Origin of the sequence: Anoxybacillus tengchongensis (assembly GCF_014201585.1) — a bacterium.
Taxonomy (GTDB): domain Bacteria; phylum Bacillota; class Bacilli; order Bacillales; family Anoxybacillaceae; genus Anoxybacillus; species Anoxybacillus tengchongensis.
The window spans coordinates 1-57671 of sequence record NZ_JACHES010000008.1 but is presented as its reverse complement, the minus strand read 5'-3'; the positions used below and the strand labels follow the sequence as shown (position 1 = coordinate 57671).

Annotated in this window: 53 protein-coding genes and 2 other annotated features (1 of these 55 running past the window's edge); of the genes, 18 read left to right on the top strand and 35 right to left on the bottom strand. The window is 40.6% G+C overall.

Going from position 1 to position 57671, the window contains the following annotated elements:
• From HNQ82_RS09760 to HNQ82_RS09735, 6 genes are all read right to left on the bottom strand, one after another.
• Positions 1–1422: the 5' portion of an AMP-binding protein gene (locus HNQ82_RS09760; RefSeq protein WP_183249217.1), read on the bottom strand. 489 nt of this gene lie to the left of the window's left edge; the window shows 1422 of its 1911 coding nt (coding positions 1–1422); its start codon is at positions 1420–1422; the stop codon falls past the left edge of the window.
• A gap of 12 nt (positions 1423–1434) precedes the next feature.
• A complete protein-coding gene (locus HNQ82_RS09755) occupies positions 1435–2205 on the bottom strand; it encodes an ATP-binding cassette domain-containing protein (RefSeq protein WP_183249216.1) in 771 nt (256 codons plus the stop codon).
• Positions 2206–2429: 224 nt separating this feature from the next.
• Entirely contained in the window at positions 2430–4004 is a 1575-nt protein-coding gene (mbcS, locus tag HNQ82_RS09750) for an acyl-CoA synthetase MbcS (RefSeq protein WP_183249213.1), read from the bottom strand.
• Between the two features lie 133 nt (positions 4005–4137).
• A complete protein-coding gene (locus HNQ82_RS09745) occupies positions 4138–4329 on the bottom strand; it encodes an alpha/beta-type small acid-soluble spore protein (RefSeq protein WP_128357006.1) in 192 nt (63 codons plus the stop codon).
• 59 nt (positions 4330–4388) lie between these two features.
• Entirely contained in the window at positions 4389–5582 is a 1194-nt protein-coding gene (gene thiI, locus HNQ82_RS09740) for a tRNA uracil 4-sulfurtransferase ThiI (protein WP_183249211.1), read from the bottom strand.
• On the bottom strand, positions 5579–6730 hold the full coding sequence (locus HNQ82_RS09735) for a cysteine desulfurase family protein (protein ID WP_032100392.1): 1152 nt from the start codon (positions 6728–6730) through the stop codon (positions 5579–5581). Before HNQ82_RS09735 ends, thiI begins: the two co-directional genes overlap by 4 nt.
• Before the next feature lie 177 nt (positions 6731–6907).
• Here HNQ82_RS09735 and brnQ point away from each other — a divergent pair, with 177 nt between their 5' ends.
• Positions 6908–8236, top strand: coding sequence for a branched-chain amino acid transport system II carrier protein (gene brnQ / locus HNQ82_RS09730; protein WP_183249209.1), 1329 nt, complete (start codon positions 6908–6910; stop codon positions 8234–8236).
• Between the two features lie 21 nt (positions 8237–8257).
• On the opposite strand, the gene ezrA is transcribed toward brnQ, so the two are convergent.
• Positions 8258–9949 carry a septation ring formation regulator EzrA gene (gene ezrA / locus HNQ82_RS09725; protein WP_183249207.1) on the bottom strand — a complete coding sequence of 564 codons (1692 nt, stop codon included), beginning with the start codon at positions 9947–9949 and terminating at the stop codon, positions 8258–8260.
• A 163-nt stretch (positions 9950–10112) separates the two neighbouring features.
• On the opposite strand from ezrA, the gene hisJ reads away from it, so the two are divergent.
• Positions 10113–10901, top strand: a complete 789-nt coding sequence (gene hisJ / locus HNQ82_RS09720; RefSeq protein ID WP_183241990.1) for a histidinol-phosphatase HisJ — start codon at positions 10113–10115, stop codon at positions 10899–10901.
• A 13-nt stretch (positions 10902–10914) separates the two neighbouring features.
• Positions 10915–11400 carry a GAF domain-containing protein gene (locus tag HNQ82_RS09715; RefSeq protein ID WP_183249204.1) on the top strand — a complete coding sequence of 162 codons (486 nt, stop codon included), beginning with the start codon at positions 10915–10917 and terminating at the stop codon, positions 11398–11400.
• 27 nt (positions 11401–11427) lie between these two features.
• Here the strand turns inward: HNQ82_RS09715 and HNQ82_RS09710 are convergent, their stop codons facing one another.
• Positions 11428–13284: a diguanylate cyclase domain-containing protein gene (locus HNQ82_RS09710; RefSeq protein WP_183249202.1), complete on the bottom strand. Its 1857-nt coding sequence runs from the start codon at positions 13282–13284 to the stop codon at positions 11428–11430.
• A 372-nt stretch (positions 13285–13656) separates the two neighbouring features.
• On the opposite strand from HNQ82_RS09710, the gene rpsD reads away from it, so the two are divergent.
• On the top strand, positions 13657–14259 hold the full coding sequence (gene rpsD / locus HNQ82_RS09705; RefSeq protein WP_055440111.1) for a 30S ribosomal protein S4: 603 nt from the start codon (positions 13657–13659) through the stop codon (positions 14257–14259).
• 37 nt (positions 14260–14296) lie between these two features.
• Here the strand turns inward: rpsD and tyrS are convergent, their stop codons facing one another.
• A complete protein-coding gene (tyrS, locus tag HNQ82_RS09700) occupies positions 14297–15556 on the bottom strand; it encodes a tyrosine--tRNA ligase (protein ID WP_183249200.1) in 1260 nt (419 codons plus the stop codon).
• A gap of 51 nt (positions 15557–15607) precedes the next feature.
• Positions 15608–15832, bottom strand: a binding site (T-box leader).
• Positions 15833–15970: 138 nt separating this feature from the next.
• Here tyrS and HNQ82_RS09695 point away from each other — a divergent pair.
• Positions 15971–18757 carry a transglycosylase domain-containing protein gene (locus tag HNQ82_RS09695; protein WP_183249198.1) on the top strand — a complete coding sequence of 929 codons (2787 nt, stop codon included), beginning with the start codon at positions 15971–15973 and terminating at the stop codon, positions 18755–18757.
• Between the two features lie 25 nt (positions 18758–18782).
• Here the strand turns inward: HNQ82_RS09695 and acsA are convergent, their stop codons facing one another.
• Positions 18783–20501, bottom strand: coding sequence for an acetate--CoA ligase (gene acsA, locus HNQ82_RS09690; protein ID WP_183249329.1), 1719 nt, complete (start codon positions 20499–20501; stop codon positions 18783–18785).
• Positions 20502–20668: 167 nt separating this feature from the next.
• On the opposite strand from acsA, the gene HNQ82_RS09685 reads away from it, so the two are divergent.
• The 3 genes from HNQ82_RS09685 to HNQ82_RS09675 are packed head-to-tail and all read left to right on the top strand — an operon-like array spanning position 20669 to position 23134.
• The gene (locus HNQ82_RS09685; RefSeq protein WP_003398366.1) at positions 20669–21301 is read left to right on the top strand and encodes a GNAT family N-acetyltransferase; all 633 of its coding nucleotides are present in this window, start codon (positions 20669–20671) and stop codon (positions 21299–21301) included.
• Between the two features lie 19 nt (positions 21302–21320).
• Complete coding sequence (locus tag HNQ82_RS09680) at positions 21321–21965, top strand: acetoin utilization AcuB family protein (RefSeq protein WP_183249196.1); 645 nt, start codon at positions 21321–21323, stop codon at positions 21963–21965.
• Positions 21962–23134: an acetoin utilization protein AcuC gene (locus HNQ82_RS09675; protein ID WP_183249193.1), complete on the top strand. Its 1173-nt coding sequence runs from the start codon at positions 21962–21964 to the stop codon at positions 23132–23134. The genes HNQ82_RS09680 and HNQ82_RS09675 overlap by 4 nt, the downstream gene beginning before the upstream one ends.
• Before the next feature lie 99 nt (positions 23135–23233).
• On the opposite strand, the gene ccpA is transcribed toward HNQ82_RS09675, so the two are convergent.
• The gene (gene ccpA / locus HNQ82_RS09670; protein ID WP_055440116.1) at positions 23234–24232 is read right to left on the bottom strand and encodes a catabolite control protein A; all 999 of its coding nucleotides are present in this window, start codon (positions 24230–24232) and stop codon (positions 23234–23236) included.
• A gap of 155 nt (positions 24233–24387) precedes the next feature.
• Entirely contained in the window at positions 24388–25470 is a 1083-nt protein-coding gene (locus HNQ82_RS09665) for a bifunctional 3-deoxy-7-phosphoheptulonate synthase/chorismate mutase (RefSeq protein ID WP_035047540.1), read from the bottom strand.
• 150 nt (positions 25471–25620) lie between these two features.
• Here HNQ82_RS09665 and HNQ82_RS09660 point away from each other — a divergent pair, with 150 nt between their 5' ends.
• The gene (locus HNQ82_RS09660; protein WP_183249191.1) at positions 25621–27777 is read left to right on the top strand and encodes a cell division FtsA domain-containing protein; all 2157 of its coding nucleotides are present in this window, start codon (positions 25621–25623) and stop codon (positions 27775–27777) included.
• Positions 27778–27800: 23 nt separating this feature from the next.
• Here HNQ82_RS09660 and HNQ82_RS09655 read toward each other — a convergent pair whose 3' ends face one another.
• Positions 27801–28916 carry an aminopeptidase gene (locus HNQ82_RS09655; RefSeq protein ID WP_032100405.1) on the bottom strand — a complete coding sequence of 372 codons (1116 nt, stop codon included), beginning with the start codon at positions 28914–28916 and terminating at the stop codon, positions 27801–27803.
• 130 nt (positions 28917–29046) lie between these two features.
• On the opposite strand from HNQ82_RS09655, the gene HNQ82_RS09650 reads away from it, so the two are divergent.
• From HNQ82_RS09650 to ytxJ, 3 genes are read left to right on the top strand one after another with little or no spacing between them, the layout of a single operon-like run.
• Positions 29047–29439, top strand: a complete 393-nt coding sequence (locus tag HNQ82_RS09650) for a DUF948 domain-containing protein (RefSeq protein ID WP_183249189.1) — start codon at positions 29047–29049, stop codon at positions 29437–29439.
• A 12-nt stretch (positions 29440–29451) separates the two neighbouring features.
• A complete protein-coding gene (locus HNQ82_RS09645; RefSeq protein WP_183249187.1) occupies positions 29452–29781 on the top strand; it encodes a YtxH domain-containing protein in 330 nt (109 codons plus the stop codon).
• Complete coding sequence (ytxJ, locus tag HNQ82_RS09640; protein ID WP_055440119.1) at positions 29768–30097, top strand: bacillithiol system redox-active protein YtxJ; 330 nt, start codon at positions 29768–29770, stop codon at positions 30095–30097. The genes HNQ82_RS09645 and ytxJ overlap by 14 nt, the downstream gene beginning before the upstream one ends.
• 8 nt (positions 30098–30105) lie before the next feature.
• Here ytxJ and murC read toward each other — a convergent pair whose 3' ends face one another.
• From murC to HNQ82_RS09600, 8 genes are all read right to left on the bottom strand, one after another.
• Positions 30106–31407 carry a UDP-N-acetylmuramate--L-alanine ligase gene (gene murC / locus HNQ82_RS09635; protein ID WP_183249185.1) on the bottom strand — a complete coding sequence of 434 codons (1302 nt, stop codon included), beginning with the start codon at positions 31405–31407 and terminating at the stop codon, positions 30106–30108.
• Between the two features lie 160 nt (positions 31408–31567).
• Entirely contained in the window at positions 31568–32677 is a 1110-nt protein-coding gene (locus tag HNQ82_RS09630; RefSeq protein WP_183249183.1) for a nicotinate phosphoribosyltransferase, read from the bottom strand.
• A 71-nt stretch (positions 32678–32748) separates the two neighbouring features.
• Positions 32749–34866 carry a DNA translocase FtsK gene (locus tag HNQ82_RS09625; protein WP_183249181.1) on the bottom strand — a complete coding sequence of 706 codons (2118 nt, stop codon included), beginning with the start codon at positions 34864–34866 and terminating at the stop codon, positions 32749–32751.
• A 72-nt stretch (positions 34867–34938) separates the two neighbouring features.
• Positions 34939–35544, bottom strand: coding sequence for a YtpR family tRNA-binding protein (gene ytpR, locus HNQ82_RS09620; protein WP_183249179.1), 606 nt, complete (start codon positions 35542–35544; stop codon positions 34939–34941).
• Positions 35541–36347, bottom strand: coding sequence for a DUF1444 domain-containing protein (locus HNQ82_RS09615; protein WP_183249177.1), 807 nt, complete (start codon positions 36345–36347; stop codon positions 35541–35543). The genes ytpR and HNQ82_RS09615 overlap by 4 nt, the downstream gene beginning before the upstream one ends.
• Complete coding sequence (locus tag HNQ82_RS09610) at positions 36340–36666, bottom strand: thioredoxin family protein (RefSeq protein ID WP_183249175.1); 327 nt, start codon at positions 36664–36666, stop codon at positions 36340–36342. Before HNQ82_RS09610 ends, HNQ82_RS09615 begins: the two co-directional genes overlap by 8 nt.
• On the bottom strand, positions 36663–37190 hold the full coding sequence (locus HNQ82_RS09605; protein ID WP_183249173.1) for a DUF84 family protein: 528 nt from the start codon (positions 37188–37190) through the stop codon (positions 36663–36665). The genes HNQ82_RS09610 and HNQ82_RS09605 overlap by 4 nt, the downstream gene beginning before the upstream one ends.
• 12 nt (positions 37191–37202) lie before the next feature.
• Complete coding sequence (locus HNQ82_RS09600; RefSeq protein ID WP_183249171.1) at positions 37203–38270, bottom strand: M42 family metallopeptidase; 1068 nt, start codon at positions 38268–38270, stop codon at positions 37203–37205.
• Positions 38271–38376: 106 nt separating this feature from the next.
• Between HNQ82_RS09600 and HNQ82_RS09595 the strand changes: the two genes are divergently transcribed.
• Complete coding sequence (locus tag HNQ82_RS09595; protein ID WP_246348984.1) at positions 38377–38673, top strand: PepSY domain-containing protein; 297 nt, start codon at positions 38377–38379, stop codon at positions 38671–38673.
• 25 nt (positions 38674–38698) lie between these two features.
• On the opposite strand, the gene HNQ82_RS09590 is transcribed toward HNQ82_RS09595, so the two are convergent.
• Together HNQ82_RS09590 and trmB are read right to left on the bottom strand one after the other, a co-directional pair.
• Positions 38699–39538 (bottom strand): YtnP family quorum-quenching lactonase, encoded by an 840-nt coding sequence (locus tag HNQ82_RS09590; RefSeq protein ID WP_183249167.1) that lies wholly within the window; start codon positions 39536–39538, stop codon positions 38699–38701.
• Between the two features lie 79 nt (positions 39539–39617).
• The gene (trmB, locus tag HNQ82_RS09585; RefSeq protein WP_055440129.1) at positions 39618–40268 is read right to left on the bottom strand and encodes a tRNA (guanosine(46)-N7)-methyltransferase TrmB; all 651 of its coding nucleotides are present in this window, start codon (positions 40266–40268) and stop codon (positions 39618–39620) included.
• 72 nt (positions 40269–40340) lie between these two features.
• Here trmB and HNQ82_RS09580 point away from each other — a divergent pair, with 72 nt between their 5' ends.
• Complete coding sequence (locus tag HNQ82_RS09580; protein WP_055440130.1) at positions 40341–40610, top strand: YtzH-like family protein; 270 nt, start codon at positions 40341–40343, stop codon at positions 40608–40610.
• On the opposite strand, the gene HNQ82_RS09575 is transcribed toward HNQ82_RS09580, so the two are convergent.
• Together HNQ82_RS09575 and pulA are read right to left on the bottom strand one after the other, a co-directional pair.
• Positions 40602–41378, bottom strand: coding sequence for a phosphotransferase family protein (locus HNQ82_RS09575; RefSeq protein WP_183249165.1), 777 nt, complete (start codon positions 41376–41378; stop codon positions 40602–40604). The genes HNQ82_RS09580 and HNQ82_RS09575 overlap by 9 nt on opposite strands.
• 81 nt (positions 41379–41459) lie before the next feature.
• Positions 41460–43580 (bottom strand): type I pullulanase, encoded by a 2121-nt coding sequence (gene pulA, locus HNQ82_RS09570; RefSeq protein WP_183249162.1) that lies wholly within the window; start codon positions 43578–43580, stop codon positions 41460–41462.
• Positions 43581–43657: 77 nt separating this feature from the next.
• On the opposite strand from pulA, the gene HNQ82_RS09565 reads away from it, so the two are divergent.
• Positions 43658–44596: an EAL domain-containing protein gene (locus HNQ82_RS09565; protein ID WP_032100538.1), complete on the top strand. Its 939-nt coding sequence runs from the start codon at positions 43658–43660 to the stop codon at positions 44594–44596.
• A 13-nt stretch (positions 44597–44609) separates the two neighbouring features.
• Here HNQ82_RS09565 and HNQ82_RS09560 read toward each other — a convergent pair whose 3' ends face one another.
• From HNQ82_RS09560 to pepV, 6 genes are all read right to left on the bottom strand, one after another.
• Entirely contained in the window at positions 44610–45566 is a 957-nt protein-coding gene (locus tag HNQ82_RS09560; protein WP_183249160.1) for an NERD domain-containing protein, read from the bottom strand.
• Between the two features lie 35 nt (positions 45567–45601).
• Complete coding sequence (locus HNQ82_RS09555) at positions 45602–46273, bottom strand: LrgB family protein (protein ID WP_183249158.1); 672 nt, start codon at positions 46271–46273, stop codon at positions 45602–45604.
• Entirely contained in the window at positions 46270–46647 is a 378-nt protein-coding gene (locus tag HNQ82_RS09550; protein WP_183249155.1) for a CidA/LrgA family protein, read from the bottom strand. Before HNQ82_RS09550 ends, HNQ82_RS09555 begins: the two co-directional genes overlap by 4 nt.
• 21 nt (positions 46648–46668) lie before the next feature.
• Positions 46669–47199: an RNA 2',3'-cyclic phosphodiesterase gene (gene thpR / locus HNQ82_RS09545; RefSeq protein ID WP_032100425.1), complete on the bottom strand. Its 531-nt coding sequence runs from the start codon at positions 47197–47199 to the stop codon at positions 46669–46671.
• Positions 47200–47232: 33 nt separating this feature from the next.
• Positions 47233–48384 (bottom strand): MFS transporter, encoded by a 1152-nt coding sequence (locus tag HNQ82_RS09540; protein WP_343053479.1) that lies wholly within the window; start codon positions 48382–48384, stop codon positions 47233–47235.
• Between the two features lie 85 nt (positions 48385–48469).
• The gene (gene pepV, locus HNQ82_RS09535; RefSeq protein ID WP_183249153.1) at positions 48470–49867 is read right to left on the bottom strand and encodes a dipeptidase PepV; all 1398 of its coding nucleotides are present in this window, start codon (positions 49865–49867) and stop codon (positions 48470–48472) included.
• A gap of 173 nt (positions 49868–50040) precedes the next feature.
• Between pepV and HNQ82_RS09530 the strand changes: the two genes are divergently transcribed.
• Positions 50041–50262, top strand: a complete 222-nt coding sequence (locus HNQ82_RS09530; RefSeq protein WP_012574138.1) for a DeoR family transcriptional regulator — start codon at positions 50041–50043, stop codon at positions 50260–50262.
• A 38-nt stretch (positions 50263–50300) separates the two neighbouring features.
• On the opposite strand, the gene HNQ82_RS09525 is transcribed toward HNQ82_RS09530, so the two are convergent.
• Complete coding sequence (locus HNQ82_RS09525) at positions 50301–51023, bottom strand: pseudouridine synthase (protein ID WP_080730263.1); 723 nt, start codon at positions 51021–51023, stop codon at positions 50301–50303.
• A 106-nt stretch (positions 51024–51129) separates the two neighbouring features.
• Between HNQ82_RS09525 and HNQ82_RS09520 the strand changes: the two genes are divergently transcribed.
• A complete protein-coding gene (locus tag HNQ82_RS09520) occupies positions 51130–51390 on the top strand; it encodes a hypothetical protein (RefSeq protein WP_055440140.1) in 261 nt (86 codons plus the stop codon).
• Between the two features lie 15 nt (positions 51391–51405).
• Here HNQ82_RS09520 and HNQ82_RS09515 read toward each other — a convergent pair whose 3' ends face one another.
• Complete coding sequence (locus tag HNQ82_RS09515; protein WP_183249151.1) at positions 51406–53031, bottom strand: putative polysaccharide biosynthesis protein; 1626 nt, start codon at positions 53029–53031, stop codon at positions 51406–51408.
• 100 nt (positions 53032–53131) lie between these two features.
• On the opposite strand from HNQ82_RS09515, the gene HNQ82_RS09510 reads away from it, so the two are divergent.
• A complete protein-coding gene (locus HNQ82_RS09510) occupies positions 53132–54397 on the top strand; it encodes a BaiN/RdsA family NAD(P)/FAD-dependent oxidoreductase (RefSeq protein WP_183249150.1) in 1266 nt (421 codons plus the stop codon).
• Between the two features lie 61 nt (positions 54398–54458).
• On the opposite strand, the gene HNQ82_RS09505 is transcribed toward HNQ82_RS09510, so the two are convergent.
• Complete coding sequence (locus tag HNQ82_RS09505) at positions 54459–54755, bottom strand: rhodanese-like domain-containing protein (RefSeq protein WP_075039481.1); 297 nt, start codon at positions 54753–54755, stop codon at positions 54459–54461.
• Between the two features lie 62 nt (positions 54756–54817).
• The gene (gene leuS / locus HNQ82_RS09500) at positions 54818–57235 is read right to left on the bottom strand and encodes a leucine--tRNA ligase (RefSeq protein WP_075039480.1); all 2418 of its coding nucleotides are present in this window, start codon (positions 57233–57235) and stop codon (positions 54818–54820) included.
• Positions 57236–57297: 62 nt separating this feature from the next.
• Positions 57298–57510, bottom strand: a binding site (T-box leader).
• Positions 57511–57671: the final 161 nt, after the last annotated feature.

Below are 57671 nucleotides of genomic sequence, written 5' to 3'. Positions count from 1 at the left end.
CATCTCACCCGTTTGCAAACGAATGACATCTTTTAAACGATCGATCACATACAAATGACCCGATTCATCTAAATAACCAGCATCGCCCGTATGCAGCCATCCATCCTCAATCGTTTCTTTTGTCGCTTTTTCATTTTTATAGTAGCCACAACATACACTTGGGCTTTTTAACAAAATTTCACCCTGCTCAGAAATTTTCACCTCTGTTTCTGGGATTGGCATGCCAACACTATCCACCTTAATGTCTCCATCGCGATGAACAATCGCAATGCCTGATACCTCTGTTTGACCATAAATGCTTTTCACATTCACACCAATGCTATGGAAAAAGCGAAATACATCTGGACCTAACGGGGCACCTCCTGTATATGCGCGCTTTAAACGCAACAAACCAAAATGGTCTCGAATGGCACTAAACACGAAATAATCAGCGACTTTATACAAACATTTCGTCCAAAATGAAACATCGCTTTTCGTAAAATGAGCTTCTGCTACTTTTTCGCCAATCGGCTTACACCATTCATACATTTTTCGTTTCAACCAACTCGCATCTTGAATGCGCACTTGAAACTTTGAGACAATGTCTTCATAAATGCGCGGTGGTGAAAACATCACATGCGGTCCAATTTCTCGTAAATTTTCAAATACTGTTGAAGGTTCTTCTGGGAAGTTCACAACTATGTTGCAGTGGAATGCCATTGAAATGGTCATCATTTGTTCGCCTATCCAAGCGAGTGGCAAAAATGAAAGGTATTCGTCTTGTTCGTCAAGTGGATCGATTTTTGCGAGGTTCTTTGCCATTTCAAATAAATTGCGATAAGAAAGTTCTGTTCCTTTTGGATTGCCTGTCGTTCCGGATGTATATGATAAAATGGCAATATCATCATAACATCCTTTTTGTACTTCATCATCAAAATATGTCGGATGCATTTTTTCAAATTGCCGACCGAGCGTTTGCACATCTCGGAAGTATAACAGTTTATCATTCTTGTAGTTCCGCATACCACGTGAATCGTAGTAAATGATATGTTGTACCTTTGATAGTTGCTGTTCAATTTCTAGCACCTTATCAACTTGTTCTTGATCTTCAACAACAACGAACTTTGCATCGCAATTGTCGATAATGTACGCTAGTTCGTTTGGTAACGATTCTTGATAAATACCAACTGAAATTCCTCCTAAACTCTGGGCCGCTAGTTGACTAAATACCCACTCTGGTCGATTATCACCAATGATCGCAAGCTTATCACCGCGCTGAAAACCGAGCGAAGCAAGTCCTAATGCGAACGCTTTCACTTGTTCGTAATAATCCCCGTACGTATATTCGTTCCAAATGCCGTAATCTTTTTCGCGCAATGCGACTTGATTTGTTTTTTGTCGCGCACGAGCGGTTAATAGCTGTGGAAACGTCATTTGTTCCATAAAACTCCCCCTTTACACCGCATGTTCTTCTCCTAAATACGCTTCAATGACGCGCGGATTTGTTTGCACTTCTTTTGGCGTTCCGTACGCGATCAATTTACCAAAATCTAATACAGCAATGTGATTAGATAAATCCATGACAACGCCCATGTCGTGTTCAATTAAAATGATCGTTGTCTTTTTTTCTTCATGAATATCAATAATATAGCGTGCCATATCTTCTTTCTCTTCATTATTCATGCCAGCCATTGGTTCATCAAGCAACAATAAGTCTGGCTCCATCGCTAATGCCCGACCGACCTCTACCCTCTTTTGTAAACCGTAAGATAACGTTCCAACCGGCACATTGCGTACATGCTCGAGCTCTAAAAAATCGATTACTTCCTCGACTTTATAACGATGCTCTACTTCTTCTTTTTGCGCTTTCCCCCAGTAAAATCCACCTGCAAGCACTCCTGTTTTCATGCGCACATGTCTACCGAGCATAAGATTGTCCAAAACGGATAAATGAGGAAACAATTCGATGTTTTGAAACGCGCGCGCAATGCCTAAAGCAGCACGTTTATGTGGTTTAATATGCGTAATGCGTTCCCCTTTGAAGAAAATATCTCCTTCTGTTGGTTTGTACAAACCGCTAATGCAATTCAACATACTCGTTTTTCCAGCTCCGTTTGGACCGATGAGTGAAAAAATTTCTCCTTCTTTCACTTCAAAAGAAACAGCATCAAGTGCTAACACACCACCGAAACGAATAGATACATTTTGTACGTTTAATATGCCCACTTTCTTCCCCCCTTTTTTCTCTATTTCTCTCTTTCGATAACACTTTATGGACGTTTTTATATCTTTATGACTTTACACAACGAAAAAACAAAAATGTAAGCGTTATCAAAAGAGTTCATAAAAAACATTTCTTAATTTTAAGAAAATTCTAAAAAGAATGGTACACAATTTTTTTTGGTCCGTCAAGCTTTTTTTCCGCTCCGAATGAATCGGAGCGGAACATGTTATTTTTGCATAGCTTTCATTTCACGCTCTCGCAATTCAACACGACGAATTTTTCCCGAAGTCGTTTTTGGTAAATCGTCAACAAACTCAATTTTGCGCGGATATTTATACGGCGCTGTGAGTTGCTTTACATGCTCTTGAAGTTGCGGAATTAAATTCGGATCATTTTTATCTACTCCTTCACGCAATACAATAAACGCTTTCACAACATGTCCCCGAATTTCATCTGGACTAGCGACAACCGCACACTCTTTCACGAATGGATGTTTTACTAGCGCATCTTCTACCTCAAACGGGCCAATCGTATAGCCTGAACTAATAATAATATCATCACCGCGGCCTTCAAACCAAAAATACCCCTCTTCATCTTTTTTCGCTTTATCACCAGTAATATAATATTCCCCTCTGAACTGCATCGCTGTTCGTTCTGGGTCTTTATAATAACACTTAAATAAAGCTGGCGTTTCGACATGTACAGCAATATCTCCGACTTCACCAATTGCACAAGGCTCACCAAATTCATTAATAATCTCAACGCGATTGCCCGGTGTCGGTTTCCCCATGGATCCTGGCTTAATTTTCATTCCTTTCATGACTCCCACAAGCAACGTGTTTTCCGTTTGTCCATATCCATCGCGAACTTGAACGCCAAAATATCGCTCAAATGTATCAATGACTTCGCGGTTTAATGGTTCACCTGCTGATACAGCGCTATGCAAATGCGGCAACTTATATTGGGAAATTGTTGGAACTTTGGCCATAAGACGATATTCTGTCGGTGTACAACAAAGCACATTAATATTGTATTTTTCTAATAGCTGTAAATACTTCTCTGGTTCAAACCGACCATAATATACAAACCCTGTCGCCCCAGAGCCAAGTGTTGATAGAAACGGACTCCACACCCATTTTTGCCACCCCGGGCTTGCTGTTGCCCAAACAAGATCGCCTTCTTCAATACAAAGCCAATTTTTCGCTGCTGTTCGTAAATGCGCATATGCCCAAGCGTGCGTATGGACAACCCCTTTCGGATTGCCGGTCGTTCCCGATGTATAAGATAAAAATGCCATATCCTCTCGGGACGTCTCTACAGCAACAAATGTGTCGCTTTGCTTCGCCATTTCTTCGTGTAAATCGAGCCAGCGCTCAGTCGAACCGCCGATCGAAAATGTTACGATATTTTCCATTCCCTCAATAGGAATAAATTGTTCAATATACGGAAAATATGCAACAACCCCTTTCACTTCCCCGTGAGAAATTCGGTATTGCAAATCTTTTGTGCGCAACATTTCAGAACTAGGAATAATAACAAGTCCCGCTTTCAACGCTCCAATATATACCGCATACGCTTCCAACAGACGCGGGAGCATCACAAGTACTTTATCTCCTTTTTGTAACCCACGGCTAACGAAAACGTTTGCAATTTTATTCGCCTGTTTCATTAGCTCAGCATATGTAAGCTCTTTTGTTTCCCCCGCTTCATTCTCCCATTTCAACGCCGTTCGGTTTGGATCGTCCGCATATTTTTCAAATTCACTTGTCAAATTGTACTTTTCTGGTGCAATTAAATTCATTTCCCTCTCCCCCTTACCGTATGATACAAAAAAATTATACAAAAAAATCGAATGTTTTTGTATAACTTTTCTAAAAATTTTTAAAAAATAAAAAACTCGGTAGAACGAACTACCGAGTTTTGTCGTCTAACATTTATTTTTGACTACCCAATTGTTGCTCTGCCATTTTCACAAGACGTTTCGTCATCTCGCCTCCAACAGAGCCGTTTGCTCGTGCAGTTGTATCGGGACCTAACTGCACGCCAAACTCTTGAGCGATTTCATATTTCATTTGATCAATCGCTTGTTGTACACCAGGGACGAGCAATCGATTTCGATTTGCCATTCGTTTTCACCCCCTTGTACCTATAGGTTGTGCAAAACAAATGGACTTCATACACATCGTTAAAAGAGCTCGTCCAATGGCTCATTTGGTTTTAACGTGATCGTTTCAACGCGCGCCACGGTTTCTGCAATCATTTCGTCTAAAGGTAAAAACTTTTCATATTGGATAATTTTTTCTTTTTTCGGCTTCGTTTTTGGTGCTTTTGGCGTAAAAATTGTACAACAATCTTCATATGGACGAATGGAAATATGATGTGTACCAATTCGTTCAGCAATCGCGATAATCTCCGTTTTATCCATCGAGATGAGCGGGCGAAGAACAGGCGTCGTTGTTACATCGTTGACAGCGACCATACTTTCAAGTGTTTGACTAGCAACTTGTCCTAAACTTTCTCCAGTTACAATCGCCAGTCCGTTTTCTTTTTTGCGAATTTCATCTGTAATGCGCAACATCGCGCGACGCGTTGAAATAAGCGAATAATTTTCAGGTACTTGCTTATAAATGGCTTGTTGTAACTCGGTAAACGGCACGATATGAAGACGGATCGTCCCGCCAAATTCCGTCAAACGTTGGGCTAAATCAATTACTTTTTGTTTGGCTCGCTCACTTGTAAACGGCGGGCTAAAGAAGTGAACGGCTTCAATTTGCAATCCGCGTTTCATCGCCAAATATCCTGCTACTGGACTATCAATTCCCCCGGAAAGCATAAGCATCGCTTTTCCGCTTGTTCCAACAGGTAAGCCACCTGCTCCTGGTACATCGTATGCAGTAATGTATGTTCCTTCTTTCCGCACTTCAACACGAATGTCAATATCCGGACGGTGAACATCAACTTTTAAGCCTGTTGTGTTTTTCAGCACATAACTACCGAGCTCATAGTTTAATTCATTTGTTGTGACCGGAAATTGTTTATCCGCTCTTCTAGCCGATATTTTAAACGTTTTCCCTTCATATGGGAATTGTTTCAAAAAAAATAGTGTCGCTTCTTTTATCTTTTGTAAGTCACTCTCCGTTTTTAACGCTAAACTTAACGATTGAATACCGAACACTTCTTGTAATTTTTCGATAACAGGTTGCGGTGGTGTATGATGTAGGCGAATATACATCCGATCACGCAATGCTTCAATTTGAATATCAGGGAAATGTTGTAGTTTTTTTGCTATATTTCTTTTTAAACATCTCACAAATTGCAAACGGTTTTTTCCTTTTGTCGACATTTCACCGTAACGAATTACAATATGGTCGTACGTCATTTCGTTCCCCTCGCTACTATTTTTAATCGTTCATATGCTTTCTCAATGGCTTCAACAATAATTGGAACATGCTCGATTTGTTGTTCATACGATAAGCTTATACGAATCGAACGCTCTGCCCGTGTTTTTTCAATTCCCATTGCTAACAATGTTTTACTTGGCGCTTTTTTACGAGACGAACAAGCTGATGTCGTTGATACATACATATGTTGTTTTTCCAGTTCGTGAACAAACGTCTCTGATTTTATTCCTTCTAAAGAAAAATGAATAATGTGTGGAGCAGATTGCTCTAACGGCGTGTGGACAGAAATGCCTTCAATCGTTTGTAAACGTCCGATGATCGCTCGTTTTATTTCCACGAGTCGAGCATATGATTCGCGATACTTTTCAATGGATAATCGTAACGCTTTCGCCATCGCAACAATGGCAGCAACATTTTCAGTTCCCGAACGCAATTGCATTTCTTGTGCTCCCCCTGACAAAAGGGGCGAAAGACGCACGCCTTCGCGAACGTATAAAACTCCTGCTCCTTTTAGCCCATGAAATTTATGAGCTGACATCGTGTATAAATCCACATTTGCACGTTTTAAATGAAGCGGCAGTTTCGCCGCACCTTGTACCCCATCAACATGAAACAACACTTTTGGATATTTTTTTAACATCGCACCAATCTGTTCAATTGGTTGAATAGAACCTACTTCGTTATTTACGTGCATAACCGAAACAAGAATCGTATCATCACGCAACGCTTGTTCAATATGTGCTACCGACACGATACCACGTTCGTCAACAGGCACATATGTAACTTGAAAGCCGAATTGTTCAAGCTGTTTGCATGCTTCAATGACAGACGGATGTTCAATCGCTGTTGTAATGATGTGGCGACCGCGTTGTTGATGTTGCCAAGCCACACCTTTAATGGCCAAATTGTTTCCTTCTGTCCCTCCAGATGTAAAAATCACTTCTGACGGTTTCACCTCGAGCAAACGTGCAATTTGCTCTCTTGCTTGCGTAAGCAATCGCTCTGCCTGCATGCCTAATCCATGTAGTGAAGACGGATTTCCGAAATAATCGGTCGCTACTTTTATGAAAGATTGTAGTACTTCTGGAAACGGTTTTGTTGTGGCGCTATTATCTAAATACATCATCGCCCTTGCCTCCATTACGTTCGTATACAAACAGCCTTCTTATATTATCACATCTTTATTCAAAAAAGGAATAATCAAAGAATATTTTAAAGATTGAAACTTTTGATAAAAACGACAAAATTTTTATTTTCTATGGTAGTATATAGGCTGGTACGGAGACAACAAAGGAGGATCAGCATGTCGAAAAAAGATTTAATCGCTGTTGGTTTTATGTTATTTGCTTTATTTTTTGGTGCTGGTAATATGATTTTTCCTCCTGCTCTCGGACAGGCGGCAGGGGAAAACGTATGGGTTGCGATTGCAGGCTTTTTAATAACCGGCGTTGGATTACCTGTATTAGCGGTCAGCGCCATCGCAAGAACAGGAAGCGATTTGCAACAATTAGCTAGCCGGGTTCATCCTGTATTTGGTGTCATTTTCACAGCTGTCATGTATTTAGCGATCGGTCCATTTTTTGGAATTCCGCGGACAGGTACGGTATCGTTTGAAATTGGGGTGACACCGTTTTTACCTGAAACAACTGATCGGTCGACGATGTTAGCGGTATATACTGTTGTTTATTTTGGCATATCGCTTTGGTTAGCATTAAACCCATCGAAATTAGTTGATCGAATCGGAAAATTGTTAACACCATTTTTACTTATCGGTCTTACGTTATTTTTTATTAAAAGTATATGGACCCCTATGGGCACAATCCAAAAACCAACGGATACCTATGCACACGCTCCACTATTTAAAGGATTTATTGACGGATATTTAACGATGGATGCCATTGCGGCACTTGTTTTTGGTATTATCGTCATTCAAGCGATTCAACAAAAAGGAATTACACATACAAAACAACTAACTAAACTTTGTATTCAGGCTGGTTTTATTGCTGCTTCCGGACTGACGCTCGTTTATTTATCGCTCGCTTTCATTGGCGCATCGAGTGTACAGGCGATCGGCTACCGCAATAACGGCGGAGAAATTATTAGTCAAGCCGCCACTTATTTATTCGGACAAGCCGGTACAGTCATTTTATCGATCATTATTATGCTAGCATGTTTAACAACGTCTGTCGGTTTATTATCATCATGCGCAAGTTATTTTTCGAAAATTTCGCCAAAACTTTCTTATCGAACACTTGTCATCGTGATGAGTGGCTTCAGTGCGGTAATTGCAAATGTCGGTTTAACAAAGCTCATTTCATTATCGATTCCTGTTCTTATTATCATTTATCCGCTGGCCATTACCCTTGTCGTTTTATCCTTTTTACATGACTATTTTGGCGGCAAACAAACCGTTTATATCGGAGCGATGGTTGGCACATCCCTTGTTAGCATCGTGGATGGATTAAAAACAGCAGGATTTGACGTATCAGCGGCTTTACATGTATATGAAAAAACATTACCGCTCTTTGAACAAGGAATCGGATGGCTCACACCAGCGCTTATCGGTGGGGTGATTGGTTTATTATTTAACAAAACAAATCATGTTGCACGTACCGAAAAAAAAGCAAGTTAAAAACGAGTGAAGGAAATGCCTTCACTCGTTTTCTTTTAGCCACTCACGAATGCGTTCAAATGCTCCTTCTTCCACTTGCTCTACCGCAGCAATAGCTTTTTGTAAAGCTAGTTCGTATTCGTATCGTCGAAATAGCTGTTCCGCTTCTTCTAGTCCCGCATTTACTGCATGGAAACGCCGGCGATAGCGGTTGCCGTATTGAATGACTCTTTCTGCTAATTGGGCTTGTTCAATCATTTCTTTCGTTTGATCACATACATTTTCTACAAAAACAATCGCCTCATCCAACGCTTGATGAACAGCTTCCATATTTAACGGCTTTCCATCTAACGTAAGCGATACGCGCGTCAAACTTTCTCGCGCCTCACTGACTTGTAGCATATAAGATTCTGGCAAGCCAGGAAGCTTGCTTTTTTTCACCAGTCGCATCGCTTCTGACAATTGTTTTTTCATTTCTGTTAACTTCTCACGTGCCGCCAACTCATCTTTACGCAATGCGTATAAATGTTCGCGGAATTGAACATGTTTTTCCTTCACCGCAGCAATTTGTGCTAAAATTTCCTCTAACTCTTCACGAATAAGCGAATAAGCTAAACGCTCTTCCATCATTTTCGTTTGAATTAACATAAATCGTTTCGTTAACTGTTGCACTTGCTTTTCAATTTGACGATATTTATCCAGGTCGTTTTGCGATAAATGGTAGCTTTGTTGTACAAACAATGTTTCATCACGCGTTTCTTTTGTTTCTTCTTCTAACTCATAGAGCGTTTGCTCAATTTTTTCTGTTTCCTCATGAACAAAACGTTCTGCATGCACTTCTTTTTCTAATAAATCGTACAGCGTATCCACATCTTCTTGAGCTTCACGAAGCAGTTTTTCTGCTTCTGCCACAGCAAGTGCTTCTAACAACGTAAGCACTTCGAATACTTTTCCGCGGATGGCTTCCACTTCTTTTTCTACCGGAAGATGGTCAAGTACATATCCCTTTTCCACCAACTCGCGATATCCCTCAATAATATTGTCTAATTGTGCTGGAATTTCAACTTGCGCATCGCTTAACAAAAGCGGAATGTGTTCAATAAAACGATTTAATTCACTTAGTTCGTTTTGAATGAGTAATACGATTTCACGAGCCGCTAAATAATTCCCTTCTGTTGTTAACTGTTCAAATGTTTGAAATTGTTGATGAAGGGCATTTAGTCGCGCTTCAAGTGCAGCTTCTGTGCGACCAAATGTATGGCGCTGGGTAAGCATCGCTTTTTTGACTTGACGATATTTCTCTTTGAATTGCTCAATTTCCTCGCGATTTTTTTCTTCACTTCCGACTAATTCTTGTAACTCTAACAAAATGCGTTGAATATTTCCTTCAATATCTTTTAGCTGTTGCTCCGTCTGATGTAAAGCCTCTTTCGCTTTCATAAACCGATATTTGACAACCGCTTCTTCAATATCAAACAACTTTTCTTCTATGTTCGGCAGTTGCACGGCAACAATATCGTCCCATTCATTTCGCCATTTTTCAAACAGCTGCTCTGTTTCCCCCATCATATTTAACGATTTAATTTTTGACAGCTCCTCGGGTACAGGGCGATTCATTAAAGAAATTTTCCATTGTTCTAATTGATCGATTTGTTTATATAAACGTTTTCGGTACACATATGTATATGTTAGTCCTCCGATGACGAGGAGCGCACTAATCGCTACAAATTCCATAATGGGCCTCCTTGTTGTCAAGCGTTCTTTTTTTGTGGAGAAGGCATTTTCTTTTCAATGATTTTATGATACCATGTTAGCAACATTTTTTGAGCAAAAATTTTAATTTTTTTCCTAAAAAACGTGATTTTTGTCGAACTTTGCGCCTAAAGAGGTGAACAACGTGCGTGACGGACATATTCATACACCGTTTTGTCCTCATGGAAGCGATGATGCGTTGCATACATACATCGAAACAGCCATTTCGCTTGGCTATACAGATATTTCATTTACCGAACACGCACCGCTTCCGAAAGGATTTATAGACCCAACCCCTTACCAAGATAGCGCGATGAAAGAAGAACAGCTAGCATCATACGTATCAATTTTACAATCATTAAAAAAACAGTACGAAAGACATATTCGTATCCGCATCGGATTAGAAGTTGATTTTATCGTCGGATATGAACAAAAAACGAAGGAATTTTTAAATAAAATTGGTCCACAATTAGACGACAGCATTTTATCTGTTCATTTTTTACTCATTGACGATCGATACATGTGTATCGATTATAGCGAAGAAATGTTTGGCGACATCATTGCAGCTTTTCAATCTATTGAACGAGTATATGATGCATATTACAAAACCGTTTTAGCTTCTGTCGTTGCTGATTTAGGGTCATACAAACCAAAACGCATCGGTCACCTCACGCTTATTCACAAGTTTCAACGCGCCTATCCGTGTGAGTACGATGAAGCAAAAATCATTACGCACATTCTTGATGAAATGAAAAATCGGCAATTGGAACTCGATTATAACGGGGCTGGGGTAGTAAAACCACTCTGTTTAGAGCCATATCCACCTCATTGGGTCGTAAAAGAAGCCGTCAAACGCGGTATTCCTCTCGTGTATGGCTCAGATGCCCACTCGGTTGCTGGCCTTCACCAAGGAGTCGAACATATGTTGATATAGAGGAGTGAAAAACATGTTTCATGCACAAACATACAAAGGGACAAGAGAAGAAAATTACACACTTGTCATCGAACAATTAAAAGCGTTAATTTCGGATGAAAAAAATGTTGTAGCGAACTTAGCGAATGCTTCCGCTTTATTGAATTACTTTTTACACGATATTAATTGGGTCGGTTTTTATATAGCTGAAGGGGATGAACTCGTGCTCGGACCATTCCAAGGATTGCCAGCATGTGTGCGCATTCCATTCGGCAAAGGGGTATGCGGAACAGCCGCTGCTGAAAGACGAACGATACGCGTTGCGGATGTTCATACGTTCCCGGGTCACATCGCATGTGATGCAGCATCTCAATCTGAAATTGTCATTCCAATGATGAAAGATAGCCGTATCATTGGTGTACTTGATATTGACAGTCCAATAAAAAATCGTTTCGATGAAATAGATGAACAACATTTACAACGGTTTGTTCAAACGCTCGTTCACTATCTCGACATATAAGAAAGAGGCCGATAAACTGGCCTCTTTTTAGTATTCTTGCACAACAACGCGGTTTTTTCCTGTCCGTTTCGCGGTATATAACGCTTCATCGGCACGATTGAATAGCTCCTTCACGGAATCTGCGCGATTTTTCTTCCAATACGATACGCCACAAGAAATGGTCACAGGAGGATTTGTCAACTCACGAACTTTTTGTACTAAACGGTTTGCAATAGATAAACCTGCATTAATAGACACTTTTGGTAAATAAATGGCGAGTTCTTCTCCTCCCCATCGAGCCCCAATATCATTTTGGCGAATGTTTGCTTTAATAATATTCGCTACTTGAATAATAATTTCATCACCAACTTGATGTCCGTACGTATCATTTATTTTTTTGAAATTATCAATGTCTATTAAAATAAATGTACCTAGACCGTCCTCTTCCATCGAACGTTGAATACGTTCATCTAAATAATGACGTGCATATAAATTCGTTAATCGATCTGTAATGACCATTCGTTCGAGTTCTTCGCGCAACGCTGCGTTTGTAAATGCCAATGTCGAATGATGAATAAGCGACTGCAACAATTTAAACATATCAAATGAAAAATGATATGCTTCTTGATGTAAAACAATCGCTACACCTTTCATCATCCCGCGCATCATCGGTACAGCCATCAGCGAACGAAAACGTTTCGTATAGTTGCTATGAATTTTTACATCACCTAAAAATAACGTATCACGCGGATGTTGAATGCGATGAAAAACGAAATCAACATATGGCTTTGCTTCACGTGATTGAAAAAAATCCGTACTACCAGGAAGTACTTTTCGCTCTTTTTCTTGTAAAATAATAAAACCGACTTCCTGCGCATCAAACGATGTTTTAATTTTTTCAATCATAAATTGTAGCGCATCTTGGAAACGTAAATTTGTATTTAAGTGGTGAATCGTTTCATTAATGAGTTGTAAATCAGCAATTAATCGTTTCGATTGTTCATATAATTTTGCATTCTCTAATGCGCTACCAGCCGTATTTGCCAGTAACGAAATAAATCGCATTTCCCGCTCTGGAAGTTCCATGATCGTCGGCGCAATCATTTCAATGACACCGTAAATCCCTTGCGCCCCTTTAATCGGAGCATAAATGACAGACTTTTTATGAACGAGCGAATCGTGAAGTTGGATTTGTCCCGTCACATACGCTTGCATGGCCCCCATATGCTCATCTTCATTTTCAAACGTCAGTAGTTTAATCGGCAAGTCACGATCTGTCGTGCTATCATACGATAAAAATAAATGACACGTAAACGTCGGATACACTTCTTTTAATGTTTTCACAATTTCTTCAAGCACATCTCCAATATTCATCGATGCATGAATTTTTGTTGCCGCCCGATGTAACTGTTCATATCTTTTTTCTTCGCTTAACACTTCGGACACTTTACGAATGCGAGCAAACACTTTTAAAAAATCACGTTTCATTTGTTTGATAAACGCTTTCGGCAACATATCTCGTTCATGCAGCTGAAAACGAACGAGTCCGCATGAATCTTCTGAAAAATGTATACCAAATTGAACCGTTTTGATTTCGTTACCACTATCCAAAATCACAACATCATCAAATTGTTTTTTCAACTGATCATCAAATGGAATGATGTGTTTTTCTCGTTGCTGTTCAATCGTCCGGTCTGTCGTCATTTCAGGTTCAAAGACATGCTTAAACGGGTTCAACGTGTAAAACGTAACATCTAATAAACGAAATTCGTGTTTCAGTAGGGCAATTAGTGCTTGAATCATGCGAGGTAAATCCGTAAAATCTTCTTCACTTAAAAACCAATCAAAAAACCTTTGCTTAAATATTGCATATTGATTGCGTTCTTGAACGTTCATTTTTTTCACTCACCCGCACGTACTTCCTCTCTTTATATGTATGAACCATATAAATAAAAAAATGAGAGTTTCTGTAATATTTCTGAAACTGAGGACCTATTGATTATATCATACCATAATCCTTATGATAAAGACTATACAAAAATTATTGACTCAGACGCAAAAAAAAACTATAATAGCCTTTGTGTAAAATATTGCAGCCTTTGTGCTCACATTTGTATGTCCATTTTGTTCCCCATAGAGAGCATCATTCTCTCATCGGAGGTTGTATCGTGTAACTCTCAGCTGCTAGGGCGAGGATACATGAAAACAAAATGGCGATGAATGGTGAGGCACGACTGTTTTTATTTTACCAAAAATAAAAACAAAGGAGGAGCATTTATGGCTCGTTATACAGGTCCAACATGGAAAATTTCTCGCCGCCTCGGTATTTCGTTAAGCGGCACAGGTAAAGAATTACAAAAACGTCCTTACCCACCAGGTCAACATGGTCCAGGACAACGCAAAAAACTATCTGAATACGGCATGCAGCTTCAAGAGAAGCAAAAACTTCGCCATATGTACGGTGTAAACGAACGTCAATTCCGTAAAACGTTTGAAGAAGCAGGTAAAATGCATGGTAAACATGGTGAAAACTTTATGATCTTACTCGAGTCTCGCTTAGACAACCTTGTTTACCGTCTAGGTTTCGCGCGCACTCGTCGTCAAGCTCGTCAATTAGTCAACCATGGTCACATTTTAGTTGATGGCAGTCGCGTTGACATTCCATCTTACCGTGTGAAACCAGGTCAAACGATTTCTGTTCGCGAAAAGTCTCGCAACCTTCAAATTATTAAAGAAGCGCTTGAAGTGAACAACTTCGTACCTGACTATTTAACGCTTGATGCAGACAAATTAGAAGGTACTTACACTCGTTTCCCTGAACGTTCTGAATTGCCTGCTGAGATTAACGAAGCATTAATCGTTGAGTTCTACTCTCGTTAATGAAAAAATCCTCTCTGCTTATAGCAGAGAGGATTTTTTATGCATAACGAATTAAGTAATACTTCTTCTTACCACGACGAATAATTGTAAATCGGCCTTCCATGCGATCTTCTTCTGTCATCATCTTACTTACATCTTGTACACGTTCACCATTTACGTAAATAGCCCCATTTGTGACGTCCTCACGCGCTTGGCGCTTCGATGGGCAAATACCGCTTGCAACGAGCAAATCAATAAGTGCTACTTCCTTTTCATGACATACATACGATGGTACATCTTTAAAACCTTGTTCAATTTCATTTGCTGTGAGTTTGGATACGTCCCCGCTAAAGAGTGCTTCAGAAATGTTAATCGCCTGCTTCAATGCTTCCTCTCCATGAACAAGGCGTGTCATTTCCGCAGCTAACGCCTTTTGGGCTGCACGCTTTTCTGGGGCTTCAGCCGTTTGTTTTTCCAATTCGAGAATTTCTTCATGCGATAAAAACGTGAAATATTTTAAATATTTTACAACATCACGATCATCTGTATTAATCCAAAATTGATAGAACTCATATGGCGACGTTTTATCAGCATCAAGCCATACAGCCCCACCTTCTGTTTTCCCGAATTTCGTTCCATCTGCTTTTGTTACGAGCGGAACAGTTAATCCGAACACTTTGGCATCTTCTTCTGTTTTCCGAATGAGCTCTAATCCGGCTGTAATGTTCCCCCACTGATCACTACCGCCTACTTGCAACTTACAGCCGTACATTTCATACAGCTTTAAAAAGTCATACGCCTGTAAAATCATATAACTAAATTCTGTAAATGAAATACCGGTTTCTAATCGCGACTGTACAGATTCTTTCGCAAGCATGTAGTTAATCCCAAAGTTTTTCCCAACATCACGCAAAAACGTAATAACATCAAGCGAACCAATCCATTCGTAGTTATTTGCGATAATAGCTGGATTATTGTCATTGTCAAAATCTAAAAAGCGACTTAACTGTTGTTTAATTCGCTCACTGTAATATGCAACAGTTTCTTTTTCATTCAATTTTCGCTCTGCTTTTTTCCCGCTCGGATCTCCAATGAGTCCTGTTGCTCCTCCGACGAGCGCAATCGGTTGATGACCTGCTTGTTGGAAACGACGCAACATTAAAATCGGGAGAAGATGACCAATATGCAAACTATCTGCCGTTGGATCAAAACCGCAATATACTTTTACACTTTCTTCTACCAACAGTGCTTTTAACCCATCTTCGTCCGTCACTTGATTAATTAAACCACGAAATTGTAAGTCTTGAAGCAAATTCATTCCAACCATCCTTTCCTTTTTGGATTCAAACAAAAAAACTCGCCCTTCACACGAAGGGACGAGTTTCATCGCGGTACCACCCTACTTAGAGAACGGACATGTTCTCTCACTTCATTGACATAACGGTCTACACCGTCTTTTGCTACTTTCGCACAAGCGGTTCGCAAAAGATGCTCACGGAGGTAATTCATGCTCACCTATGCGCTAGTTCGCACCAACCACTAGCTCTCTGTTCGCAGGGAGATAAGCACTACTCATTCCGCTCATCGCTCGACTATTTACATATTAGCATACTCTCTTTTATCATAAATCATAAACCATTGTCAAGATCTTCAAACAAATTTAGACATTCCCCGATACGAACAGACAAATTATGATATAATAATGAAAATACAATACGGATGGGAGGTCACCATGTCAGAAAAACAAGTCCGATTCTCATGGCAAAAACTATGGCGTCATTTTACAATTACATACGAGGTCATTTGGAATATATGTTTAATTATATTGATTGTCAGTTTATGTGCGTTCAGTTTTGCCTTCGGTGTCGGTGCAGGATATTTCGCCTCACTTGTGAAAGATGTCAAACCGATTCCGTACAAAGAGATGAAAAAAGATATTTATAACTATGAAGAAACAACACATATTTACTTCGCTAATCGCGAGTATCTCGGCTATTTTCGTTCAGATTTAGAACGTGACGAAGTCAAACTTTCACAAGTTTCCCCTTATTTCATTCAAGCGGTCATCGCAACAGAAGACGAACATTTTTATGAGCATAAAGGGGTTGTACCAAAAGCTATTATACGTGCCATTTTTCAAGAAGCAACAAACTCCTCCATGCGTAGCGGAGGAAGTACATTAACACAACAACTTGTAAAAAATCAAATTTTAACAAGCGAAGTGTCATTTGAACGAAAAGCAAAAGAAGTGTTGCTTGCTTTACGCCTTGAGAAGTTTTTTTCGAAAGATGAAATTTTAGAAGCATATATTAACGTTGTGCCGTTTGGACGAAACGCATCAGGACGAAATATTGCCGGCGTTCAAGCTGCTGCCAAAGGCGTTTTCGGCATCGATGCGAAGGAACTAACGTTGCCACAAGCGGCTTTTTTAGCAGGATTACCACAAAGTCCGTTTCGCTATACACCGTTTACAAGCGAAGGGGAGTTGAAAAACGATTTATCCCCAGCGCTAAATCGGATGAAAACTGTATTATCGCGTATGAAAAAAGCGGGATACATTTCGGAAGACGAATATAAAGAAGCGCTAGCGTACGACATTACGAAAGATTTTGTGTCTTCCTTACCTTCTCCTGTTGAAAAGTATCCGTGGCTCACGTTTGAAATCGAACGACGTGCAAAAGATATTTTTATTGATCTATTAGCAAAAAAAGACGGATATGAACGACAAGATGTGCGCTCAAACGATCAACTATATAAAGAATATGCTGAGAAAGCAGAAAAGCAACTACGCCAAAATGGTTATACAATTTATACAACAATTGATAAAAACATATATGAGCGAATGCAAGCAATTGTTGAAAAATATCCGTACTTTGGGAGCGATACGGTCGTTCGCAAAAAGGATGAAAAAACAGGACAAATCATTTCCGTTCGTCAACCGGTAGAGGTGGGGGCTATGCTAATCGAAAACAAAACGGGCCGAATCATTAGCTTTGTCGGTGGACGAGATTATAAACGGGAACAACTCAATCACGCAACACAAGCGTATCGTTCAAACGGTTCAACGATGAAGCCGCTTCTTGTTTATGCACCAGCAATGGAAATGGGTATCGTTCAACCTGGATCTGTTATTCCGGATGTCGATTTGGAAATCCCAACGCAACAAGGCCCGTACCGTCCGAAAAATGCAGATGGAAAAACGCATGGCTTAACATCGGTTCGCCATGCGCTAAAAAAATCGTATAACATTCCTGCTATTCGGACATATGCGCGCATCATCGATCAACGACCCATTTCATACTTGGAAAAAATGGGTTTTACAAGCTTAACAACAGGAGATGGAAGCAACTTGTCGCTTGCGCTTGGCGGTTTAACAAAAGGGGTAACGATTGAAGAAAATGTAAACGCATATGCTACGTTTGCGAATGGTGGAAAGTTCATCGACGCGTATTTAATTGAAAAAATTGTCGATAAAAATGGAAATGTCGTATACGAGCATGAAACAAAGCCAGTAGAAGTATTTTCGCCACAAACAGCCTATTTAACAATTGATATGATGCGTGACGTCATTCGTTCTGGCACAGCAGCTTTCTTAAATGGCAAACTAAAATTTTCAGCCGATTGGGCAGGAAAAACAGGAACGAGCCAAAATACGAAAGATGCTTGGTTTGTCGCAACAAATCCACATGTCACGTTCGGCACTTGGATGGGATACGATACACCAAAGCCTCTAGAAAAGAGCTATAAAGGATTGTCATATTCCCAAAGAAATTTATTGCTATGGGCACAGTTAATGAACGGGGCATATGATATTCGCCCAGAACTTATTGCACCAAAAGAGCGGTTCCACATGCCAGGCGGAATTGTTAAACGTTCGTATTGCGCTATTTCTGGATTGCTCCCATCGGAAACTTGTAAACGATTCGGACTTATAGAAAGTGACTTGTTTAATGCCGCATTTGTACCGAAAAAAGAAGACTCGTATTTAGTGAGTGGAACTTTCGTTGAACTAAACGGAGAACGATACGTAGCCTTACCGACAACACCAAAAGAATTGACAAAAGAAGGCATAATGATCAGCACTTCGTTACTTGAACAATGGGGAATTCAACATATAAAGGATATGAGCAAATTGCTTCCACAAAATGATCAATGGAAGCATGTATTTGTCGCAAAAACGCTTCAAGAAAACGGAAAAAAGCCAGATCCGCTAGCTGTACATCAAAAAGAAAATACGCTCGTTTGGAGCGAACATCACGAACAAGATGTCATTGGATATCGTGTATACTATACAGCATCGGAAACAGCTCCGTTTCAAGTCATGGCAACGATACGCAAAGGAGAACAAAAAAGCGTACCGTTAAGACAAGGTATGTATTACGTTACTGCTGTCGATATTGCTGGATTGGAATCGAATCCGTCAAATATCGTTCGTATGCTTCCTGCTTCATCACCTGGGCAATCAACAAATGGAGAAACGACAGAAACACAAACAGAAGAACAGCCATCAACCAATTAAAAAAATCGGGCATAGCCCGATTTTTTTAATCTTCCATTGTTGATAAGTCGCCTGTCGGTAAGTTTAGTTCCCAAGCTTTCAAGACGCGACGCATAATTTTTCCGCTTCTCGTTTTTGGCAATTTATCGCGAAACTCGATTTCACGTGGTGCGGCATGCGCAGCTAAACCTTTTTTTACAAAGTTGCGAATATCCTCTTTTAGCTCTTCAGATGGCTCGTACCCTTCACGTAAAGCAACAAACGCTTTAATAATTTCACCGCGTACCGGATCCGGCTTTCCGATGACACCAGCTTCTGCAACAGCCGGATGTTCAACAAGCTTGCTTTCTACTTCAAATGGACCAACGCGCTCCCCCGCTGTCATAATGACATCATCAATCCGACCTTGAAACCAGAAGTATCCGTCTTCGTCCATATATGCCGAATCACCAGAAACATACCAATCACCAGGTAAAAAGTATGATTCGTATTTTTGTGGATTGTTCCAAATCGCGCGCATCATCGACGGCCAACCTTTTTTAATCGCCAAATTCCCCATGCGATATGGCGGTAACTCATTTCCTTGATCGTCAACGATCGCTGCTTTAACCCCTGGGATCGGTTTCCCCATTGATCCAGGTTTAATTTCCATACACGGATAGTTGCAAATGAGTTGCGCTCCTGTTTCTGTCATCCACCATGTATCATGAATGCGACGATTAAATACTTTCATTCCCCAGCGCACAACTTCTGGATTGAGCGGTTCACCGACGCTTAAAATATGGCGAAGTGAACGTAAATCAAATTTTTTCACAAGCTCGTCCCCAGCACCCATTAACATGCGGAATGCTGTCGGTGCACTATACCATACCGTTACACCATAATCTTCAATCGTTTTATACCACGCCTCAGGATTAAAGCGACCGCCGACAATGACGTTAGATGCTCCGCAAAGCCATGGACCGAAAATACCGTATGATGTTCCAGTCACCCAACCTGGATCGGCTGTGCACCAATATACATCATCTTCTTTTAAGTCTAATACCCATTTGGCCGTTTGATAATGTTGGATCATGGCGTTATGCACATGTAATACACCTTTTGGTTTTCCTGTCGATCCAGATGTATAGTGTAAAATGAGCCCATCTTCACGTCCGACCCATTCAATATTAAAATGTTTGCTTGCTGCGTTCATTCGTTTTTTCAAATCAAAAAACGGACCTTCTTCTTTAATGTCATCGCCAACTAAAAATACGTATTTTAATGCTGGCAATTCATTTACAGGTACACGCGGTAAAAGTTCAGGAGTCGTAATAATAACTTTTGCCTCGCTATCTTCTAAACGGTCACGGACTGCGCCTTCCATGAACGCTTCGAAAAGAGGCCCAACAATTGCCCCAAGTTTAATCGCACCAAGCACAGAGAAGTATAGTTCAGGCGAGCGAGGCATAAAAATAAAGACGCGGTCACCTTTTTCTACATCGGCCACTTCTTTTAATACGTTGGCTACTTTGTTTGAGAACTCTTTCATTTCTTTAAATGTGTACTTTTCTTCTCTCGTCGCATCGCGATAATACAAGGCTACTTTGTTTTTTCGAAACGTTTCTACATGGCGATCAATCGCTTCATAAGCCATGTTTACTTTGCCCGTTTCATACCACGAAAAATGTTTTTCTGTTTCGGACCAGTCAAACGTTTGATACGTTTCTTCATAGTTTTTCAAGTTGAAATCCCCTTGAATGACTGGTAGCGTTTCCACTTTAATCATCCCAAACTCCCCCTTGTTTGAAGTGTTTACATTCGTATTATATTATACTATAAACAAATTCTCAATTTTTAAAAAATTTTCATTTATGTTTATTGTGAAAACGATTTAATTTTTATTTTTTTATGTATAATTGAATTGAGATTATTTCAGTAGGCGGTGGGGCAATGGAGCATAAAAAAACATATAACGCAAAACAATTAAAAACACCGAAAGGAACGTTAATTATTGAAGGACCAATTTCTCCAGAAAAATTGGCTAGCTATGAATTTCATCATGATTTAACAGCGTTTCGACAACCGCATCAACAACATCAAGCACTCATCGAAATTGCTGGGCTTCCAGAAGGACGAATTATTATTGCCCGCCACGGTCATACGATCGTTGGCTACGTCACTTTTTTATACCCAGACCCACTTGAAAGATGGTCGCAAGGGAAGATGGAAAATTTAATCGAGCTTGGTGCAATCGAGGTCATTCCAGATTTTAGAGGCTGCGGCGTTGGGAAAAATTTATTGAAAGTAGCTATGATGGACGATGCGATGGAAGATTACATCATTATTACAACGGAGTACTATTGGCATTGGGATTTAAAACGAACCGGATTAAACGTATGGGAATATCGAAAAGTAATGGAGAAAATGATGAACGCAGGTGGGCTTGTTTGGTATGCAACGGATGATCCAGAAATTTGTTCACATCCGGCAAACTGCTTAATGGCTCGAATCGGAAAACGCGTCGATCAACAATCGATCCAAAAATTCGATCAGCTCCGTTTTATGAACCGCTTTATGTATTAAAAACAAAGGGGATGGGGAAATGATTGTCGAACAAATGATGAAAACGGATGTTATCGCATTAAAGCCATCAAATACAATTGCTGATGCACTAAACATTGTTAAGCAAAAAAATATTCGTCATTTACCAATTGTTGATGATGAATATCGTGTCGTTGGTATCGTTACGGATCGCGATTTGCGCGATGCACGTCCATCTATTTTTCATGCGAACGAACATCTTGAGGATTTACAAAAGCCGTTAAGTACCATTATGAAAACAAACGTCATTACAGGGCATCCGCTTGACTTCGTTGAAGAAGTAGCAGCTTTATTTTATGAACACCGCATTAGCTGTATGCCCATAGTTCAAAAAAATAAACTTGTCGGCATCATTACAGAAAGTGATTTGTTATATACACTTGTACAATTAACAGGGGCTCATCAACCAGGTTCGCAAATTGAAATTAAAGTGCCGAACCGCACCGGTATGTTAAGTGAAGTCGCCTCTGTTTTTCAAAAAAGAAACATTAATATTTTAAGTGTTCTTGTCTATCCTGATCGAGATGATATGTATAAAGTGCTCGTGTTTCGCATTCAAACGATGAACCCGATGGCGATTATTGATGATTTAAAAGAACAAGGATACGACGTATTATGGCCAAACTTGCCGGGGGTTTCATCATGAGCAAAAATAGCATATTCGTTTATTCCGATGCGTTCCAAACGTATAAATTCCATGATCGCCATCCGTTTAATCAACTACGTGTCAAACTGACGTATGACCTGTTGCAAACACTCGGCGCGCTACATGACGGACAAATTGTAGCACCACGCCTAGCGACAGACGAAGAATTAGCTCTTGTGCATGATTCAGATTACATTGAAGCAGTAAAAAAAGCAGGAAAGGGTCAACTATCAGAAGATGTTGCGCTCAATTATGGATTAGGAACCGAAGATACACCGATTTTTCCAAACATGCATGAAGCGAGCGCTCTTCTTGTTGGTGGGACGTTAACAGCCGTCGATTATGTCCTCTCTGGCAAAGCTGAACACGCGCTCAGTTTGGGCGGAGGGCTCCATCATGGATTCCGAGGCAAGGCATCCGGTTTTTGCATTTACAACGATAGCTCTGTGGCCATTAAATATATGCAAGAAAAATATGGTGTGCGCGTCTTATACGTTGACACTGATGCACATCATGGTGATGGGGTACAATGGACGTTTTATGATGACCCGAATGTATGTACATTTTCGATTCATGAAACAGGCCGCTATTTGTTTCCAGGAACAGGAAACGTTAATGAACGGGGGCAAGGGAAAGGATACGGTTATTCGTTCAACATTCCGGTTGATGCGTTTACAGAAGATGAGTCGTGGCTCGCCGCATATACGGAAGCTCTAATTGAAATCGCTGATTTTTTTCGTCCTGACGTCATCTTGACGCAAAACGGTGTCGATGCCCATTATTACGATCCGTTAACTCATTTATCTGCGTCCATGCGCATTTATCGTGAAATTCCAAAACTAGCACATCAAATTGCGCATCAATATTGTAACGGTCGTTGGATCGCAGTTGGTGGCGGCGGATACGACATTTGGCGCGTTGTGCCACGTGCATGGGCGCTATTGTGGCTCGAAATGACAGAACAATCCGATATTTCTGGACCTTTACCGAAAGAATGGATTGCCCGTTGGCAACCTCGTGCTCCTGTTTCTTTGCCACTCGAATGGGATGACCCAGAAGACTTATATCCACCCATTCCAAGAAAAGCAGAAATTACGGAAAAAAATGCACAAACCGTTATGAAAGCACTTCAGCCAATTCGAAGCAACAAACAACGGTTAAACTTATAAAAAATAACAAGGGTGTTCCGAAAGTAGCGAACACCCTTTTCTATGTTTATACTCACGCGAAATACGCGTTCTTCTTTAAGAAAAAATCTAGTTAGCCACCTATTTTGTCGAATCGCGATATTCAATTCGGTGTGGCAACACAACGATGTGATTGTCGACATGCTCTTTATTCATATATTTCGTTAATAAACGCATCGCCACGGCCCCAATGTCGTACATCGGCTGGACTACCGTCGTCAATTTCGGGCGAACCATTGTTGCCAAGCGCGTATTATCAAAACCGACAACTTCTAAGTCATCGGGAATGCGTACACCGCGATCTTGTGCCCCATGAATGACGCCGAGCGCCATTTCGTCGGTTCCAACAAAAATCGCTGTTGGTCGCTGTGGAAGTTCAGCTAACTTTTCGTATGCTTCGATGCCTGAATCGTACGTATAATCTCCTTCCACAACAAGCGCCTCATCATAAACCATATTCGCTTCTTCTAAGGCGCGACGATAACCAGCTAATTTTTTTAATCCGTTAATCGGATCGTTTAACGGTCCTGTTACATAAGCAATGCGTTTATGTCCTTTTTCGATCAACATATGCACCGCATCATACGCTGCTTGCTCGTAGTCAATGTTAACAGATGGAATAATATTGTTTTTTTCAATTGTTGCAGCTAATACGATCGGTACATCTGACTTTTTAAACTGCTCAACATGTTCTTCAGTTACATCGCCGCCCATGAATAAAATGCCATCAACTTGTTTGGCAAGCATTGTGTTTAATAAATGTAACTCTTTTTCTTTATTTTGATCAGAGTTGCTTAAAATGATGTTATACTTGTACATCGTTGCAATATCCTCAATGCCACGCGCCATTTCCGCAAAGAAAATGCTTGATATATCTGGAATAATGACGCCGACTGTAGTTGTTTTTTTGCTTGCCAATCCACGTGCTACCGCATTCGGACGATAACCGAGCCGCTCAATCACTTCTAACACTTTTTTGCGCGTTGAAGGCTTTACGTTTGGGTTCCCATTTACGACACGTGAAACGGTTGCCATCGACACGTTTGCTTCTCTTGCTACATCATAAATTGTTACATTCATCACATACACTCCTTTTTTGCACTCTATATATCGAAAACTGTCGTACATCGCAATTTTATGTAAAATTATCATACGATAAATGATTACCTAAGTGCAACGTTTTCACAAATAAATTCATAAGAAAAAGCCGGTGAACGATCACCAGCTTTTTGTTTTTACGCTTTGACAAATTGTTTTTGGAACGATTTTAATTCTTCCATAAACTCGTTGAATTGATCAATATCCATTTGTTGTGCAGAATCAGATAACGCAACAGCAGGATCTGGATGTACTTCGGCCATGACCCCGTCTGCCCCAATGGCAAGCGCAGCTTTCGCACAAGGTAAAAGTAAATCGCGTCGTCCTGTTGAATGTGTGACATCGACAAAAACAGGTAAATGCGTTTCCTTTTTCAAAATCGGTACGGCTGAAATATCAAGCGTGTTGCGCGTCGCCTTTTCATATGTGCGAATGCCTCGCTCACATAAAATGATTTGTCCGTTGCCTTGCGACATAATGTACTCAGCAGCATGAATAAATTCTTCGATCGTTGCAGCTAATCCACGTTTTAACAACACCGGTTTATTTACTTGACCCGCCGCTTTTAACAACTCAAAGTTTTGCATATTGCGCGCCCCGATTTGAATGACGTCAATATAATCGAGCGCTGTTTCGATATCTGCTGGCGTTACAATTTCACTAATGACTGCTAAATCAAACTCATCTGCTACACGTTTTAAAATTTTCAACCCTTCTACGCCAAGTCCTTGGAAATCATATGGTGAAGTGCGTGGTTTGTAAGCACCACCGCGCAATAATTTTAGCCCGTGTCGTTTGATCGCTTGTGCCACTTCTGCCACTTGTTCATAGCTTTCAACCGCACATGGTCCCATAACGAAATATTGATTACCGTCGCCGATTTTTTCTCCTTTTACATCGACAATCGTATTTTCTGGCTTTTTCTTTCTTGATACAAGCAATGCTTTTTTATGATCGTCTTCTTGTAAATCGAGCCCTGCTTTAAAAATTTCTTTAAAAATATGTTTTAACGTCGCCGTATCAAATGGCCCATCGTTATGCTCTAAAATCAAATCTAACATTTTTCTTTCACGAACAGGGTCATAGAAATACGTACCTTGGGCGTCCTTAATTTTTCCAATTTCTTGAACAACCCGACCGCGTTCATTAATTAGCTTTAACAACTGTAAATTTAACTCATCAACCTTCGCTCTCAACTCATCTAATCGTTCGTTACTCATACATCTCATCCTTTCTTTATATAAGCTAAAAAATATGGTACATTTCTATATAATTAGAGATTATTATAAACGAAGTGGATAAAGTTGTCACCCCTTTATTTATAAAACGCGTTTAAGCAATAAAGAATTTTTTAATTTTCGAAAAAGAAGGTGGGAAGCTTGATTTTTGCACTAGACATTGGTACGCGTTCAGTAGTTGGCATTATTTTAAAGGAAACAGACGGACAATATCAAGTTGAAGACATTGTCATAAAAGAGCATGAAGAACGGGCGATGCTTGATGGACAAATTCACGACGTACTTGCTGTTTCTAACGTTATTCTTGACATAAAAAAAACGTTAGAGGAGAGACACGGACCTCTGACGCGTGTATGCGTTGCAGCCGCAGGACGTTCATTAAAAACAGAAAAAGGAAGAGCGAATATATCCATTAAAGGGAAGCCTCTGCTCACACATGAAGATGTGACATACTTAGAACTCGCTGCAGTTCAACAAGCTCAAATGACGTTGGCTGAACAATCATCTAACGAAAAAAGTCATCACTACTATTGTGTTGGCTATTCGGTAACGCGCTATGAAATTGATGGCGAGGAAATTGGCAACTTAATTGATCAACAAGGAGATGACGCAAGCGTTGAAGTAATTGCCACATTTTTACCGAAGCTTGTCGTTGAATCACTTCTTGCTGCATTACAACGCGCTCATTTAGAAATGGAGGCGCTAACACTTGAGCCGATCGCCGCACTAAATGTGCTTATTCCTCCAACGATGCGACGATTAAATGTTGCGCTTGTAGATATTGGTGCAGGAACGTCTGACATTGCGATTACAAATCTAGGTACAGTCATTGCCTACGGAATGGTACCGATAGCGGGAGACGAAATTACAGAAGCGCTTTCAGACGCATATTTACTTGATTTTCCTCTTGCTGAACAAGCAAAACGTGACTTACATTCAAAGGACACGGTAACGATTACAGACATTCTCGGTTTTGAAACAGAAGTGCCTCGCGAACAAATGATTGCAACAATTTCAGACGCGATTGATCGACTCGCTGATGCGATTAGCAAAGAAATTTTACGATTAAATAATCATCAATCTCCAAAAGCAGTCATGCTTGTGGGGGGAGGGAGTTTGACACCTGAACTGCCAAAGCGGCTTGCTCAAAAACTCCATCTTCCTGAAAATCGTGTCGCTATTCGTGGTATTGATGCTATTCAAAAATTGCACATCGATCAAGAAGAAATGAAACATCGCCCGGAACTCGTCACCCCAATTGGCATTGCCATTGCCGCAAAGCAAACACCGATCCAGTACGTAACCGTTCATGTAAATGGACAAACCATTCGCTTATTTGATATGAAACAACTGTCGATCGGTGATGCCCTACTAGCTGCGGGCATTCAATTACGTAAGCTATATGGGAAACCGGGCTTAGCTTGCGTCATCACGTTAAATGGACAGACGATTACAATTCCTGGGACACATGGAGAACCACCAACAATTTTAAAGAATGGTGAATTAGCGACATTTGACACACCAATTAAAAACGGAGATCATATCGTTGTTGAAAAAGGACAAGACGGCAAACAAGCGACAATTCAACTTTGTGACTTACTAGAGTCGTTGCCGATAAAACAAGTGACGATTAACGGACAACTGTATACTATTGAGCCGCTCGTCTTCCGAAATGGCGAACATGTTTCTCTCGACGAGGTGTTATATGACCGCGACGACATTGTCGTTCGTATGCCAGAAACGATTGAACAACTTTTGCACGCAACAAAAAACAACGATCTGCTCAAACAACTCGAACCGTTTACGATCACGTTAAATGGCAAAACCGTAACATTTCCTGAATGGTGCGGAACGATGTATCGAAACGGGATTGAGTGCCAACGTTATACAACATTTGAAGACGGCGATCATATTATTGTTCATGAAAAAAAGCAGCGAACAATCGCTCAAATTGCTGAAGCAAAACAAATAAAACTTTATTATTCTATTCCGATTATATTTAATGGTGAAACATTCACATTAACAAAGTCAATCGGTACGTTTTATCGCAATGGTGAACAACTTGAAGAAGATGATCTCGTTCACCATGAGGATGAACTTGAATTTAATGAACAAAAAATGGAACCGTTCATTTTTCAAGATATATTCCAATACGTCCAAGTTGATATTCCTCATGGAGCATCGACAACGTTTACGTTGCTCAAAAACGGTGAACCGACAACATTTTATGAACCGCTTGCACCAGGAGATCGACTAGAAATTATTTGGCATAAGAAAGAGCAACTATGAACGAGCCATAGTTGCTTTTTCTTTTATTTTAAGTTTTCTGGGTTTAACGGTTCTAATTCTGGGAGGACAAAACGGCCATCTTTGCGAATCAGCACACCATCAAAATAAATTTCACCACCACCGTATTCTGGGCGCTGAATCATAACCATATCCCAATGAATGTTTGAATGGTTGCCGTTGTACGCCTCGTCATAACATTGTCCCGGTGTAAAATGGAAGCTTCCATCAATTTTTTCATCAAACAAAATATCTTGCATCGGATGTTGAATGTATGGATTTACCCCGATTGCGAACTCACCAATATAGCGCGCACCTTCATCTGTATCAAAAATTTGATTAATGCGCTCTGTATCGTTTGCTGTTGCTTCAATAATTTTTCCATCTTTAAACGTTAATTTTACGTTTTCAAACGTAAATCCTTGATAAGGAGAAGGTGTATTAAATGTGATAGTACCATTAACCGAATCACGAACAGGAGCCGTATACACTTCTCCATCTGGAATATTCATTTGTCCTGAACATTTTACTGCAGGAATATCTTTAATCGAGAACGTTAAATCTGTCCCCGGTCCTGTAATGCGTACTTGATCAGTTTTATTCATTAATTCAACGAGGGCGTCCATCGCTTTATCCATTTTTCCGTAGTCTAAGTTACATACGTTGAAATAAAAATCTTCAAACGCCTCTGTGCTCATTTTTGCAAGCTGTGCCATAGATGGATTCGGGTAGCGAAGGACGACCCATTTCGTTTTCGGTACGCGAATGTCACGATGCACTTTTTGCATAATCGTCTTCCCATGAATTTTCATTTTGTCCGCTGGCACATCAGCAAATTCGTTAATATTATCTCCAGCACGCAAGCCGATGTAAGCGTCCATTTGTTTCATGACATTCGCTTCAAATTCAGCCATCATGTCAAACTGCTCGTCTTGCGCACCGAGCAAAAGCGCGCGATCGACTTGATGGTCTTTTAACGAAACAAATGGGTAAGCACCTACAGCATACGCTTCGCGCACAAGCGCGATCACAAGCTCCCGCTGTAATCCAAAGTTTTCGATTAATACTTTTTCTCCTTTTTGTAAACGCAACGAGTAATGAATTAAATTTTTCGCTAACTTTTCAATACGCGGATCTTTCATTTATATTCCTCCATTCCATCATATGTACATGTATATTGTAACCGATCTACAAAAAATTTTGGGTTTTTTGCAGGATTTTTTCTCTTTTTGTCGAAGGAAATGTAGGATAGACAGAAAGGAGTTTTTCATAATGAATATTGTTTTGTACGGCAGTATTGCACTCATCGCGATCGCCTTTCTTATTTTAGTCGTTTATGTCATCCAAACATTAAAAACGCTTCAAACAACGTTGCAACATGTTGCGAAAACCGTTGAAGAAGTTGAAAAACAAATGCATGAAATCGGAAAAGAAACGGCACAATTACTACATAAGACGAACGCGCTCGCAGATGACGTGCATAAAAAAGCGGAGAGCTTACAAAGTGTATTTGATGCAGTCAAACAAGTCGGTGTTACCGTTCAAACATTTAACAACTCCATTTCCAAAACACTAACAACAAACGAAAAAAAAATTACGCAAGCCATTCAATGGGGCCAAACACTTATTGAAATATGGACAAAATGGAAAGAGAAGCGAAAATAAGGAGGTTTTTATATGGCTAAAAATGGTTCTTTTCTACTTGGTGCAATTGTTGGTGGAATCGCTGGTGCAGCTGCCACATTATTTTTATCAAGTGAACGTGGAAAACAACTATTGCAAGAGTTTACCGAAACGAACATAAAGCGATGGCAACAACATGAAAAGGAAAACGTGTCACATGATATAGAGGAACAAAAGGAGCAAGGGGAGCAAAAGCCGTTTTCCTCTATCCCTATTCCGCTTCCTTCATCAGATGTCGAGCAGCTGTTAAAAGAAACGGAGCAAGCAGTTAACGATGTCGAAAAACGTTTGAATAAAGGAATTGATGCACATGGAGAAAATTGAAACAATTGAACAATTCGAACAAATTTGTTCGTCCTATCGTCCATTTTTATTGATGAAACATAGTCTGACATGTCCAATTAGCCATCGGGCATGGGTGGAGTTCGAACGTTTTACAAAAGATTTTCCGCACATTCATGCATATTACTTACATGTGCAACACTCTCGTCCTTTGTCACAACATGTCGCAGAAGTGTTTCAAGTAAAACATGAGTCTCCTCAAGCATTATGGGTCACTGATAAAGGGGTGGCGTGGCATGCTTCCCATTGGAACGTCACATATGACCAAATGAAAAAAGCAACTATGGGCGAATCATAGTTGCTTTTTTATACGTGAACGGATTGTTCGTATTTCTGCTGGAATTTTTGAATATCGCCTGCTCCCATAAAAATAAGCACAGCGTGTTCATGCTGTTTTAAAACATCCACTTGCTCCTCATGCAAAAGGTTTGCACCGTCAATTTTGGCGCGTAAATCTTCAATCGATAGTTTCCCTTGATGCTCTCGGGCAGATCCGAAAATATCGCACAAATATACCGCATCTGCTAATGATAAACTTTGTGCAAATTCATGTAAAAACGTTTGTGTGCGTGTATATGTGTGCGGCTGAAAAATTGCAACTATTTGACGATCCGGGTATTTTTGTCTTGCCGCCTCAATCGTTGCGCGTATTTCTGTAGGGTGGTGCGCATAATCATCAATAAGCACTTGTGAACCGAACAGCTTTTCATGAAAGCGACGTTTTACTCCAGGAAACGTTTTTAGTCGCTCTTGAATAATACTTACATCGATTCCTTCATAATGACAAAGCGCAATCACAGCGAGCGCGTTAAGCACGTTATGATCGCCATACCTCGGAATGTGGAAAGATGCAAAAAATGTGTGGCGCACAAATACGTCAAACGATGTCCCTTCCTGTGTTTTCACCATATTTCGCGCTTGGAAATCGTTATCTTCGCCGAAACCGTAAAAGACAACAGGAACTTTAGCCTGAATTTTTTGTAAATACTCATCATCTCCACAGGCGATAATTCCTTTTTTCACTTGCCATGCCATTTGTTGAAACGCCGAAAACACATCTTCAATATTGGCAAAATAATCTGGATGATCAAAATCAATATTTGTCATAATCGCATAATCAGGTGAATACGCTAGAAAATGTCGACGATATTCGCACGCTTCAAATACAAAATACTTGCTCCCTTCTCTTCCCTTTCCAGAACCATCACCGATCAAATATGATGTCGGTTCTGCTCCTTGCATCACGTGAGCAAGCAACCCAGTTGTTGATGTTTTTCCATGAGCACCTGTCACAGCGATGCTCGTAAATTTTTGCAAAAACTCACCTAAAAACTGATGGTAGCGAATGACAGGTACACCAAGATCACGAGCTGCTACAATTTCTTCATGTGTATCAGGAAAGGCGTTCCCAGCAATTACAACCATATTTTTTTGAATATTTTGGGCGCTGAATGGAAAAATAGGTATTCCACGTTCTTCCAACGCTTCTTGCGTGAAAAATCGCTTATCATAGTCTGACCCTTGCACGACACATTTCATATCATGTAATACTTGTGCCAGTGCACTCATTCCAGTTCCTTTAATGCCGACAAAATGGTAAATAGTCATAAAAAAACCTCCACCAACTATCGTTGATCTATATCTCAGTATATGACACAAATTCCGTTTTGCTCTTTTCATCTTATGTAACAAACTTCATTATACCATCGTTTGTCCACGATGATAAGAAAAACTGATAGAAGAACGTTCTTCTATCAGTTTTTCCGTGTTACTGAGGTGTATACTCTACTTTTTCAAGACGTGGGTTCGGACGATAACGTCGACCTGCTTTCGCTTGATGCTTTCCATTTAACAATACATTATCTCCCGTAAAACCAATATGCACTTTTAACAAGCTACTTCCCACACCATACATATCAACGGGCACACCTTGTTTTTCAAACTCAATAATACGCTGCTCATTAAACCCGCCACTTACAACGATTTTTACATGTTCAAATCCTTCACGATCGAGCGCTTCACGCAAAGCAAAAATAAGAGGAGGGTTTACGCCACGTGGATCAAATGTACCAAGCACTTCCGGATGGCGAATAAAATATTGATCGATCATCGTTCGCGACGTATCAACACGAACCGCCTTTAATTTATCTCCAAACTCACGCGCAACTTTCAGCGCATCTGTAATACAGTCGTTGTTGTAGTCAACAAGCACAATTAAATCATCGTCTGGATATTTTGCATGATACGCTTTCGCTGCCGCAACTACATCGCCATCAAACAATTGAATGAGCGCATGCGGCATCGTTCCCATGCCTTGTTTTCCCCACCATTCGTTCATCGCATGTGTCGCTTGAGCAGTTGAGCCACCAATAAAGGCTGCGTATCCATCACCAGCTTGCATCATAAAATGGTCATCACGATCCCCCATAAAAATGACCGGTTTTTGCACACCAGATAATGCCGCTGCTTTAACGACGTTATACACGTTTGTTGCTACAGATGTTCGGCGAGCTAAAATCCCGTCAATAATGCCTTCTAAATACCCGAAATTTTGATACGGGCCTGTAATAGTCAGCACCGTCTCAAACGGACTAATTTTATCGCCGTCTTTCAATGAATAAATTTCCAATTTTTCCGGCTCATCAGCAAATGTATGCAATAAGGCAATGACTTCATCCGTTCCACATAAGACAGCATGTTCTTTTTGAAAAAATTGCATCGTAACCATATTATTTGGACGAAATTCCTTAACGATTTCACGTGTTTTTAAAAAATACACAGCTGAAAACCAGCCATCTCGCACACGCTCATCAAATTTAAACGTTTTATTTGTTAGTCGTTTAATTTTCCCTTGTAATTTCAACTCGATTTCCTTCATTTTGCTTTCCCCTTCAGCCATCGTTTTCACGTATTTAGCATAGCATGTTTTCTATTTCACGACTACTCCATCTAAATTGTATCTTGTAGTTGCTCGAGATGTTGTTCATCAATTAACACATCGCGCGGCTTGCTTCCTTTCGGTGCCGATACGATGCCACGTTGCTCCATCATCTCAATTAAGCGTGCCGCTCGGTTGTAGCCGATACGAAAACGACGTTGTAAACTTGATGTTGAAGCACCGCCTTGTTGAACAACAAACTCACACGCCTCATAAAACAGCTCATCATCTTCATCAGCCTGTACATGTTGTTGCAATAGCTCATCATGTTGAAATAAATAAGACGGTTCCATTTGTTGTCGTACATGGGCGACGACACGCTCTATTTCTTCATCCGATACAAAGTTGCCTTGTAAACGAACTGGTTTTGCTGTTCCATTTTCTAAAAATAACATATCGCCTCGTCCAAGTAATTTCTCCGCACCGTTTATATCAATGATTGTACGCGAATCGATTTGCGACGATACAGAAAAGGCAATGCGTGTAGGGATATTCGCCTTAATTAAACCTGTAATGACGTCAACAGATGGTCGTTGTGTAGCAACAAGCAAATGAATACCACATGCTCGCGCTTTTTGAGCAATACGGCAAATCGCTTCTTCCACATCAGCTGGGGCAACCATCATTAAATCTGCAAGCTCATCGATGACAATGACGATATACGGTAAATGTTGTTCCGGTTTTTGAGCTTTTCGTATTAATTCGTTATAACGTACAATATCGCGCACACCGGTATGTGCAAATAACTCATATCGCCGTTCCATTTCAGACACAGCCCATTTTAATGCTGCCGTTGCCGCTTTTGCATCCGTAATAACCGGGCTAACTAAATGTGGAATATGATTGTATGGTGCAAGTTCGACCATTTTCGGATCGATCAACAATAACTTTACTTCGTGTGGTGCTGCTTTGTATAATAAACTCACTAACATCGCATTCATACATACGCTTTTTCCTGATCCAGTTGCCCCCGCAATCAACCCGTGCGGCATCTTTTTTAAATCGGTGACAATCGGTTTTCCCGAAATATCTAATCCTAAAGCGACGGTTAACGGAGAGTCTGATTGCTGAAACACCTCGCTTTGTAACACTTCACGAATAAAAACAGGGCGGCTTGATCGGTTAGGTACTTCAATTCCGATCGTGTTTTTCCCAGGAATAGGCGCTTCTATACGAATATCCACGGCCGCTAAATTTAATTTAATATCATCCGCTAAATTCGTAATTTTATTCACTTTTACCCCAAGTTCTGGTTGCACTTCAAAACGAGTAACCGTTGGACCTTGAGTCACATGAACGACTGTCGCTCCAACATTAAAGTTTTTGAACGTCTCGTTTAATCGCTCTGTTTGTTCTTTTAACCACGCTTCATCATCTTCATGACGTATACTTGGTGCATGCAACAACGATAATGACGGGAATACATATGATTGTTTTTGCTGTCGCTCTTTCCATTTTTCTCGATCTTGTTTTAACATCATGACGTTATATGGTACACCACTTCGTTGTCGCGTTCTTTCCTCATGAACTTGTTCGATTTTTGCTTCTCCCCGTTCCTGTTCTTTCGTTTCTTCCTCCTGATTTTGCTCCATGTGTTCTTCAGCAGTTTCCGTTTCATAAACAACTTCTTTCTCTTCATGAAGTGGCTCACTTACCGCCGTGTGCGCATGTTCAGTTGTTTCGTCAACAAGCTGTCTCTCTACTGACTCCTCTACTTGTGTATGTACACGTTCGTTTGTTTCGACCGTTTCAACGATCGGAAGTTCAAATTCAACAACGACATCATGTTCTTTTTTTCGTTCGACATGCTCTATTCGCTTATAACCAAATACAGGCGATGGCACATCTGTCGGGCGAAACGTGCGTGATTCACTCTCTGTTCGCTCTATGCGATACGTTTTTTTCTTAAATGAATCGTTTTTTTGCTCATATGTTCTCTCTTTTATTCTTTCCTTTGGTTCATCCGGAATTAATGGAAAGCGAAATTTTCCTCTCGGATATTCATAAACGACTTTTGCTTCTATTTCTTTATATTCATTCGTTGGTACGGACTGTTGTTGTTTTCGCATCTTTTTTGGCTCATGCTGTTCCCCGAATAAATAACGAAATAATGCCTTTAACCAACCCATTCCATCCTCACTCTTTCTTTTGTACATTCGGTTTTATTTTACCACAAAAAAAGCTGACTGCCGTCACGGAAGTCAGCTGAAAAATGGTTGGCCTACTTCGTACTCATCATGTAAAACAAGAATACCTTTTTCTTGTGGAGCGTTTGGCAAATCTAACTCGCGCGCAGAACAAATCATCCCATAAGATTTCACTCCACGAAGCTCTGCCTCTTGAATGACTAGACCGCTTGGCATGACCGCTCCGACTTTAGCAACCACGACCTTTTGTCCCGCTTCTACGTTTGGAGCCCCACATACAATTTGCAACGTTTCCGTACCAACATCTACTTGACAAACACTTAACTTATCAGCATTCGGATGTTTCTCTTTTTCTTTTACGTAACCGACAACAAACTTTGGTGAAAAATCAGCCTTTACTTGTTCATTCACACCATTTTTTTGCAATATGTCGTTAATTGTCGTAATGACTTGTTCGGTTAGCTCAACAACTCCATTTCCTTCAAATGTGCCATATGTAGACGCATGAAAAATATTGTAGCCAACAGTTTCACCCGTCTGTTCATTAAAAATGCGCACAACATCTCCTTTTTTCTCAAAAGCACGCTCTTGTGGGTCAACAACCTTTAATGTAATAAGCAACGTATCGCCAATGCCCTCACGGTTGTAAAATACGTTCATTGTTTCTCATCCTTTCGACGATTTTTTCCGAGAATAAAAATTGGTTGCAACTGCCCATCTTCGTATAAAAACGAAAGAGCAGTAATCGGCACTCTTCCACTTGCAAAAAAACTCATCGTCAGCTGCGCAAGTACATCATAGCCGATTTCGTTCTCAATGTCAGCAATAATGAGCACATCTTGATGAGGAACAGCAAGTAACATCGTTCCTTTTATTTTTTCAGAAAACTTTTTTAAAAAAGCATCATTTAGTATGCGACTTGCATCATATCCGTCATTTGTGTTTATAAAATAAAACGTATTGCCAGCGACACGGTCTTCTTTCACCGTTGTTGGCAATGAACGAACATTAAAACGTGCGATCTCTTTCAATTGTTGCACATCCCAGTGCTCCAATTCAACTAAACGTTCATCAATGAGGCGATACGTTGTTCCTAAATCAAGTGCATAATAAATGCGCGTTTCTGCTGTATGTTCGTCATAAATAAACATCGTCCCTTCATTCGTTTTTGTCGGAAATGAGGTAGAGCGAATGACCGGATATATATGTTTTTCTTTTCCTTGTAGCGGTGAATCATCATGTAATGCCGTTAACGTTTGCTCGACATAATAAACGACCTCATCAATGGCACGCTCTTTTTCAAGCTCCCATTTTGCAATAACGTGGGGCAAGGAGATGGTCACTCCTTTTTTCGTTTCGCGATGCTCAATACGAAGTGTATCTTTTTTTCGATCCCATTGGAAATCCCATGGATAATGAGATAAACGCTGTTGAATATGCTCGCTTATTTGCTTACTATTCATCACGCTCACCTAAGCTTTGAATGAACGAGACAATTTCTTCTTTCGTTTTCCGATCTTTGCTCACAAATCGTCCACGTTCTTGCCCATTTTCATATGCGATAAAACTCGGGATGCCGAATACGTTATGCTCTGTAAACAAGTCAAGCCATTGGTCGCGATCAATCGCATAAAACGTATAATCCGGAAATTGTGCTTCAATCTCCGGTAAAACTGGTTTGATGAATTGACAATCACGGCACCAATCAGCCGTAAACATCATGATGACTTTTCCCTTTTTTATGACTTCATTATACTGCTCGATACGTTCAATCGTTTTCATCTATTGATCCACCCTTTCTTTTTATGCTCATATTGCCCTTTTAACATATGAACGATATGTGTATACATCGTTGTTCGATCGATTGCTCCATTCGTCAAAATGCCGATCGCTCCTTCATTTGAACGAACGTCGTGGCGATTGGCGTATCCATCCATCACTTCAGCTAATTCTTTTCCCATTTTTAGTTGTTCACCTATCTCTCTAGGAAGCGGAATGCGCGCCCCTCCGGCAACAACAACGACTTCATCACGATCAACGAGCGCTCCCCAATTGCATAGCCAAATCGTCCCATCTTGTGCAACAAATACGCCGCCTTCTAATCCAATCCCAATATCGGCTTGTTGCTGGGAAACTGCTAATGTCGCTCGCTCAATAGCGCCTTGCAACGTTTCTTCATCAGAAAACGGTTGTTTGGATACACTTGGTTGCACATCGCTCGCCATGATCGTATGGTGAGCCTCATGAAATACAGCTTTTACCGCTTTTACTTTCGTGTTGTTTTTCGTTCCAACAGCGATTTTCATCCATACATCTCCTTAAGCGTTATGGCGAATAGCATCCACTGTCGCGCGATCACACTGTTTCACAAGAGCGACTAATAGCTGTTTTGCCGCTTCGTAATCGTCAATATGAATGATCGATGCATGCGTATGAATATACCGTGCACAAATGCCAATGACAGCTGAAGGGACACCACTATTTGCGATATGTACTTTGCCTGCATCTGTTCCGCCACCTGGCGAAATGAAATATTGGTATGGAATATTGTTTGTTTCTGCTGTATCTAAAATAAATTCGCGCATGCCGCGATGAGTAATCATTGTGGCATCATAAATGCGCACAAGTGCACCTTTACCAAGATGACCGAACTCTTTTTCATCGCCTGTCATATCGTTCGCTGGACTTGCATCTAGCGCAAAGAAAATATCCGGCTTGATCATCGTAGCTGCTGTTTGTGCACCGCGCAATCCGACTTCTTCTTGAACTGTCGCTCCAGAATATAATACATTTGGCAACGTTTCATCTTTTAACTCCTTTAATAACTCAATCGCTAAACCGCAACCGTAACGATTGTCCCACGCTTTCGCCATAATTTTTTTCTCATTTGCTAACGGTGTGAATGGACAAATGGGCACAATTTGTTGCCCAGGACGAATGCCCATACGCTCCGCATCGTTCCGATCATCCGCCCCAACGTCAATCAACATATTTTTCATATCCATCGGCTTTTTCCGCTGTTCTTCATCGAGCAAATGCGGTGGAATCGAACCAATCACACCGGTAATTGGACCGTGATCCGTTATAATTTGCACACGTTGAGCTAACAATACTTGACTCCACCACCCGCCAAGCGGTTGAAAACGAATCATCCCCTGCTCAGTAATAGCAGTGACCATAAAACCAACTTCATCCATATGTCCAGCAACCATCACGACCGGTTCATTTTCTGTTCCTCGCTTTACCCCAAAAATACTTCCGAGCCGATCTTGCACAATATCATCGGCATATTTTTGTAACTGCTCACGCATAAAAGCGCGCACCGCATGTTCATTTCCCGGCGCTCCTGGCAATTCGGTTAACGTTTGAAACAATTGCAAATCCATCGCTGTTTCCCCTTTCTTTTCTCGCTATTTGTCATTGTAGCGAATTTTACATGTAGTTTCCACCCATACAATTCGGTATACTAAAAGAAAAAGTGGAGGAATGCATATGCGCATCAAAACATTTCTTACCGGCATCGTTGTCGGTGCAACGGCTGCGTACATATTTCATCAGTGGCAACATAAACGTTTGATTTCATCTGAACAAGCGCTTCAAAAGGCAAAAGAAGCTTTTCAACAAACTGGTGCGATTACAGGATCGTGGATTCAAACGACCGTTGAAACGATCGAAAAAAACGGATTGCGTTACGACGTCTATCGAGGGGGAATTACTCGTCCAACAGGTGCATATGAATGTTTTATTGATGCAAAATCAGGAACGATTATTGATGCACGAAAATTGTAAAACCCAAGCGACTTTGCTTGGGTTTTTATTGACGTTTGAGCGCTTCGACGATTTGAAACTGATCATTCCAACGGACCGCACGATAGTATGCATCGTGATAAAATGTAAACCATGCATTGTTTTCCATTCCATAAGCAAGCCATTTTTGTTTAGCAAAAATAGATGTCATTGGGTAATCATCATACGCCATGACCCAAAGCGGATTTTGATGAGCGTGTGTCGGCATTAAATCACCGAGATGAACGACTGTTTCCCCTTCAGATGTAATAATAATGATCGCATGTCCATCGCTATGACCGCCTGTATGAATCATCGTTACCCCTGAAACAACTTCCAATTGTTCCGCGAACGTATCGACTTGGTCAACAATCGCTTCCCAGTTTTCTTTCCAATACGTGTTGCGCGAGCGAATGTTTGGTTCTCTCATCTCCGCCCACTCTACTGCTGACGTAATAATGCGCGCTCGCGAAAACGTCGGAACGAGCGTATCCCCTTCCCATTTCGTTAAACCGCTCGCATGATCGAAATGCAAATGCGTCATTAATACAAAATCAATGTCTTCGGGTGTCAAAGAAAGAAGCGCCAACTGCTCTTCTAATGAGGACTCTTCTGTTACACCAAAGTTTCGTTTTTGCTTTTCATTTAGTTTTCCTCGCCCGATGCCAGATTCAATTAATATATTTTTCCCATCCATTTGCAATAAAATGGGATCGGTGCGGAGCGGAATTTGATTTTGTTCGTTGCATGGGTATTTTTTCACCCAAAGCGGCTTTGGTACGACACCGAACATCGCTCCACCGTCTAAATGTGTAATTCCTCCATTTAACCACGTCATTGTTGCTTGACCGATCGTTAATTTCTCCATTATTTCTCCCCCTTGTCCTCTTTCATTACTCATTTTAACATTACAAAAATATTCAGAAAAGAAAAAAACCTATGCCTAATTATGACATAGGTTTCCGATACTTTACTTCACAACGGTAAATCGGGTTTCCTTTTTCTGAAAATTTTTGTTCATATTCTGTCATGACATTTCCTTCGAAATTACTTCGATGAAGGTCGAGGCTGACATATTGAAAAACTAAACCATATTGCGAGAAGCTGACAAGAGAATATTCAAACAATCCACGGTTATCCGTTTTAAAATGAATTTCCCCCTCATCAACTAAAATGTTTTCGTATAACTCTAAAAACGAACGATACGTTAGGCGACGTTTTTCATGTCGCTTTTTTGGCCACGGATCAGAGAAGTTCAAATAAATACGTTCAACCTCTCCTTTGGCAAAAACATTTGTTAAATCTTTTGCATTGACATTTAATAAGCGCAAATTTGGCAAATCATTTTCAATTAACTTGTCAAGCGCACATACGATGACGCTCTCATACAATTCAATTCCGATATAGTTAATATTCGGGTTCATTTTTGCCATTTCCGTAATAAAGCGACCTTTTCCTGTACCAATTTCGATATGAATCGGATGATCGTTTGAAAACAATTCACGCCAACGCCCTTTGTATCGTTCAGGTTGCGGGATAATGTATTGTGGATATGCTGCAATTTTTTCTTTCGCCCAAGGCTTATTTCTTAAACGCACGTCTCATCCTCCGTTTCTTTGCATATAAAAAGATAAAAATGGCCATATTAATAAACGAATAGGGGGATGAACATGGCCATTAATCATGAGCATCAATTAACTGTATTAAAAGATATTTTATCGGAACACCAACTTGATCGTTCAGGAACGGTAGCAGAATGTGAACAAATTGAGCGGCTCGCTAAATCGTTAATGGCGAACGATGCTGTCCATTCTGAACTGAAACAAACATTGTCCCATATTTACACGTACAGTCAAAACGGCAAAAATGCAACCGATCTTTCTTCACATATCAATCAACATGAACAGCAACTTGCTGATTGGATGGATCAATTAACGTAGCACATGTTCAAGGAAATGCAACAGTCGTTGCATTTCCTTTTCATTATTCCGTCCTTTATACCATGCAAGCAGCCCAACCGTTTGGGCAACAGTATACCATTTCATACGTAACTGCAATTGTTCATCGAACTCCATGCCATATTCTTCTAACCAACTCGCCCACTGTTCTCGTGGAATGTAAGCATATAATAACATTCCGATATCAATCGCAGGATCTGCGATCATTGCACTATCCCAGTCAATTAAATATAGTTGATTATCTTCTGTTAACAGCCAATTATTATGATTCATATCGCAATGGCAAACGACATAATCTGTACAATACACATCGTCTACGTGTCGCTCTAAAAATGCAAATGCGTCTCGAACGGCCGAGTGCGCTTTTAACTCAACATATTCATTTTTCTTGATTTCCTCTAACAAACGATGAGGTACCAAAGGTGTTTTACCGAGACGCTCCATCATCCCCAACAATTCTTTCGAGCGGTGAATTTTTCGAAGCAATTGGGCAACCTGTTTGCTAGTCATATCATGCGGCTTTAATTCACGCGCTTGTAAAAATTGTTGGGCAGTAATGACATCTCCATTTTCCATTCGTTTCGTCCATACTAATTTTGGAACGATTCCTTCTGCTGATAAAACAGCTAAAAATGGAGAAGAGTTGCGCTTTAAAAACAACTTCTTCCCATCGTGCTCTGCAATATATGCATCCCCTGTCGCACCACCTGCCGGGGAAATTTCCCACTCCTTACCTAGTAACTGTTCCAAGTGAGCTCACCTTTCGACTTAGTCAAAATAAAAATTGCAATTGTCATCTTACTAGATTTTATCTTTCTCATCGTTTCCCCGTCAACATTCAATTAATACCCACGTACCAATTCCATTTATTTCAATATACCGTTCGCTTATTTTTCCTATATCTTTTTCATTCGAGCTAAATATAATTTCCCATCTTCCTTCAAAAAGGGGCAATGTCGTTTTTTTCTCCTCATTATGATGCACAACAACAATTTGTTCCCATGAGCCATACGCACCGACGTCAACTAGTTGATAAGCAATAACAGATGGGTGTGTATCATAAAATTTTATGTGACGCCGAACTTGATCGGCAGTAAAAAAACGAAACGCGCCATGTTTTTTACGAAGCGCAATGAGAGCCATCATCTCCCGGATATCCTCTTCACATGCACTTTTCCGCTCCCAATCGATTCGATTCACTTCATCAGGAGCGTTATAGCTATTTTCAATCCCTTGTTTTGTTCGATAAAACTCTTGCCCGCTATGCAAAAAAGGAATACCTTGCGATAATAAAACGATCGCTGTAGCTAGCTTTTGACGTTTGCGACGAATATATTCGCTTTCATGTGCGTTGGCGATGATCATTTTATCCCATAATGTATGATTATCGTGACATTCGACATAATTGACACTTTGCCTTGGTGAAAAAAATAGATGAATGCTTCCACGAATAACTTCCATTACTGCTTCTTTATATGAGCAATCCCCTAACGCAAATCCTCGATCGTGCACTTGGAATGTGCTACCTTTAACATAGTCACGAAATCGATCATTAAAGTAAGCAATGCGTGGCGTATGTTTTGCGTTTGCAATCGTTGTCTTTTTTTCTTGGGGTAATGGAGTAGCTAACTCCCAACCTTCACCAAGAACAAGAACCGTCGGATCAATTGCATCGATGGCACGGCGAACGTCATTCATTGTATCGATATCTAAAATGCCCATTAAATCGAAACGAAATCCATCGACACCGTATTCACTTAGCCAATATGTCACTGAATCAATAATCAATTTTCGTACCATTTTTCTTTCAGATGCTAAATCATTTCCGACTCCTGTGCCGTTTGACGGATAACCGTTTGATTCATATCGAAAATAATAGCCCGGGACGAGATGTTCAAACGATGATGTTTCACGAATATATACGTGATTATATACAACGTCTAAAACGACGCGAATACCTTCCTGTTGAAATGCTCGAATTGCCTGTTTTAGCTCCATGATACGCACATATGGATCAGTCGGATCAGTTGCATAACTTCCTTCTGGTGCATTGTAATGTACCGTATTGTATCCCCAGTTGTATTCAAGTGGCTTGAGCTCATTAACTCCTTCAAAATCTTGCACAGGCATGAGTTGAACATGCGTAACACCGAGCTGTTTAATATAAGAAAGACCTGTTAGTGTTCCGTTGGGACCTATTGTTCCTCGCTCCGTTAAACCTATATACTTCCCTTTTTGTTTTACTCCACTTCTTGGATGAATCGTAAAATCACGCACATGCATTTCATAAATGATCGCATCTGTCATAGAAATAAACGGAGGCATGACTGGCTTTGGTATATTTGTCTTTGTCAAATCAACAACAACACCGTATGCACCGTTGACAGAAACCGCTTTTGCATAAGGATCCACTGCCTCCCGCCAAACAAAATTGATATATGTCTTATACGTATACAAAAAATATTCCATATTTTCATACAATGTATATGTCCATATCCCTTTTTGTTCTCGTACCATCACATGAATCGTTTCTTCTTTCGTCTTTGGATGAATAAGCTTTAATAACACCTTTGTTGCCGTCGGAGCCCACACTTTAAACGTCGTTTTTTCCGGTTTGTACGTTGCACCGAGATCATTTCCATCATATGCATATAATTCATCGAATGCTTTTGTTCTCATCACTGCTCCTACTTGTAAAGGAGCTTGCCATCCTTCTTCCGTATAAACGACATACCGTTTCCCTAATGGAACAATAAAAGGGACGGAACACTCATATTTTGTAAATGGTTGCTGTTTCTCGCTTGAACGAACTGTTAAACGGTATGCCGTTTGTTCCTCATCGCATAAAAAAAATATTGGTGCGCGTTCGTGAACAACATCGTTCGGTAGCAAAATGGTAATTAATGACAGTTCATCTAAGTAGGCTTCAAACGGGTGTTGTCTTGTCATCATTATCGGTCACCAACTTCCACTTTTGAAGTCAATCATTTTTATTGTAAAATGGATTAAGATAAAGGGGGGGAGAAATGATGCATTCTTGCATCTCGTGTAGCGTTCCATTTCCAATTTTACAATCTGGTTACTTACTTATTATGCAGGAAGAACAAAAAAAGTATTTATGTTATTCGTATGATTCATTGCAACAATTAGCGACATATGTAGAGACAATCGTTCCAAAAGAAAAAACATTCGTAGCGTTATGCAAAAACCCCGATTCACCGGGGCCGTTCATTCCACTTCATGAGTTAAGCATGCGAATTAAGCATGAAGACGTTGTCCAATGCATAACAAACGGACCGCTCACAAGTTATTTACAACCGATTATTCATACGAAAACAGGGGACATTTTCGGTTATGAATGTTTACTACGCTCACACCACTTTTCGCCTAAACAGCTTTTTTCTGTTGCGCAACAAACAGGTTTGCATACATTTTTAGATCGGCGAGCACGCGAAGAAGCGATTCGAGCACGTACAAAAATAAAAAAAGGGATAAAAAGTTTCATTAACTTTTTACCATCAACAATTTACAATCCCGAATTTTGTCTTCGGCACACATTTTCCATCGTCGAACAATATGAGGTAGCACCTGAAGATCTTGTATTTGAAGTTGTCGAGACGGAAAAAATCATTGATATTGACCATTTAAAGAACGTATTTGCCACATATAAACGATCAGGAATGAAAGTAGCGTTAGACGATGTCGGTGCCGGCTTTTCAACAATCGATATGCTTACGCTATTACAACCTGATTATGTAAAAATTGATCGCCACTACATTCAAAATTGTGACCAAGAAAAAGAGAAACAAGCGTTTTTAAAAGAAGTAACTCGAATTGCCCAGACGCTTGGCATTCACGTACTTGCTGAGGGAATTGAACGAAAAGAAGAATTAGACTACTGTCGCGAAATTGGCATTCCGTTTGCTCAAGGCTACTATATCGGCAAACCGAGCCCAAATCCGCTATAAAAGAGGCTGAGCTCTACTCATCAGCCTCCTCAACTTCTTCAATGACGAGCGGATCGTAATAGCGTGTATCACAATACGTCAACAATGATTGTGCTGCCTTCAGCTGCATATGCTTTAACGGCATTGTCAACTGTCTAAGTGACGTAAACCATGCATCATAATGACGGCGATCGATGATATCAAGATCGCTCGGTGCGTAACGATAATCAATATATCCTTCTCGATTCATCAACACTTTTTTGATCGGCATATCGACAGAAAATTGTTTATAAATCGTTTGAACAACTTTTTCTGTTCGGTGAAGCGAAATCATCGGGTTGACGATTTTTCGCTCCACATCATCAAAAATCTCCGTCCAAAACCGTTCAGCTGAACCAACAATAATGTTATTTTTTCGTTCTTCCGTAAACGCAATGCACCACGTTGTCGTTGGGCTAATTAAAATCGTATTTAGCTCGACAGGAGCTTTTTTCAATAAAAACACAGGTTTATACATACATAAGTACGTATCAGGAAAACGTTGCAAAAAATATTTCAAATATACATCATAATAATATTTCGGATCAATAATGGATTCTTCCGTTAGCGTTGAACTCGCCCAACGAATTTGCAGTTGAAACAGCTTTTCTAAAAATAATATTTTTAACTCTTCAATCGTTTTCGGTTCGGACGTAATGGAAAACATAAAGTCTTCCTCTTCTTCCAGCCGTTCATTTTCGTCCGTCACATCTTTGACTTTTTTTCTTGTCCATATTTGCTTAATTTTATCAAAGAGAGACGGCTCTTCCTCAAGCCATTTCCATGATTCATATGAATGTGGTTCTACCCTTAAAGCAAGTTGCCCCGTCTCCCATGCATGCTTCATTCGTTCCCATTGCTTCTTCTTTAAGCGAATGAACTCGCTTGGATAATGATAAATATCTAGCTCGTAGCGCGAAATATAATCTTGAAGCTTAATCAGCTGTCCCACGCCTTAACCCCCAGCAATCTATTGTTACTTTCATTCTACAACAAAAGTAACAACGGGCAAAGAAGAGAAGCAAAAATCGCACTTAACGTCATTGCTACCGAGCTAATCGCTGCTTCTTTTTTACCCATTTCAAGTGCTTTTGCAGTACCAATGCCATGTGAAGCCGCTCCAAGTCCGCTTCCGATCCCTAAAGCTGTATTCAGGCGTAAGCGTTGAAAAATCGTTGGTCCAAACATTGCGCCAAAAATTCCTGCAACCATGACATATACAGCGGCAAGCGTTGGTATGCCGCCAATGAGCGTTGCAATATCCATTGCAACGGGTGAAGTGACTGATTTCGGAATAATTGATCGAACAACTTGTTCAGGTAAATGAAAAAGACGTGCCAATAATAAACCGCTTCCTATTCCAATAATCGTACCGAAAAATGTGCTACATAATAACGGCCATAAAAACTTTTTGAGCGTATAACGATGTTGATAAAGCGGCAAAGCTAGCGCGACAACTGCGGGACCTAGCAAATGAACAAGCCATTTTCCTCCGACCATATATTGTTCATATGATAGATGAAAAAGCGATAATGTGATGATAATAACGACTGTGCTCGTTGCAATTGGCACAAGCAATGGAAAATAAAAGCGAGCATACAATTTGCGCATCGCCATATACACAACTATTGTCCATAAAAGCATACTAGCGCCAATCATGCCCCTTTCACCTCATGCATTCGCTTTTGTTCACGTGTTTGTGCCCATTGACCAATGAAACCAGCAAACAACATGACGATCATTGTGCTCACGATGACAACAAAAATGGACCATATCCCTTTCCCTGAAAAAAGTTCAACATAATCCATGACACCAACAGTTGCCGGGATAAACAACAGTGTTAAATGAGACAAAAGCATGTTGGCACCACAAGAGATCCACTCTTCCTTCACTATTCCAGTCATTAACAATAAAAATAGCAACAACATCCCTATCATACTTCCAGGGATAGGAATGTGTAGCAGTTGCTGAATAAATGAACCGACAACATACAACGTATACAATACCCCTATTTGAATGATCACAATCCCCATCTCTTCTCCCCCTCTTATAGATCATGAAAGAGGAAAGCGCATAAGCGGTTTATATTTCGGTGTTTCATTTACATGTGTCTCATATAACACAACGTCATGCACAAAAAAGCGAACGTCTTCTCCTTCCATTTTTCGTGGATATGTTTCAAGTGAAAACGGAAACGATCCGTACCATTTTTTCGCAAGCGTAATATGTGGTGTAAACGGTCGTGTATCAAGAGAAAAACCAATATTCTCGCAAACATCATACACATCTTGACGAAGGGAAAACAAACGAGGCTCTTCTTTTACGCCATACCATAAAATACGCGAGCCAAACGAATAAACTTCACTCAGTTGCAACGAAAATGCCTTATGTTTTCGAACCGTTTTTGGCATACGCTCTGTAATTTGTTTTCGCTCTTCTTCCGTTGCCCTCCCTAAAAACGCAAGTGTGATGTGATAATCTTCTTCGTGAACGAACAAACGAAATGGCGCTTTCCATTGAGACATAAAATGATGTAGCCGCTTTTTCACTTCGCTCGGCAAAGGAATTGCTAAAAAATAGTGCATTTATCGTCCCACCTTTTAATTTTCTAAATTTTATCAAACTTCCGATACTTTATGCAATGTCTTTTTTGACTGCCAAGCAAAAATGACCATCCCCCCAAATGTCAACAATCCAAAAAATAAATATACGTGCTCAATCGTCCAACGCTCTAAAATATACCCTCCTGCAAACGTACAAAACCAACTCCCAAGCCCATTTCCAACCGTAGCATAAAGCGATACGGCCGTCGTACGCACGTGCGCGGGGGTAATGTCACGAACATATTGGAGAGCAGCCGGAATAAACAAACCGACGGACGCCCCTTGTACAATTGTCGTTGCATATACAATAGCGAGCGGTGGTTCAAAAAAGTAAAATGTCCACCGAGCACAAGACAAAGCTGTCGCAACTAATAACACACTCATCATCCCGAACTTTCGGACGACACCGTCAGCAAATTTCATAAACGGCGCCTCACTTCCTGCGGCTAATAAAAAGGCAAGTCCTACGCCTGCAAGCGTTCCACCTAAATCAGTAATCAAAATACCGAAATAAAAATTATTAGCATAAATCGGACCGAAAACGAGAAATGTCGTCAACAAAAATAAAAGAAACCTAGGAATACGAATCAATGCTTTCATTCCTTCTCGAATGTTCACTTTTGCACTTGACTGCTCTCTTGGCAACTTCCATGCTAGTACACTTGAAATAATGAGCAAAGCAACGAAAATGTAAAAAATAAAATGAAGATGGAATAACTGAGCGACTTGTCCTGCAATCGGAACAGCAGCTGCAAATCCAAGTGCTCCCCACAAACGAATCGAACCGTACCGCTCATTCGCTTTTTGCACATAATGAAGCGTAATGCTGTCAGACAGTGGAACAATACCACTTTGCATGACTGCAAGTAATGCGGCAATCACAAGCAACCATACATATGAGTGAACAAGCGAATACATAAAGCCAAAAAAAGCTGTTCCTAATAAAGATACGATTAACACTTGAACCGGTTTACGCGTATAATCACTTATCATTCCCCAAATTGGCTGGATGAAAATCATAACGATCGGGCTAATCGACATAATCATCCCGATTTCTGTCCCCGACAATCCGACTTCATCTTTTAAGTACACAGATAATAATGGAAAAAGCGAACCGAAACTAAAAAACTGTAAAAAGTAAAACATGCGAAAAATACGTGTATACACAAAAATCCCCCATATCGATATAAAATGACGAAAAGTACCGTCATGATCGACGGCACTTTTCATTATAACATATTTTTGGAAACTGTCATTTTGCTAACTCATAAATAGCTTGAGCGTAAATAGCTGTTGCTTTAACCAAATCATCAATAAACATGTACTCATCTTTTTGGTGTGCCACATCTGGACGATTCGGAAATAGCGGACCAAACGCCACTCCCGCTTGTAAAGAACGCGCATATGTCCCACCGCCAATCGCAAGCAACGATGCCCGTTCGCCCGTCTGTTCTTCGTAAACACGTTGCAATGTTTGCACGAGCGGATGGTTTTTTGCGACATAATGTGGTGAAGAATGAGAAAAGTTTGTTAACGTAAAGTGATGACGGTTTGCTACTCGCTCGATCGCCTCTTTCGTATGTGCAATGTCGCTCGTCACAGGATAGCGCAAATTAATGCCGATCTTTCCCCCGTGTTCACTTGTATATGAAAGAACACCGACATTAATCGTCAAATCACCTAGTTCCTCATTTGTATGCGCAACCCCTAATTGCTGTCCGCGCGTATCTCCATAAAAGTATTGAGAAACAAAACGGACAAATTCATTTGCTTGTGGATCAAGTGCTTCATTCACCAAAAATTTTGTAAGCCATAGCCCTGCATTTACTCCGTTGTTCGGTTCCATACCGTGAGCAGAAACACCTCGAAGGGATAACTTCAACGTTTCGCCATCTACATGCACCTCACCTTCAAGCGTATGCGAACGTAAAAATGTGAGAAAACGATCTTTTATGTCGTTTCCATTTCGCAAAACAGCTTCCGCAAAATCTGGAACCATATTGTATCGACGGCCAGCTTGAAACGAAAGAAGAACACAATCATGTGCTTGCTTATTCATTGGCTGTTGAATAAGATCAAAGTCGGCAATCCCTTTTTCAGCGTAAATAATCGGAAAGTCAGCATCTGGCGCAAAGCCAAGCGTCGGCATGGGCTCCGTTTGAAAATATCGTTCGACACATTGCCAATCGCTTTCCTCATCTGTTCCAATAATCATGCGTACACGCTTAGATAGTGGGAGCCCTAGCTCTTTCACAATTTTCATCGCATAAAATGCAGCAATCGTCGGACCTTTATCATCTAAAGCACCACGTGCATAAATTTTCCCATCGACAATCGTTGCCCCAAACGGATCAAATGTCCAACCGTCACCAGCGGGAACAACGTCAACATGACATAAAATCCCAACAATCTCTTCTCCATCACCCATTTCAATGTGTCCGGCTAATCCGTCTACATTTTTCACAACAAATCCTTCTTCTTCCCCGCGTTTTAGCATGTAACAAAGCGCTTCATACACTTCTTTTCCTAGCGGAGCTTCTTTCGTCGCTGTTTGTTCATTACGTACGCTTGGAATGCGCAAAAATGTTTGTAAATCTTGCAAAAGGACTTTTTCTCGCTTTTTTACTTCTTCCATCCAGTTCATATTCATCGTCACTTTCACCTTTCCTTAAGAAAAATATGGTATTAATTGTGTAAATATTGTGTAAAATTCAGCAAATTTATAGCATTTTTCTTATACTTTCGTGTAAAATAAATAGTGAGACATCTAGTTTTTCATCTTTGTTGTACCATGCGAATGATGTGACGATAGGGAGTGATCATTTGAAACCATCTACCGATCGCATGCTAACCCGTATTAAGTCCGTCTACATGTTCATTAATGAGAGAGGAACAGTGACAACGCAAGAGCTCGTGGACGAATTTGGTATTACTCCACGAACGATTCAGCGGGATTTAAACGTGTTAGCATACAACGACTTAATTCACAGCCCTAGCAAAGGTAAATGGACAACAACTAAAAAAAGAGTGAAGATGTCGTCATAATGAAATGTATATAGACGGAACCTGAGCGATGCAGGTTCCTATTTTTTGTCCTCTCCCTTTAATAAAGCAATTTCTTCATCTGTCAATTCGCGGTACTCTCCCGGTTCTAACGTTTCATCAAGCGGTATGGGTCCCATTTGAATACGTTTTAAATAAACAACACGTTTACCGATCGCTTGAAACATTCGTTTAATTTGATGAAACTTCCCTTCTGTAATCGTAACCTGAACATCCGAGCGCAAACCGGAACGGATAATGACAAGCTCTGCCGGTTTTGTTTCATATCCATCATCAAGCACAACACCGCGCTGAAATGCAGCAACATCCGCTTCCGTGACTTCCCCATCAATAATCGCTTCATACGTTTTCGGGACATGTTTTTTTGGTGACAACAACTGATGGGCAAGTTGTCCATCGTTTGTTAACAACAATAACCCTTCCGTATCTTTGTCAAGTCGTCCGACCGGGAATGGATCAAAAATCCGATCTTCCTCTTCTAACAAATCAACAACCGTTTCTTCCACCGCATCTTCCGTCGCTGAAATGACTCCTTTTGGCTTGTTCATCATTAAGTAAATAAACGGTTTATACTCCACTTCTTCTTCCCATACAGTAACAACCTGCGCTTTTGGATCGACATGTATTTTTGCATCTTTAACGATCGTTCCATCGACTTTAACTACGCCTGCTTTCAACAGCTTTTTTACTTCTTTTCTCGTTCCATATCCCATGTTAGCTAATAATTTATCAATTCGTAGCACTACAATCCCTCCAAATGTTTTTCATTTTTAGGCGTTCGTCCATACACCGATGTCTACTGTCACATATACTGCCTACGTAACAATTAAAGCGAAAGGAGTTTTCCAAATGGATGAACGCCAACAACAGCAACAAATGCCAGGCATGCCTTATTACGGGGGTACCCCGTTTATGCCAGGGGTTCCAAGTGGATTTCCGGGCACACCAGGATTTCCAGGAACACCAGGTTTTCCAAGCGGCTCACTTGAGCGTCGAATCGATCGCCTTGAGCGCATAACAGAGCGCCAACAACAACAAATTAACAATTTAAATCGACGTCTCCAACGCGTTGAGCGCCAACTCGGATTTCCATTTAGCAGCGACTTCTAGATAGAAAGAAGAAGGCTATGACACAGCCTTCTTTTCTTTTTTCCGTAAAAATGAAAAACGGTTTCCAAATAAAGCATATAACAAGTTCGACCGTTCACTTAAATAAAAATAAACAGCCACCCCAATGAGTCCACCAAATGCAACAATGATCACCGATTGAATCATGCTTCCATTGTAATGAAGAAGACGATCCATCAGCTTTGCACTCGGCCAAACAGCAGCGCACATAATCGCCGTCAAAATCCCCATAAACAATATACGCTTGGCGACAAAATGATAACGATAATTTGTATAACGTTGGATGACCCATAAGTTTAACCCAACTGACAATGCATATCCGATTGTCGTCGCTAAAATGGCTCCCATCGTTTCAAACGAGACGATAAATATGTAGTTAAAAAATAATTTAAACAACAGCCCGATCGTTAAACTGATCACAGTAAATTTTTGTTTATTAATCCCTTGCAAAATAGCAGCTGTCACAGAAAATAAAGCAAAGAAAATCGCCGTTGGCGCATATGCTCGTAACACTTCTGTTCCGAGTGGATCATAGCTGTAAAAAGCTGCGTATACGTATTCAGATAAAAGCGCCATACCAATGACTGCAGGCATCGTAATAAACATAACAACTTGAAACGTATCGTTTAAATACTTTCGTAACCGCTTGCTTTCCCCTTGTACATATGCTTTCGTAATCGTCGGAATAAGCGTTAAACTAAACGACGTTGCTAACGTGACTGGAATAATAACTAGCTTTTGCGCCCATACATTAAAAATGCCGTATGCGTCCTCTGAAACCGCACCGAGCCCGATACTTGCCATCGCTTTGTTAAATGTAAATTGATCAATAAGCTGATATAACGGCATCGCCAAACCAACAAAAGCAAACGGAGCTGCATAGGCGATCAGTTCTTTATACATATGTTTTAACGACATATGGATCGTGCCACGATCTTGCTTTAATAGTTCATCTAAAAACGATTTTCGCTTAAACCAGTATATGAATAAAACAGCTAGTCCACCGACAGCGCCAATAAAGGCAGCAAACGTTGCCACTTGAATGGCAGCCACAAGTGAACCGTCGAAAATACGTAAAACAATATAGCTACCTGCAAGCAAAAAGACGATGCGGACAAGCTGTTCGATAACTTGAGACAACGCTGTCGGTCCCATTGATTCATGCCCTTGAAAAAAGCCGCGAATTAAACTCATCATCGGCACAAGCAATAAAGCGAAACTAACCGCGCGAATAACAGAAGTAACATCGGCAATCGAGTTGCCGTGTCCGTCATCATTGACAACAAACGGTGCTAATAGTGGTGCACTCATATATAAAATAAGCCAAGCGAGAAAACCGGTGACCGCCATTAACATGATCCCTGAACGAAACAACTTTCGTCCAATCGCATATTCCCCAAGTGCATTGTATTTCGAGACAAATTTGGATACTGCAAGCGGCACTCCCATCGTTGCGATGCTAATAAATAGTGTGTATGGAACGTAACCGTAAGAATAAAGTGCTCCTCCTTGCTTACCAACAAGTTGGTAAAACGGGAAGACGTATATAAGCCCTAATATGCGCGACAAAAACACGCCCCCCGTTAAAATAAATGTTCCTCGCAATAACTTTGATGATGACATGTTATCCCTTCCTTAACGGATTCATTGCTTCACTTATTTTAGCACACTTTTTTCTTTTACATAAAATCATTATAATCATAACAGAAAGGACGTGAAAGTGATGGCATATGATGTTGTAGTCATCGGTGGAGGACCGTCAGGATTAATGGCAGCCATCGCTGCTGGAGAACAAGGCGGACGTGTCCTCCTTATTGATAAAGGGGACAAACTCGGACGAAAATTAGCCATTTCAGGCGGTGGGCGTTGCAATGTGACGAATCGAAAGCCGATCGATGAACTCATTCAACATATTCCAGGGAACGGTCGTTTTTTATATGGCGCATTTTCAATGTTTAATAATGAAGATATTATTCGTTTTTTTGAACGACTCGGTGTTCCGTTAAAAGAAGAAGACCACGGTCGTATGTTCCCGGTGAGCGATAGTGCGCAATCTGTCGTACAAGCCCTTCTTCGCGAGTTAAAACGATTGCGCGTTGACATTCGCGTTCATACGCCTGTCAAAGACATTGAATATAAAGATGGATCCGTATATGGAGTGACGCTGCAAACTGGGGAAATGATTCGAGCAAAAGCGGTTGTCGTTGCGGTTGGTGGCAAATCTGTGCCACATACCGGTTCGACAGGCGACGGTTACGCATGGGCAGAAAAAGCGGGACATACAATTACAGAGCTATTTCCAACGGAAGTGCCGATTATTTCACATGAGCCATTTATTCAAAAGCGAACGTTACAAGGACTATCATTGCGTGATGTTGCATTAAGCGTATTCAACGAAAAAAGAAAACCAACCGTCACACACCGAATGGATATGATTTTTACGCATTTCGGTATTTCAGGACCTGCTGCCTTACGATGTAGCCAATTTGTTGTGAAACAGTTAAAAAAACAATCTGCTGTGACCATGGTGATTGATGCGTTGCCAGATGAAAAAGAAGAGACATTATTTCAACGTATTGTGCGCGCCATGAAAGAAGAGCCGAAAAAAACGATAAAAACTATTGTTAAAGCGACGATTTCTCTTCCAGAGCGATATGTATTGTTTTTACTCGAGCAAGCAACCATTGATCCACAAACGGTCGCAAGCACGTTAAGCCATGACAAAGTGCGGACGTTTGTTGCCTTATTTAAAAAATTTTCTTTTTCCGTACATGGCACATTGCCGCTTGAAAAAGCGTTCGTCACAGGTGGAGGAGTATCCGTCAAAGAAGTCCACCCAAAAGAAATGGCATCTAAGCTGATGAAAGGTCTTTATTTTTGCGGAGAAATTTTAGACATTCATGGTTATACGGGCGGCTATAATATTACCGCTGCCCTTGTGACCGGGCGGCTTGCCGGCATGCATGCAGCCATATATGCAAACCAATAAGATCGCCGATCAAGCGATCTTATTGGTTTAAGCGATCACTTTCGCTACATTTTTGCTTCCATTATACAAGTTCGCCTTCCCACCCGAGCATGCCATCGACAATGTTGCATACATCATAACCATGCGCCTCTAAATAGCGACAAACATGTTCGCTTCGAACGCCAGAACGACAAATAATCATATACGTTTCATTTTTATCTAGTTCGTCTAGTCGCTTAGGAATATCGCCCATTTTTATATGAATAGCTGACGGGATCATTCCAAAAATCACTTCTTCCTCTTCGCGCACGTCAATCACATGAACACGCTTACCTGATTGCATCATTTGTTTTAATTGTGCTGCTGTCATTTCTTTCATCTATCTCTTCCTTTCTCTTAATGAAAGCCTCTCACCGCATATGTGAGAGGCTTTTTTCACGATTAATTTGCAACAATGTTGACTAATTTGCCCGGCACAGCGATCACTTTACGCACCGTTTTTCCTTCAATTTGTTCTTTAATTTTTTCGTCTTCCATCGCCAATTGCTCAAGTTGTTCTTTCGTTGCATCAGCTGGCACGTGCAATTTCGCACGCACTTTTCCGTTCACTTGAATGACGATTTCGACTTCATCTTCGACTAATTTCGCTTCATCGTATGCTGGCCAAGCTTCATATGCGATCGTATTGTTATGTCCAAGCTTTTCCCATAGCTCTTCTGCAATATGTGGGCAAACTGGCGACAACAATTTTACAAATCCTTCCATATACACTTTTGGCAATACAGGCGCTTTATATGCTTCATTAATAAATACCATTAATTGTGAAATCGCTGTATTGAAACGAAGCGCTTCGTAATCTTCTGTTACTTTTTTCACCGTTTGATGATATACGCGTTCAAGCGTATCTGTTTCTGGATTGTCAACGATTTTCGGATTTAATTGACCGTCTTCTTCAACAAATAGACGCCATACACGATCTAAGAAGCGACGTGCACCGTCAAGTCCTTTTGTCGACCATGCAATCGATGCTTCTAAAGGACCCATAAACATTTCGTACAAACGCAACGTGTCAGCGCCATGACTTTCAACAATATCGTCTGGATTGACAACATTTCCTTTTGATTTGCTCATTTTTTCATTATTTTCCCCAAGAATCATTCCTTGGTTAAATAGTTTTTGGAACGGTTCTTTTGTTGGCACAACGCCAATATCGTATAAAAACTTATGCCAAAAACGCGCATATAACAAATGCAATACCGCATGTTCTGCCCCACCAATATAAATGTCGACAGGCAACCATTTTTCTAATTTTTTAGGGTCAGCCAATTGCTTATCGTTATGCGGATCAATATAGCGTAAATAATACCAGCAGCTTCCTGCCCACTGTGGCATCGTATTCGTTTCACGGCGACCTTTTTTGCCTGTTTTCGGGTCAACAACGTTCACCCACTCTTCGATGTTCGCAAGCGGTGATTCACCTGTTCCTGATGGTTTAATTTCATCTGTTTTCGGCAACACAAGCGGCAATTCTTCTTCTGGCACTGGCGTCATCGTACCGTCTTCCCAATGAATAATTGGAATTGGTTCGCCCCAATAACGTTGGCGGCTAAATAGCCAATCGCGAAGGCGATACGAAACTTTTTTCTCACCTTTTCCGTTGGCCTCTAGCCATTCGATCATTTTTTTCGTTGCTTCTTCTTTATTTAAACCGTTTAAGAAATCAGAGTTCACATGTTCCCCGTCGCCTGTGTATGCTTCTTTTGAAATATCACCACCGGCAACGACCTGTTTAATCGGCAAATTGAATTTTTTCGCAAATTCATAATCGCGTTCATCATGCGCTGGCACTGCCATAATGGCGCCTGTACCGTAGCCCATTAACACGTAATCTGCGATCCAAATCGGCAACTTTTCCCCATTGGCTGGGTTGATCGCATATGCTCCGGTAAATACACCTGTTTTTTCTTTCGCTAAATCGGTGCGCTCAAGATCGCTTTTGCTTTGAATTTGTTTTAAATAAGCTTCAACTGCTTCTTTTTGCTCAGGTGTTGTAATTTTTTCAACGAGCGGATGTTCAGGGGCAAGCACGGCGTAAGTTGCACCAAATAACGTATCTGGACGCGTTGTAAACACCGTAAACGTTTCATCGTGTCCATCGACTTGAAAATGAATATTTGCTCCTTCTGAACGGCCGATCCAGTTGCGTTGCATTTCTTTTATACTTTCAGGCCAATCAAGTTCCTCTAAATCTTCAAGCAAACGATCGGCATATGCGGTAATGCGAAGCATCCATTGTTTCATCGGCTTACGAATGACCGGGTGACCGCCACGCTCGCTTTTTCCATCAATGACTTCTTCATTCGCTAATACTGTTCCTAGCGCTGGGCACCAGTTGACTGGCACTTCATCCATGTACGCTAATCCTTTTTCATATAACTTTAAGAAAATCCATTGTGTCCATTTGTAATAGTTTGGATCAGTTGTATTCACTTCTCGATCCCAGTCATATGAAAAACCGAGTGATTTAATTTGACGGCGGAAGTTGTTAATATTTTTTTCTGTAAATTCAGCTGGGTCATTTCCTGTATCAAGCGCATATTGCTCGGCCGGTAATCCGAACGCATCCCACCCCATTGGATGCAACACGTTATATCCTTGCATGCGCTTCATGCGCGCTAAAATGTCCGTTGCTGTATATCCTTCTGGGTGACCAACGTGCAGGCCTGCCCCTGATGGATACGGGAACATGTCGAGCGCATAAAACTTTCGCTTTCCGTCATCGTCTGTCGTTTGAAACGTTTTATTTTCTTCCCAATACTTTTGCCATTTTTTCTCGATTTCACGATGATTAAAACTCACGTGACAAACCTCCTTTTGATCCATTTTTAACAAAAATGAAAAACAAAAAACCCCCCATCCCAAAAAGGGACGAGAGGATTCTCCCGCGGTACCACCCTTGTTAGCGCACGAATCGTACGCTCACTTTCATCATTAACGCAGATTCACGGCGCACGCTACTTCATTCGCACACGCAACTCCAAGGCGAGTTCGTAAACAAACTTCGGTTGACTCACACCACCCGTCAACTCTCTGCATGCCATTTGTTTACTACTACTCCTTTTCACCGTCATTTCCATTATTTCATTATACACATTATTTTAAAAAATTTACGTCCACGTTGCAAGTGTATTCAAGTATGGGTTTGAGTCAAGACTTTGTGGGAGATTTTTTTCTCGACCGATTTTATTGGTTATATATGGTTTTATGGACTTGTTTCATGTAAGCGCTTTTATAT

Coding starts and splice junctions, on each gene's coding strand:
- ezrA (WP_183249207.1), bottom strand. CDS start 9,949: ATGGAATTTGTAGCGATTAGTGCGCTCCTCGTCATCGGAGGACTAACA.
- mbcS (WP_183249213.1), bottom strand. CDS start 4,004: ATGAATTTAATTGCACCAGAAAAGTACAATTTGACAAGTGAATTTGAA.
- HNQ82_RS09695 (WP_183249198.1), top strand. CDS start 15,971: ATGTCAGAAAAACAAGTCCGATTCTCATGGCAAAAACTATGGCGTCAT.
- HNQ82_RS09520 (WP_055440140.1), top strand. CDS start 51,130: ATGGATGAACGCCAACAACAGCAACAAATGCCAGGCATGCCTTATTAC.
- ccpA (WP_055440116.1), bottom strand. CDS start 24,232: ATGAATGTAACAATTTATGATGTAGCAAGAGAAGCAAACGTGTCGATG.
- tyrS (WP_183249200.1), bottom strand. CDS start 15,556: ATGAATTTGCTTCAAGACTTACAATTTCGTGGTTTAATTAATCAAGTG.
- HNQ82_RS09630 (WP_183249183.1), bottom strand. CDS start 32,677: ATGAAGGAAATCGAGTTGAAATTACAAGGGAAAATTAAACGACTAACA.
- HNQ82_RS09550 (WP_183249155.1), bottom strand. CDS start 46,647: ATGGGGATTGTGATCATTCAAATAGGGGTATTGTATACGTTGTATGTT.
- HNQ82_RS09675 (WP_183249193.1), top strand. CDS start 21,962: ATGAGCAAAAATAGCATATTCGTTTATTCCGATGCGTTCCAAACGTAT.
- HNQ82_RS09505 (WP_075039481.1), bottom strand. CDS start 54,755: ATGAAAGAAATGACAGCAGCACAATTAAAACAAATGATGCAATCAGGT.
- thpR (WP_032100425.1), bottom strand. CDS start 47,199: ATGCACTATTTTTTAGCAATTCCTTTGCCGAGCGAAGTGAAAAAGCGG.
- ytxJ (WP_055440119.1), top strand. CDS start 29,768: ATGGAGAAAATTGAAACAATTGAACAATTCGAACAAATTTGTTCGTCC.
- HNQ82_RS09555 (WP_183249158.1), bottom strand. CDS start 46,273: ATGATTGGCGCTAGTATGCTTTTATGGACAATAGTTGTGTATATGGCG.
- pepV (WP_183249153.1), bottom strand. CDS start 49,867: ATGAATATGAACTGGATGGAAGAAGTAAAAAAGCGAGAAAAAGTCCTT.
- HNQ82_RS09745 (WP_128357006.1), bottom strand. CDS start 4,329: ATGGCAAATCGAAATCGATTGCTCGTCCCTGGTGTACAACAAGCGATT.
- HNQ82_RS09645 (WP_183249187.1), top strand. CDS start 29,452: ATGGCTAAAAATGGTTCTTTTCTACTTGGTGCAATTGTTGGTGGAATC.
- HNQ82_RS09515 (WP_183249151.1), bottom strand. CDS start 53,031: ATGTCATCATCAAAGTTATTGCGAGGAACATTTATTTTAACGGGGGGC.
- HNQ82_RS09680 (WP_183249196.1), top strand. CDS start 21,321: ATGATTGTCGAACAAATGATGAAAACGGATGTTATCGCATTAAAGCCA.
- HNQ82_RS09715 (WP_183249204.1), top strand. CDS start 10,915: ATGTTTCATGCACAAACATACAAAGGGACAAGAGAAGAAAATTACACA.
- HNQ82_RS09650 (WP_183249189.1), top strand. CDS start 29,047: ATGAATATTGTTTTGTACGGCAGTATTGCACTCATCGCGATCGCCTTT.
- HNQ82_RS09580 (WP_055440130.1), top strand. CDS start 40,341: ATGGCCATTAATCATGAGCATCAATTAACTGTATTAAAAGATATTTTA.
- HNQ82_RS09565 (WP_032100538.1), top strand. CDS start 43,658: ATGCATTCTTGCATCTCGTGTAGCGTTCCATTTCCAATTTTACAATCT.
- HNQ82_RS09625 (WP_183249181.1), bottom strand. CDS start 34,866: ATGGGTTGGTTAAAGGCATTATTTCGTTATTTATTCGGGGAACAGCAT.
- brnQ (WP_183249209.1), top strand. CDS start 6,908: ATGTCGAAAAAAGATTTAATCGCTGTTGGTTTTATGTTATTTGCTTTA.
- HNQ82_RS09595 (WP_246348984.1), top strand. CDS start 38,377: ATGCGCATCAAAACATTTCTTACCGGCATCGTTGTCGGTGCAACGGCT.
- HNQ82_RS09685 (WP_003398366.1), top strand. CDS start 20,669: ATGGAGCATAAAAAAACATATAACGCAAAACAATTAAAAACACCGAAA.
- HNQ82_RS09610 (WP_183249175.1), bottom strand. CDS start 36,666: ATGAAAACGATTGAACGTATCGAGCAGTATAATGAAGTCATAAAAAAG.
- murC (WP_183249185.1), bottom strand. CDS start 31,407: ATGACTATTTACCATTTTGTCGGCATTAAAGGAACTGGAATGAGTGCA.
- pulA (WP_183249162.1), bottom strand. CDS start 43,580: ATGATGACAAGACAACACCCGTTTGAAGCCTACTTAGATGAACTGTCA.
- HNQ82_RS09665 (WP_035047540.1), bottom strand. CDS start 25,470: ATGAGTAACGAACGATTAGATGAGTTGAGAGCGAAGGTTGATGAGTTA.
- ytpR (WP_183249179.1), bottom strand. CDS start 35,544: ATGAACGTATTTTACAACCGTGAGGGCATTGGCGATACGTTGCTTATT.
- HNQ82_RS09605 (WP_183249173.1), bottom strand. CDS start 37,190: ATGAAAATCGCTGTTGGAACGAAAAACAACACGAAAGTAAAAGCGGTA.
- HNQ82_RS09615 (WP_183249177.1), bottom strand. CDS start 36,347: ATGAATAGTAAGCAAATAAGCGAGCATATTCAACAGCGTTTATCTCAT.
- HNQ82_RS09735 (WP_032100392.1), bottom strand. CDS start 6,730: ATGATGTATTTAGATAATAGCGCCACAACAAAACCGTTTCCAGAAGTA.
- rpsD (WP_055440111.1), top strand. CDS start 13,657: ATGGCTCGTTATACAGGTCCAACATGGAAAATTTCTCGCCGCCTCGGT.
- HNQ82_RS09600 (WP_183249171.1), bottom strand. CDS start 38,270: ATGGATTTGCAATTGTTTCAAACGTTAACCGAATTGCCAGGAGCGCCG.
- HNQ82_RS09655 (WP_032100405.1), bottom strand. CDS start 28,916: ATGAAAGATCCGCGTATTGAAAAGTTAGCGAAAAATTTAATTCATTAC.
- thiI (WP_183249211.1), bottom strand. CDS start 5,582: ATGACGTACGACCATATTGTAATTCGTTACGGTGAAATGTCGACAAAA.
- HNQ82_RS09590 (WP_183249167.1), bottom strand. CDS start 39,538: ATGGAGAAATTAACGATCGGTCAAGCAACAATGACGTGGTTAAATGGA.
- HNQ82_RS09510 (WP_183249150.1), top strand. CDS start 53,132: ATGGCATATGATGTTGTAGTCATCGGTGGAGGACCGTCAGGATTAATG.